We start from the raw sequence: 55,669 nt of genomic DNA on the forward strand, positions 1-55,669 counted from the left end.
TTAAGCCCTCCAGAGCCGATGGTACTCCGCGGGAAACCGCGCGGGAGAGTAGGTCGCTGCCGGATTTTTTTTGAAGGCCCCGAGTCCTCACACCCCGTGAGAACTCGGGGCCTTCGCCTTTGCGGGCCTTGCGTGCTCCGCACGAGACCAGGTTCGTGGCGCTTCCAGGCCCGCGAGGTCGGCCGCTCGCTCCCCTCCAGCGTTCATGGCCCAAGTGGCTGGAACTCTTGGGGAATCCGCCTCCAGGTGCGGTTTGACTCCCCGTTCGTGCTCCGACTAAAGTCCCGGGTTCGTCCGGTTTTCCCACCCACTGCTCCTCGGACGGCGCTGTGGCCCTCCGGGTGCGGGCGGATCCACGCAATGAAGAAGCCGACCCTATTTGGGAAGTACCTCCTCCTCGAGCGCATCAACGTTGGCGGCATGGCGGAGGTCTTCACGGCCAAGGCCTTCGGTGTCGAAGGGTTCGAGCGGATCCTCGCCATCAAGAAGATCCTCCCGACGATGGCGGAGGACGAAGAGTTCATCACGATGTTCATCGACGAGGCGCGGATCAGCGTTCAGCTGAACCACGCCAACATCGTGCACATCCACGAGCTCGGCAAACACGAGGACACCTACTTCATCGCCATGGAGTACGTGGCCGGGCGGGATCTGCGCACGCTCCTGGAGCGCTACCGGCGGCGCAAGGAGATCATGCCCACGGCCCAGGCCGTCTTCATCGCCTCGAAGATCTGCGAGGGGCTCGACTACGCCCACCGCAAGAAGGACGCACGCGGGCAGGACCTGAACATCATCCACCGCGACGTGTCTCCGCAGAACATCCTCATCTCGTACGAAGGCGAGGTGAAGATCATCGACTTCGGTATCGCCAAGGCGGCGAACCGCTCGCAGAAGACGCAGGCCGGCATCCTCAAGGGCAAGTTCGGCTACATGAGCCCGGAGCAGGTCCGCGGCCTGCCCATCGACCGTCGCAGCGACGTCTTCGCCGTGGGCGTCATCCTCTACGAGCTGCTGACCGGAGAGCGGTTGTTCGTCGGCGAGTCGGACTTCTCCACCCTGGAGAAGGTCCGCAGCGCGGACGTGCCCATGCCGCGGCAGTTCAATCCGAACATCCCGGCGGGACTCGAGAAGGTGTTGATGAAGTCCCTCGCCCGCGATGCGGAGGATCGCTACCAGTGGGGGTCGGATCTGCAGGAGGACCTGATGCGGTTCCTCCTGGCCGGCGACGCCATCTACTCGTCCAAGCATCTGTCCGGCTTCATGAAGGAGGCTTTCGCGGAGGACATCATCCGCGAGGCCGAGAAGATGGAGCGGTACTCCACCGTCGAGCGCCCGGATCAGATCGAGACCTCGGGCGTCACCGGTGACATCTCCCGCACGCAGCGGCGGCAGCAAGCCACCCCCGCGACGCCCGTGGCCGGCCGCTCCCCCACGTCTCCCGCCCAGCCCGCCGTGAAGAGCGGTTATGTGCCTCCCCCCACCGAGGAGGAACTGGCGGAGCTCGATGGGGCAGGGGACAAGACGCAGATCGTCGACTCGGCCCGGGCCCTTCGGCCGGATTCTTCCGCTCCAGAGCCCTCGGCGAGCGTGCTGGTCGATGACAGCCTGACCGGTGAGACCGGCGGCTACCTGCCTCCCGAGGACGAGACCATTCCTCCCACGCCTCGCGAGAAGTTCCGCGGCGCCGGCAGGCAGCAGGTGGTCATCGGCGAGGAAGGGGAGGGCTACTCGGGTGCGACCGTCGTCGGACCCGCTCCCACGGCACGCCTGGACTCGGAAGAACCCGTCGAGTCCAACGCCACCCGCGTCGGCCAGATCGAATCGGGCGGCACCATGGTCAGCCCCATGCCCACCGGTCAGCGGCCGCGGCTCGAAATGGATGAGGAGGATCCGTACGCCTCCCATCACTCGGAGGCGGATCAGGACGAGCAGCATCTGTCCGAGGAGGAGCCGCCGGACGAGTATGGCGAGGAGCCTCGCACGCAGGAGACCGCGGGCGATCCCCAGGAAGAGGAGGCGACCGGCCCCATCGACATCTCCTCGACGGCGCAGAAATCCGCCCAGGAGAAGTCGAAGCCGTCGGCTCCGCGTGCCCCCTCCACTGGCAAGAAGCTCCCCCCGAAGGCCCTCATTGGCGTGGCCGCGGGCGCCGTACTGCTCGTGCTCGTGGTGCTGGGCGCCGTGTTGTTCTCCGGTCCCAGCACCGGCAGCTTGATGATCTCCGTCCAGCCCGCCGAGGGGGCCGAGGTCCGGATCGACGGGCAGGTCGTCGCTCAGAACCAGGTCATCGAGCTCTCCGAGGGCACCCACAAGCTGACCGCCACTGCTCCGGGTCATCTGCCCGCCGAGCAGGAGGTCTCCGTCGCCAAGGGACAGAGCCCCCAGGTGGTCTCCGTGTCGCTGGATGCCGAACCTCCCGCCGACGCTCCCGACAAGCCGGCCGGCGGTGACTCCCAGGTCGCCGCCGCGGGTACCGGGACTGGAACCGGTACGGGTCCCCAGACGGGCCAGACGGGCACCCCGTCGGATTCGCAGCAGCCGGAGGACGCTCCGGACGAGAAGGACGAGCCGCAGACTGCTTCGGCCACCGGAACCGGTACGGGCACGGGCACGGGTACCCCGTCCGCTCCGGAGCAGCCGGCCAAACCGACCACCTTCGCGGCGGTGTTCGTCGGAGAGGCCGGCGCGGAGATCGAAGTGGACGGCAAGCGCGTGGGCAAGACCCCCGACGCGAAGCTCTCCGACCTCTCCATCGGCAAGAGCTACTCCTTCACCGTCAAGCGCGCCGGCTACAAGCCCTTCTCGAGCAAGTTCCGCTCCGAGGGGGAGACCGAGGTGAAGGTGGCCTTCGCGCTCGAGAAGGAGCAGCCACCTGCGCCTCCCCCCGAGCGTCCAGCCGTCGTGAAGAAGACGCCCGAGCCCAAGCCCGCCGTGGTGAAGGCCTCCGCTGCCGCGCCTCGGACCACCGCCAAGGGCAAGCTCGCCTGCAGCTCCAAGCCGCTCGGTGCCCAGATCTGGGTCGATGGCAAGTACACCGGCCGGGATACCCCCGCCGCGTTCGGCAACCCGGTGATCCTCCCGGTAGGCAGCCACACGGTCGTCTTCAAGCTCGACGGCAAGCAGAGCAAGCCCCAGAAGGTGAACATCACCGAGGGGGACATGGCCAAGCTCATCAACATCGCCGTCGAGTAGTCACGCATTCGTTGCCCTCTTCCCTTTGTTGGGTAAAGAGGGAGCTCCACCCGGGACCCCGACTCCCGGGTGCTGTTTCCATTAAGGTGGATCGCCATGACGACGCCCATCCGCGGCAAGGCCTCCTCGGCCGGCCCCGCGCAGCAGCCTTTCTCCTATCCGCTCCGCCGCGAGTTCGTGGAGCCCGACTGGCGGCGCCTGCCCGGCTACAAGGACGTGACCCAGACCGATTGGGAGAGCTCCGTCTGGCAGCGCAAGCACACCGTCAAGAACCTCAAGGAGCTCAAGGCCGTCCTCGGCCACTTCCTGCCCGATGACCTCCTGGCCAGCCTCGAGCGCGATCAGCGCGAGCGGGCGACGATGTCCATCCTCGTCCCGCCCCAGATGATCAACACCATGGACGAGACGGACCTGTGGAACGACCCGGTCCGCCGTTACATGCTGCCCGCCTTCGATGACCGGCACCCCGAGTGGCCCAACCACCCCAAGGCCAGCCGCGACAGCCTCCACGAGGCGGAGATGTGGGCCGTGGAAGGTCTCACCCACCGCTACCCCACCAAGGTGCTGGCGGAGATGCTCCCCACCTGCCCCCAGTACTGCGGCCACTGCACCCGTATGGACCTCGTCGGCAACGACGTCCCCCAGGTCCAGAAGCACCGCTTCCAGCTCGGGCAGAAGGAGCGCTACGAGCAGATGCTCGACTACCTGCGCCGCACGCCCACCGTCCGCGACGTGGTCGTCAGCGGCGGGGACATCGCCAACCTCCCCATCCAGGCCCTCGAGCCCTTCGTCAGCGCCCTGCTCGACATCCCCAACATCCGGGACATCCGCCTGGCCAGCAAGGGCCTCATGGCCATCCCCCAGCACTTCCTCCAGGACTCCGTCCTCCAGGGGCTGGAGCGGCTCGCCAAGAAGGCCAATGAGCGCGGCGTGGACCTCGCCCTCCACACCCACGTCAACAACGCCCGCCAGCTCACCCCCCTCGTCGGCAAGGCCGTCCGCAAGCTGCTCGACATGGGCTTCCGCGACGTGCGCAACCAGGGCGTCCTGCTGCGCGGCGTGAACAGCACCCCCAAGGATCTCCTCGAGCTGTGCTTCACCCTGCTCGATCACGCGAAGATCCTCCCGTACTACTTCTACATGTGCGACATGATCCCCAACTCGGAGCACTGGCGCCTCAGCGTGGCCGAGGCCCAGAAGCTCCAGCACGACATCATGGGGTACATGCCCGGCTTCGCCACCCCACGCATCGTCTGCGACGTGCCCTTCGTCGGGAAGCGGTGGATCCACCAGGTCGCCGAGTACGACCAGGTCCGCGGCATCTCGTACTGGACCAAGAACTACCGCACTGGCATCGAGGGCGATGACGCCGAGGCCCTCACCCGCAAGTACGAGTACTTCGACCCCATCTACACGCTGCCCGAGGCCGGTCAGCAGTGGTGGCGCGAGCAGGCCAAGGCGGCGTGATGCTCCCCCCAGTGCCGCCCTCCAAGGGCGCTTCCGCGCGTCCGGCCTCCGAGGCCGGGCGCCGGGCCCTCTTTCCCGAGGCCACGGACACCGAGTGGGCCGACTGGCGCTGGCACCAGCGTCATGCCGTTCGCAACCTCGCCCAGCTGGAGAAGTACGTCCCCCTCACGCCCGACGAGCGCGCCGGCGTGCAGGAGACCTCCTCCCTGTTCCGCATCGGCATCAGCCCCTACTACCTGTCCCTCATCGACAGGGAGCACCCGCTCTGCCCCATCCGGATGCAGTCCATCCCCGTGCGCGCCGAGGCCCGCATCCGCCCCGGTGAGCTCGAGGACCCCCTCGGCGAGGACAAGACCCGCCCCGAGGAGGCCATCGTCCACAAGTACCCGGACCGCGTGCTCTTCCTCGCGCTCGACACCTGCTCCGTCTACTGCCGCCACTGCACCCGCCGCCGCATCACCAAGGGCGGCGAGGCCGAGCTCTCCAAGGAGCAGATGCGCCGCGGCCTCGACTACATCCGCCGTCACCCCGAGGTCCGTGACGTCCTCATCTCCGGCGGAGATCCGTTCCTCCTCTCCGAGGAGCGGCTCGAGGAGCTGCTCGCCCCCCTCCACGAGATTCCCCACGTGGAGATGGTCCGCATCGGCACCCGCGTGCCCGTGTGTCTGCCCATGCGCGTCACCGACTCGCTGGCCCGACTCCTGCGCCGCTACGCCCCCGTCTACGTCGTCACCCACTTCAACCACCCCAAGGAAGTCACTCCCGAGGCCCGTGAGGCTTGTGAGCGGCTCGTGGACCACGGCGTCCCCGTCGAGAACCAGGCCGTCCTCATGCGCCGGCTCAACTCGGATGCCCGCATCATCAAGGAGCTCTCCCACTCCCTGCTGCGCATCCGCGTCCGCCCCTACTACCTCCACCAGATGGACGTCGCCCAGGGCTGCGAGCACCTGCGCACCCCCATCTCCAAGGGCATGGAGATCCTCCAGCAGCTCCGCGGCCACACCACCGGCCTCGCCGTTCCCCACCTCGCCGTCGACCTGCCCGGCGGCGGTGGCAAGGTGACCCTCCAACCCGACTACGTCCTCGAGCGCGGCGAGCACGAGACCCTCTTCCGCAACTACAAGGGCGAGCGCTACGTCTACCCCGAGCCGGAAGAGACCGACTGCTCCTGCCCCTACGACTCCGTCTGGCAGCAGCGCCGCTGGGGGTAGGGCTCCCGCCTCACTGCTCCCCGGACGGCATCTCCACCGTCGGCAGGGTCTCCGAGCCCAGCTCTCCCTCTCCCGCGGGAAGTCCCATCTCCACCTCCACCACGGGCGGCGCTCCCTCCTGCTCCTCCAGCATCACCGGGTTCTCCTCGTTGATGCCCTGCTGGATCTGGATCTCCTCCGTCCCGTTGCCCTCGGTCTTCGCCGCCGCCGCCGCCGCCTTCTCCTTCGCCTCCAGGCCCTTCTCCGCCGCCTCCACCGCCTCGTTCCCCTTCGGCCCCATCCTCGCCGTCTGTCGCGCGTAGTCCTTCGCCGACACCCCGTGCTTCTCCATCACTCCGCGCGCCGCCTCCTGCTGCTCGCGGATGATCTGCCGGCGCTCCTCCGTGCTCAGCTCCGACGGCTTCTTGTTGCCGTACGCCGCGTTCACCTTGTCCATCGCCGCCTTCTCGTCCCTCCGGATCCGCGCCATCTGCTCGGGCGTGAGATCCTCCGCGAGCACAAGGCTCGGCACGGTGAGCCAGGTCGACAGCATCAGCATGGACAGACGGCGGGTCATGGGGACTCCTGGATGGGCCTCGGTATCGTACGGGACTGCGGGGGGTCGTGGGTACAACCCGGGGGTCCTATACCCTCACCCCGTCCCTCTCCCAGAGGGAGAGGGGGTGGAGTGGCTCAGCGCTCCCGGCAGCGCGTGCAGCTGTCCGTTCCCTCCGCGCAGCTCTCCCTCGCCTGCACGCACCTCCGCGGCAGATCCGTTCGATCCGGATGCTCCGCCACCAGCTTGCAGAGGTTCTCCGCTATCTCGCACGTCCTCGTGCTCAGCGTGCATCGGTCGTCACAGGAGAGGTCTCCCTCCGTTCCCCTCGACCGTAGCTCCTCGAGTTGCGCCTCGTAGGTGGTGATCTGTTCGTCGTCCGAACCCGCTACCCGGGGTTCCACCACCTGCTTGTGACATCCCACGACGGCCAGCATCAGCAGGGCAAGGCTCGCAGCGCGCATGTGTCTCCCTTACGCGCGGCCGCTCGCTCCGTCCAGGGTCCTCAGCGCTCCCGGGGCCGGGTCTGGCCTGGGCGCTCCGGAGGCTCCTCGGCCCGGTTGCAGTACATGTACGCCGTCAACCCCAGCAGGGCCAGCACCGCCAGCTTCCTCAGCCAGTCCTCCCTCTGGCGCTTCGGAGACGTCTCCTCCTCTCGCTCGGTGGTCTCGAGCACCACCGCCACCTCCCCACCCAGTGCTCGTAATCTCCGGCACAGCGCCACCGTCTCCCCCAGCGCCGCGGGCACCACCACCGTTTCACGCTCCAGTGCCTCGGTGAGCGTTCGCGCCCAGACGTCCTCCTCCGCGTCGTTCTCCGGTGGACGGCAGGGGAGGGCCATTGCATCCGTCAGCGCCAACCCCCCCCTCAGCAGGTGCACGGAGAAGGCTTCCCGGGAGATGCCGTAGAAGGCCGCGCTCTCTTCCTGCGTGCGGCCCTGGACCAGCCGCGTCACGAGGAAGGCGGCCTGACGGTAGGGCAGCGCTCGCAGCGCGGTGCCGAGCTCGGCGGCCGTCAGCCGGGAAATGTCGGGGGCAGGGGACACGGGGGCGGCATTCTCCGTCATCCGCCGGCCGATTTCTTGAGCCATGAGCATCCCCCCCTACACTTGCCCTCATGTCGCGACCTGTTGCACTGCTGCTGCTCTTGCTCGCGCCTCTCCAGGCGCTCGCCGTGGAGACGATGCGCATCGCCATGGGCGACTCCCACGGAGAGGTGCGCGTGAGTGGCCGGGGCCTGTCCTTCGGCCCCGATACCGAGGACGCCCGCTTCTCCCCGCTCAACCAGGAGGGCGTCATCGTGCGGCGCCGTGGCTCCCGTCTGGAGCTCAATGGGGCACCCGTCATGGGCAACGCGGTGCGCTTCCGCGCGGGCGGCGCGGACTCGGACGACGCGGGCGTGCCCGGCTCCTCCCCCCTGCGCGCGGGCGACATGCAGGTCCGCGGCGACGTGGTGGTGCGCCTCTACAAGGACGGGCTCCAGCTCATCAACGTCATCCCGCTCGAGGACTACCTCACCGCCGTGCTCGGCAGTGAGATGCCCGTCTCCTTCCCTCCGGAGGCCCTCAAGGCCCAGGCCGTCGCCGCTCGCACCTACGCCCTCCAGAAGAAGCTCGAGACCTACGGCAGCCCCTTCCACATGGGCAGCAGCGTGCTCCACCAGGTCTACGGCGGCGTCAACCGCGAGGACCCGCGCACCCGCGCCGCCGTGGAGGCCACCCGCGGCGAGGTGCTCACCTACGAGCTCGCCCCCATCGAGGCCTACTTCCATGCCTCCTGCGGCGGCCGCACCGAGACCGGCCAGGATGCCCTCCAGCGAGACCTCCCCTACCTCCAGGCCGTGGACTGCCCGTGTGGCCGGCTGCCCGCCAGCCGCTGGAGCGCCACCGTCTCCGACTCCGAGCTGCATTCCGCCCTTGGCCAGTCCACCGAGGGCTTTCGCGTCACCTCCCGTACCCCTACCCGCCGGGTGAACCGGGTCGCCACCTCGGGCGGCGCCTCGCTCGATGGGGCGGCCTTCCGGCGCAAGCTCGGCTACACGAAGCTCAAGAGCCTGGAGTTCGACGTGGAGCGCACCTCGGGCGGCTGGCACTTCAACGGCCGTGGCTACGGCCATGGCGCGGGCCTCTGCCAGTGGGGCGCCAAGGCGCTCGCGGACCAGGGCCTCTCCTACCGCGACATCCTCCTGCACTACTACCCGGGGACCGAGCTCCAGCAGCTCTACTGACACATCCCGTTTCGTCGCGGCGTCCGGGCTGTTACAAGCCCCTCCTCCGTGTCGTCACTGCTCTCCGATTACGACTTCGAGCTCCCCGAGGCGCAGATCGCCCAGGCCCCCCTGTCGGCCCGCGATGCCTCCCGCCTCATGGTGGTGAGCCGCTCCTCCGGCGCGTGGGCCCACCGCCGCTTCGCCGAGCTGCCCGAGCTGCTGCGCGAGGGCGACCTGCTCGTCGTCAACGACGCGCGTGTCATCCCCGCACGTCTCCTCGGCTCCAAGGCCGGCACCGGCGGCCGGGTGGAGCTGCTCGTCGTCCGCCCCTCCGCTCCCACGCTCACCTCGCAGGCGCTCGGCGCCGCCGCCGAGGCGCTCGAGTGGATCTGCCTCGGCCAGGCCTCCAAGGGCCTCAAGCCCGGGGCCCGCGTGTCCTTCCCCGAGGGGTTGGAGGCGGAGATTCTCGAGGCGCTCGGAGGAGGGGAGTACCGGGTTCGCTTCCACGCCGCGCCGGGTACGTCGCTCGCGGAGGTGCTGGCGAAGGCCGGCCGCCTGCCGCTGCCCCCCTACATCACCCGCGCCCCCGAGGCCTCGGACGCCGAGCGCTATCAGACGGTATACGCGCGGGCCTCGGGCGCGGTGGCGGCGCCCACGGCGGGGCTGCACTTCACCGACTCCACCTTCGCGGCCCTGGCCGCCCGGGGCATCCACCGTGTCGAGGTGACGCTGGATGTGGGGCCGGGCACCTTCCTGCCCGTGCGCGAGGAGAACCTGGAGAAGCACCACATGCACCCGGAGCGCTACTTCGTCCCCGAGGCCACCGCCCAGGCGGTGAACGCCGCGAGGGCCGAGGGCCGCCGGGTGGTGGCGGTGGGCACCACGGTGGTGCGCACCCTGGAGTCCGCCACGGACCCCGGGACAGGGCGCCTGCGCGCCGGTCCCGGCGAGACGACCCTCTTCATCCGCCCCGGTTTCGCCTTCCGGCAGGTGGACGTGATGCTCACCAACTTCCACCTCCCGCGCTCCACGCTGGTGGTGCTGGTGAGCGCGCTGCTCGGCCGGGAGCGCACCCTGGCGGCCTACCGGGAGGCGGTCGCCGCCGGCTACCGGTTCTTCTCGTACGGCGACGCGATGCTGGTGACGGAGTAGGAGACACGACGCAATGGGAGAGCCGCGCAAGGAGAAGGGTGACACCCGGGTTCCACCGAGCCTGGTGCGCTATGAGCTGCTGCACGAGGACGCCTCGGGCTCGCGCGCCCGCCGGGGACGGCTGCACACCCCCCATGGTCTCATCGAGACGCCCATCTTCATGCCCGTGGGCACCGTGGGCAGCGTCAAGGGCGTGGGCCCGGATGAGCTGCTGACGCTCGATGCTCAAATCATCCTCGGCAACACCTACCACCTGATGCTCCGGCCCGGAGACGACCTGGTGGGGGAGATGGGCGGCCTGCACCGCTTCATCTCCTGGGACCGCCCCATGCTCACCGACAGCGGCGGCTTCCAGGTCTTCAGCCTCGCCGAGAAGCGCAAAATCACCGAGGAGGGCGCGGCCTTCCAGTCGCACCTGGACGGGCGCCACATCATGCTGTCCCCCGAGCGCTCCATCGAAATCCAGGAGACGCTCGGCGCCGACATCATCATGGCCTTCGACGAGTGCCCGCCCTCCACCGAGGACCGGGCCTACATGGAGAAGTCCCTGGCGCGCACCACGCGCTGGCTGCACCGGTGCGTGAAGGCCTGGAGCCGCGAGCGCTCCTCTCTCTTCGGCATCGTCCAGGGCGGCCTGAACAAGGATCTGCGCAAGGCCCATGCCGAGGAGGTGTGCGCGGTGGACCTGCCGGGCTACGCGCTCGGCGGTTTCTCGGTGGGTGAGACTCCCGAGGCCATGCACGAGGGCGTGGCCTTCTCCGCTCCGCTGCTCCCCCGGGACAAGCCGCGCTACCTCATGGGCGTGGGCACGCCCGTGGACCTGGTCACCTGCGTGGAGCACGGGGTGGACATGTTCGATTGCGTGCTGCCCACCCGCTGCGCGCGCAACGGCCTGCTCTTCACCTCCGAGGGCAAGGTCGTCATCCGCAACGCCGCCTACGCCAAGGATCCCCGGCCGGCCGACCCGGCGTGCACCTGCTACACCTGCCGCAACTTCAGCCGCTCCTACCTGCGTCACCTCTTCGTGGCGGGTGAAATCCTCGCCATGCGGCTCAACACCCTCCACAACCTCCACTACTTCCTCACCCTGATGAAGGACGTGCGCCAGGCCATCGCCGAGGACCGGTACACCTCCTTCGCCCGCGACTTCCGGGAGAAGGCCCGGGCCCAGGAGGCCGAGCGCACCCAGAAGAAGTGACCCCCGGCGGCCATCCAGACGGCCGGTCCCCTCGGGAGGGCGCGTCCAGGAGGTGGGCGGGCGGGCATGACGCACCTCGGAAAGGCCCGACCCTCCTCGCCGTTCACTTGCCCGGGGTGTGCGCCTGCTGCTAAGAGGCCCACCTTTCCGGCTTATCCGTTGTCCGCTGGTGGACGACGGAGGGGCCGAACCCCTTCCAAGCAACGAGGCCGTTTGTGGCAGACAGCTTTCTGATCCTCGCCCAGGCAGCGGGCGGACCCGGCGGGATGATGAACATCGTCTTCATCATCGGCCTGTTCGCCATCATGTATTTCGTGATGATTCGCCCCCAGCAGAAGCAGATGAAGGCGCACCGCGAGCTGCTCTCCGGGCTGAAGAAGGGTGATGAGGTCATCACCCAGGGTGGAATCATCGGGCGCATCCAGGTCGTCTCCGAGCGCGAGGTGACGCTCGAGGTGGCCACCGGGGTACGCATCCGCGTGCTCAAGTCGTCCGTGGCGGGCAGGTTCGCGGTGAGCGAGCCGGCCGCCAAGACCGAAGAGAAGAAGGAGGAGAAGTAATGGACCGCGGCTGGTACTGGAGGTTGGGCCTGGTCATCGGCGTGACGCTGCTGACCGTGTGGTTCCTGATCCCCTCCTATTATTCGATGTTCGTGCTCGACAAGAGCGAGCGCAACAACCTGGCGCTGCTCGAGGAGCGCCTGCCCAAGTGGGCTCCCCCCGCGAAGTACCGCATCAACCTGGGGCTGGACCTGCAGGGCGGCATCCACATGGTGATGCGGGTGGACACCAATACGGCGCTCCAGAAGCGGACCGAGCGCCGGGGTGATCAGATCGCCCGCTACATCAACGACAAGCAGCTGGGCCAGGTGTCCGTGGATACGGATCCCCAGGCGCTCCAGCTCACGCTGACGGCGCAGGATCCGGCCACCATGGACGCCATCGAGAAGGAGGTGCTCGCCACCTTCACCGACTTCGTCCGGGTGGGGCGTGACGGGGCGAAGCTGACGCTCGCTCCCGACGAGGGCCAGGTGAACCGCTTCCGCGAGGAGTCGGTGGACCAGGCGATGCTCGTCATCCGCCGCCGCATCGACAAGTGGGGCGTGGCCGAGGTGGACGTGCGCAAGCTGGGCACCGACGCCATCCAGATCTCCCTGCCGGGCCGCAATGATCCCGAGCAGGCCAAGGAGCTGGTGGGCACCACGGCGCAGCTCGAGTTCCGCATGGTGGACGACACCACCGACTTCTTCGGGCAGGTCATCCAGCAGAATCCTCCTCCGGAGGGCAGCAACATCACGCTGACCAACACCGAGGGCTTCCCGCAGCTGCAGGGCCCCGACCGCGAGGCGCTGCTGGCCTACTTCAAGGACAAGACGCCCGAGAACCGCGAGGTCCTGCTCGAGTGCGTGCCCAGCGCGACGAAGAAGGGCGTGTGCGACAGCTACCGCACCTTCCTGGTGGAGAAGGAAGTGCCGCTGACGGGCGAGAGCCTGACGGGCGCGGATGCCTCGCTCAGCCAGCTCAACGAGCCGGAGGTGAACGTCAGCTTCGACGCGGCCGGCGCGCGCGAGTTCGAGCAGCTCACCGAGAAGGGCACGGGCCGGCGCATGGCGATCGTGCTGGACGACTACGTGCAGTCGGCGCCGCGCATCAACGAGCGCATCGGCGGTGGCCGGGCCCGCATCACCATGGGCCGCGCGGGTGGCCGTCCCCTGCAGGAGTGGCTGTCGGACGCGCAGACGCTGGCGCTGGCCCTCAAGGCGGGCGCGCTGCCGGCGCCGGTGACCACCGGTGAGATCCGCCAGGTGGGCGCCTCGCTGGGCGACGAGCTCATCCGCAAGGGCAGCCTGGCCGCGGCGCTGGGCGTGCTGTGCGTCATCGCCTTCATGGCCTTCTACTACAAGGGCGCCGGCATCATCGCGGACGTGGCGCTGCTGCTCAACGGCCTGCTCATCCTGGGCGGTCTGGCGCTCTTCAACGCGACGCTCACGCTGCCGGGCCTCGCCGGCTTCGTGCTGACGCTGGGAGTCGCGGTGGACGCCAACGTGCTCATCAACGAGCGCATCCGCGAGGAGCTCGGCCACGGCAAGACGGCTCGCGCCGCGGTGGACCAGGGCTACGACCGCGCCTTCTGGACCATCTTCGACGCGCACGTCACCGCGCTCATCGCCGGCTTCATCCTCTTCTTCACGGGGACGGGTCCGATTCGCGGGTTCGCCACCACGCTCATCATCGGCCTGCTGGCCTCGCTCTTCACGTCCATCCTCGTGACGCGCGTGATGATGACCTACTTCGTCCACGGCCGTAACGCGCAGACGGTGTCCGTCTAAGCAGGCCCCAGGGGAACGCAGATGCAGATCCTCAAGAACAAGACGAACATCGACTTCATCGGCAAGCGCAAGCCGGCCATCTTCATCTCCACGGTGATCAACCTGATCATCCTGGTGGGCATCGCCGTGTGGGGCTTCAACCTCGGCGTGGACTTCGCGGGCGGCACGGTGGTGGAGGTGAAGTTCGACCACTCCATCAACGCCGCGGACGTGCGCAAGCGCGCCGAGTCGGGTGGGCTGCACGACGTGTCCGTGCAGAGCATCGGCTCGGCGGACGAGAACTCGTTCCTGCTGCGGCTGGGCGGTGTGACCCAGCTCACCGAGGAGAGCTCGGCCAAGGCCCGGGAGGCCATCCAGGCGCTGGGCCCGGTGAAGAACGTCGTCACGGACCTGGCCAACGGCATCATCAACTTCCGCTCCGAGCAGCCCATGTCCGCCGAGCAGGTCCGCAAGGCGGTGGAGGGCTCCGGCACGGGTGTGGAAGAGGTGCGCGAGCTGGGCCAGGCGCAGGCCGGTGGTTTCGACTACCAGGTCGTCGCCAGTGGCATGGCGGACCGCATCCGCAGCGCGCTGATGTCGGGCGTGGAGCAGCAGGACAAGCCGGACTTCGAGATGCGCCGCACCGAGTACGTCGGCCCGCAGGTCGGCAAGCAGCTGCGCAACCGCGCCGTCATGGCGCTGCTGTACGCCATGGTGGCCATCCTCATCTACGTGGCGTTCCGGTTCGACTTCAAGTTCGGCCCGGGCGCGCTGCTCGCCATGCTCCACGACGTGGTGATGGTGGCCGGCTTCTACCTGTTCAGCCGCGCCGAGTTCAGCCTCACCGCCATCGCCGCGCTGCTCACCATCGTGGGCTACTCGGTCAACGACACCATCGTCATCTACGACCGCATCCGCGAGGACATGGGCAAGTTCAAGGGCAAGCCGCTGGCGGAGGTCATCAACATCGCCATCAACGACACCCTGGTCCGCACCATCCTCACCTCGGGCACCACGGCCCTCTCGCTCGTGGGTCTGCTCATCTTCGGCGTGGGAGAGATCCGCGACTTCGCCTGGGCGATGCTCGTCGGCATCCTCGTGGGTACGTACTCCTCCGTGTACATCGCCAGCCCGCTCACCATCTGGCTCGATGAGCGCGCCGCCGCTCGCGAGGCCCGCCAGAAGGGTGGGGGGATGCAGCCGACCACCCCGGGATGAGGGGCGGCTGAATGCGCACGGAAGGCCCTCGTGCTCCGCGTCACCGCGGGGTCGAGGGCCTTCGGTGTTTCAGGGGGACGGTGTCAGAAGCGGCCACCCACCGTGAGGCTGGCGTCCAGCAGGCCGCCGCTCGCGTCACCCGGCACCGCCGCGTCCGCGAAGCCGTCGTCCACGAGGATCCGGTAGGTGCCCCGGATGCCCGCCGTCAGCGCTCCGGTGTTGAACTCGACACCCGCCGCCAGGGGGATCTCCTCCATCAGGTCCGACTCGTATGGACCACCCGCCTGCGCGCCCCGCGCGTAGACGTAGGAGACGCCGAGCCCACCTCCCACGAAGGGGCGGATGCGCTCCATGGGCGGCGACAGCTTCACCAGGCTGCTCGCGCCATGGCGGATGAAGGCCGGGGCCTCGGAGGCTCGGAAGCGGTCGTCCGTCACGTCGTTCTTCGAGCCGTCGTAACCCACCTCGAAGCCCAGCATCTTGAAGGGTTGGAGATTGAGGGTGACGCCCCACGTGGGTCCCGTGGCCGTCAGTCCGCCGAGATCTCCCGTGTACCCGCCGATGCCGCCGTCCACGAAGACGTTTACATCTCCTTGCCTCGGATACCCATCCTGTGCCATCGCGGTACCGGCCACTCCCAACCCGAGCGCCAGGGCCGCCACCCGGATGCCCCTGTGTGTCATGCAGACCTCCTTGTTCGATGCCGTGCATTTCAAGCTGTGCACCCACCGCAACGCGTGCGCCCGGAGGGCATCCGAGAAACGCTCGTCCGCCTGGTCGCCCCAGGGCCGGCGGAGCGAGCACCAGGTCGGGTTCCCACGGAGAGACTTCCGAGGTAGACTGAGGGTGGACTTCTGGCCCGGGTGCCCATGGAGGGCCTCCGAGGAGGGGTTGCGAACGTGCGTTGGTTGATGCCGGAGGTGCCCCAGGAGCAGGCCGCGTCACTGGCCGTGGAGCTCGGGCTGCATCCGCTCTCCGCGCGCGTGCTGGTGCACCGCGGGTTGCGCACGCCCGAGGCCGCCTCGGCCTTCCTGTCCGACAGGCTGGCGGATCTGCCCGATCCGTTCCGGATGAAGGGCATGGCCGCCGCCGTGGAGCGGCTCTTCCGCGCCATCCGCGAGAAGGAGAGCATCACCCTCTACGGCGACTATGACGTGGACGGGGTGTGCTCCACGTCGCTGCTGGCCCTGTTCCTCCGGGAGCTGGGCGCCCGGCCGGCCACGTACATCCCCCACCGGTTGGACGAGGGCTACGGCCTCAACCTCCAGGCGGTGGAGAAGATCGCCGCGGATGGCACCCGGGTGCTGGTGACGCTCGACTGCGGCGTCACGTCCGTGGCGGAGATCTCGAGGGCCAGGGACCTGGGCCTGGACGTGGTGGTGGTGGATCACCACACGGTGCCGCCCACGCTGCCCCCGGCCGTGGCGGTGCTCAACCCGCACCAGCCCGGTTGCGAGTACCCCACCAAGCACCTGTGCGCCGCCGGCGTGGCCTTCAACCTCTGCATGGGGTTGCGCAAGAAGCTGCGCGAGGACGGCTGGTTCGCCACCCGCAAGGAGCCCAACCTCAAGGCGCTGTTGGACCTGGTGGCCATGGCCACGGTGGCGGACGTGGTACCCCTCACGGGCGCCAACCGCATCCTCGTTCACCACGGCCTCCAGGAGCTGTCGGCGGGCCGCCGCCACGGCGTGCGCGCTCTCAAGGAGGTCGCCGGCCTCGACGCGGACAGCCCCGTCACCGCCGGGCAGGTGGGCTTCCGGCTCGGGCCCCGCATCAACGCCGCGGGCCGGCTGCATGACGCGTCCCTGGGGTTGCAGCTGCTGTGCTCGGACTCGCTCGACGCGGCGCGCTCGCTGGCGAAGGTGCTGGACCACGCCAACGCCGAGCGGCAGGCCATCGAGAGCGGAATCCTCACCGAGGCGCTCGCCCAGGCGGCGGAGCGGGCCGATCAGGCGAGGGGCTTCGTCCTCTACGCGGACGGCTGGCACCCGGGCGTCATCGGCATCGTCGCCTCGCGCGTGGTGGAGCGCTATCACCGGCCCACGGTCATGGTGGGCGTGAAGGACGGGGTGGGGAAGGGCTCGGCGCGCAGCATCGAGGGCTTCCACCTGTACGACGCGCTCAGCGGGTGCGCGGACATGCTGGCCCGCTTTGGTGGGCACAAGCACGCCGCCGGCCTCACCGTGGAGGCGAAGCACCTGCCCGCCTTCCGCGAGGCCTTCGAGCGCATCGCCAGACAGCGGCTGACGCCGGAGGACCTGATTCCGCGCTGCAAGGTGGACGCGGTGGTGGGCGTGCGCGAGCTGGACGAGCCGGCGGTGGAGGCCTTGCAGAAGCTCGGGCCCTTCGGACAGGGCAACCCCGAGCCGGTGCTGGTGCTGCGCCACCAGGTGGCCCGCCCGCGCGTGCTACCGCACAAGTCCGGGGGTGCTGGCCACCTCAAGCTGGCGCTGGTGGATGCACCGGCCGTGGACGCCATTGGCTTCGGCATGGCGGACCGGCTGGCACTCACCGAGGGGCCGGTGGATCTGGCCTTCCAGGCCAGCTTCGACACCTTCCGCGGCCAGCGCCGGCTGTCGCTCAAGCTGAAGGATCTGCGCGTCGCCGCCTGACGCTCCCTCTCCCTCTGGGAGAGGGCTGGGGTGAGGGTATATGTCCCTCAGGCGATGCCCCAGCGAACCCGTCCCGGCGTCAGGAGCGCACCCGCCCGCGCCAGGTCGTTCATGCGGAAGCGCTCCGCCTGCCGCTCGAAGGCCGTGCGGCACCGCTCCGAGCAGAAGAAATACTTGCGCTTCTTGTACTCCGTGGACGGACGACCCTCGGGCGCCTCCAGGTGCTTGCCGCAGACAGGATCCAGGTGCCGCTTCTGAACGTCCTTCATCCCTCGCCTCCCCACCAGACTCACCGTACCGATGCCAGAGCCCAAAGCAGCGGGCATGCCAGCGGCGAGCCTCGTGGATTCGAGGGGTTGCGGAGGGGGAAGTCCAACACTGAGGCGAAGGAGGACCCGCGAGGGGAAAAGTTTTCCGCGATCGCGGGTGGCTATTGCACCGTGGGGCAAGGCCGGTTGGACGACCCGCCCCGAGGTCCTAGAACGCGGTGCCGACGCTCGCGCCCAGGAAGGTGTCGTCCATGTAACCGCGGCGGAAGCGCATCAGCTCCACGCGCCAGGCCAGCCGCAGGTTGGACTCGGAGGACAGCGGGGTGCGGCCCCGCAGGCCCACGCCGTACTGGATGAGGGACTTGATGCCGTCCACCGGCGTCACCTTGCCGCCCACCTCGATCGCGGTGTGCTGCCACACGATGCCTCCGCCCACCTGCGCGTAGACGCCGTAGTCCTTGCTCTCGCCGAAGGTCAGCTCGTACGCCGGAGCGATGGAGGCGTAGTGCAGCCGCGTGTCGCCGATGACGAGCTGCGTGCCCTCGCGCACCCCGGCGTAGGTGTAGCGCACGTCGAACCAGAGCGCCTCGCGCAGCGGCTCCACGTTGAGGATGCGGCCGAACTCCCAGGTGAAGCGCCCGCCCACGGCCGGCAGGATGTCGGCGAGCTGCCCGCGCGAGCTGCTCAGCGCCATCGCGCCACCGAGCACCTCGAAGGCGATGCCCGTGTTCGGGTCGTCCAGGCCCGCCAGGGCCTTGAACTTCCCCTCCTCGCCGTCCTCCTCGGACACCCGGCGGAAGTCGTCCACCGTGTCCTCGGGCTCGGCGCGGCGGCGCGGCGGGGTGTTCACCTCTTCGGACTGCTCCTCGTCCGGGTAGGCGTAGGGCTTGTCTTCGTCATCCTGCCCGAACGCGGGCGTGGCGAGGGCGAGCCCTCCGAGGAGACAGGGCAGGAGCCAGGAGTGCGCGGCAGCGGTCTTCATGGGGCGATCACCGGGCAGGCGTCGGAGAGGGTGGTGCTCTGCGGGCAGGCGTCCTGTCCTTCGGAGAGCTCGGAGATGGGGATCTGCAGGTGGGTGGCGAGCCGCGTGCACACCGTCTGCTTCAGGTCGATGTTGCCGGCGGGGATGTGCTGGACGATGGCCCGGGCGGCGCGGCCCAGGGAGAAGTCCTCCTGCTTGTTCAGGGCGGCGCGGGCCAGCTGGTTGAAGCCGTACTTCAGCGGGTTGGTATCCGAGTAGGCCGCCGCCACCGCGCGCGCCAGCACCTGCCGGTCGGCGTCCGTCCTGGAGGCCTTGACGAGCGCGCTCGCGAGGATGGTGCCCACCTGGTACTCGCGGCCGGAGAACACGGTGAAGTTGCCGTAGAACATCAGGTCGCGCAGCTCCTTGCTCATGCACCAGTTCTGCGACAGGTCGCGATCCTCCACGGGCTTGCCCTCGTAGGAGGAGTCCAGCACGCGCGTGTTGCAGCCGAAGCTCGACCTGCACGAGGCCACGTAGGCGTGGAAGTCCGCCAGGCCCTCGTCCAGCGACTTGATGACGTTGAGGCCCGGGGTGGGCGAGCCCCCGCCGATCGTCCAGGCGGCGATGGCCTCGGGGATGCCCCGGCCGTCATACACCCGGCGGCTGAAGACCAGGTGCGCGTACTCGTGCGTGAGGATGGAGGCGTTGAGGGCCAGCGGCGCCTTCTGGATGGACTCGAAGGGGAGCACCATGAAGGAGCGCGTCGGCGCGAAGAAGAGGGCGTTGTCGAGCTGCGGCTTCGTGCTCGAGTCGGCCAGGACGAACTCGGGGAAGTAGTACACCTTCGTCTGGGGCAGCTCCTCCTTCTTCACCTCGACGGTGGTGGTGAAGTAGTCCCAGGCGCGCTCGAAGTTGTAATACGTGGTGACGAGGTTCCACGTGTGGAAGTCCGCCGGCCACAGCACGCCCTTCTCGTCGGTGATGTAGTTGGCGGTGACGCGGTACCCGTCGTCCTTCACCAGCGCGCGCTCCAGCGCCTCGTCGGTGGTGGCGGCCTGGGCCTCGGGATCCCTCGAGTCCAGGCGGATGTTGGCTCCTCCCTGGAGCTTGATGACCGTGCCCTCGAGGGAGACGATGTCGGTGACCGTCTTGAGCTCCACCTCCAGGGGGGCGTACTGCCCATCACTGGAGCGCACGAGCGCACGGACCTTCACGGGCGTCTGGGTTTCCGGCGCGCACGAGACGGCGAGCGTCGCGAGCGCGGCGGCGGCTGTCAGCTTTCGGACCATGTCGCCCTTCATACTACGGGTCCGGTGGCCATCAGAAGCCGGGGGGGCGGGTCAGGCGGCTTGCCCGGTGCCTTCTCGGATTCCTTGACGCGTCGTTTCCACGCTCTCTATGGTCCCGCCCTTCCCACTCCATCTGTAACAGGCGGTGTCATGGCGGTCCCGTTCATCACCGAGGTCAAGCGTACTCATACTTGCGGGCAGCTCACCAAGGCGAACATCGGTGAGGAAGTCGTCCTCTTCGGCTGGGTGCAGAACCGGCGAGACCACGGCGGCGCGGTCTTCATCGATCTGCGAGACCGCGAGGGTCTCACGCAGGTGGTCTTCGAGCCGGACATCGCGAAGGAAGCCCACGAGCTGGCCGGCCAGCTGCGGCTCGAGTACTGCATCGGCATCAAGGGCAAGGTCGCCTCGCGCGGCGCCCAGGTGAACCCCAAGCTCAAGACGGGTGAAATCGAGATCAAGGCGTCGGATCTCACCATCTTCAACCGCTCCGAGCCCACGCCGTTCCTCGTGGAGGACAACGTGGACACGGCGGAGGAGAAGCGCCTGGCGTACCGCTTCCTGGACCTGCGCCGCCGGCCGCTGCAGCAGACGCTGATGACGCGCTCGAAGATGAACGCGATCACCCGCTCGTACATGGTGGACAACCGCTTCCTGGAGCTCGAGACGCCCTTCATGGGCAAGTACACGCCGGGCGGCGCGCGCAACTTCCTCGTCCCCAGCCGGCTCAACCCGGGCAAGTTCTACGCCCTGGCCGAGAGCCCCCAGCTCTACAAGCAGCTCTTCATGGTGGCGGGCTTCGACCGCTACTTCCAGATCGTCAAGTGCTTCCGCGACGAGGACCTGCGTCTGGACCGGCAGCCCGAGTTCACGCAGATCGACGTGGAGATGAGCTTCGTCACCCAGGACGACATCTTCACCATCATCGAGGGCCTGCTCAAGCGGCTGTGGGGCGAGGTGCTGGGCATCGACATCCCCACGCCGTTCATGCGGATGAACTTCGACGAGTCCATGGAGAAGTACGGCAACGACAAGCCGGACCTGCGCTTCGGGCTGGAGCACATCGTGCTCACGGACCTCATCCGCCAGCACGGCGCCGCGGGCGGCGTGCCGATGATCTGGGAGGCGGTGGAGCAGGGCGGCATCGTCAAGGCGATGGTGCTCCCCGCGGACAAGCCGATGAGCCGCGCGGAGAGCGACAAGCTGGAGGAGTTCGCCAAGCAGAACGGCGCCAAGGGACTGGCGCGCGCCAAGGTGGGCGAGGGCGGTGAGTGGACGCAGTCGCCCCTGTCCAAGACGATCTCCCCGGCGCTGCGCCAGGCCATCAACCAGGCGTGCAACGCGAAGACGGGCGACCTCCTCGTGTTCCAGTTCGGCCGCGAGTCGCTGGTGCACACGGTGATGGCCAACCTGCGCGTGCACGTGGCCAAGAAGCTCGGGCTCATCCCCGAGTACGGCAGTGGCGGCGTGTGGAAGTTCCTCTGGGTCGTCAACCCGCCCCTCTTCGAGTACGACGAGGAGACCAAGACGTGGGCGGCCGCGCACCACGCCTTCACCCGGCCGCACGACGAGGACGTGCAGTACCTGCTCACGGATCCGGGCCGCGTGAAGTGCCACCGCTACGACGTGGTGCTCAACGGCTTCGAGATCGGCGGCGGCTCCATCCGCCTGCACGACCCGAAGGTCCAGGCCGAGGTGTTCAAGGCCCTGGGCATCTCGGACGAGGAGGCGAAGACGAAGTTCGGCTTCCTGCTGGACGCGCTCAAGTTCGGCGCCCCGCCGCACGGTGGCATCGCGCTGGGCATGGACCGGCTGGTGATGCTGCTGACCGGCGCCGAGTCCCTGCGTGACGTCATCCCGTTCCCCAAGACGAAGACGGGCACGGACCTGATGACGGGCGCGCCGGGTGACGTGGACGACAGGCAGCTGCGCGAAGTCCACGTGCGCCCCGTGCCGCTGCCGCAGAAGTAGGCCAGGAGGGACTCCAGACGATGAAGACGTTCCTCGTGGTGAACCCGCGCAGTGCCGGAGGTCAGACGGGCAAGCGATGGGCCGAGATCTCTGGCCAGGTGACCCGGGCGATCGGCGACTTCGGCTTCGGGTTCACCGAGAGCGCCATGGATGCGACGCGGCTGACGCGCCAGGCGCTCTTGGATGGCTATGAGTGCGTCGCCGCGGTGGGCGGGGACGGCACCGTCAACGAGGTCGTCAACGGCTTCTTCGCCGACGGCAAGGCCATCAACCCCCAGGCCGCCCTGGGGCTCATCCCCCGGGGCACCGGCGGTGACTTCCGGCGCGCCTTCGGGTGGGACCTGGAGCTGGACTCGGCCCTGGCGCGGCTGCGCACCGACAAGACCGAGCCCTTCGACGTGGGGCTCGCCGAGTACGTCAACCACCAGGGGCAGAAGGAGTCGCGCTACTTCGCCAACATTGCCTCCTTCGGCGTGAGCGCGGAGGTGGCCCACGAGGTCAACATCGGCAGCAAGGCGCTCGGCGGCAACCTGAGCTTCGTCTGGGGCACGGTCAAGACGATGGCGAAGTACAAGGACCGCCGCGTGCGTCTGCGCGTGGACGGCGGCGAGCCCGAGGAGCTGGGCATCACCGTCGTCGCCGTGTCCAACGGGCGCTACTTCGGCAGTGGCATGTGCGTGGCGCCCAAGGCCGTCACCCATGATGGGCTCTTCGAGCTCACCATCTGGCGCGACTACGGCGTGCACGACTTCGTCATCAAGTCCAAGGGCGTCTACAACGGTGAGCACATCACCTGGAACAAGACGCGCTACCTCCAGTGCCGCACCCTCGAGGCCGAGAGCGATCAGGACGTCCTCCTGGAGATGGATGGCGAGGTGCCCGGCAAGCTGCCCTGCCGCATCTCCATCCTTCCCAGCGCCATCCGCTTGAAGGTGTAGCCCGCTCCGTCCACCTCCGTGGACCCAGGCCGCCTGTCTCCTCGTGGGGCAGGCGGCCTTCTTTTTTCCGCGACTCGACCTTGGAAGTTATGCTGTTCCGGCGTACTTTTGAAATCAGGTACGCCGGAGCACTCCATGTCAGACAGAGATCCGTCGCAGCTCGACCTCTTCACCGGAGCCCCCAGCCCCACGCCTCCCCGTGGGCGCCGACGCGGGCACGAGGAGCCCGTGGGCCCCGCAGAGCAACCCGAGGACGTGAGGGCGCTCGGGGAGCAGCTTCCTCCCGGCCTGCACCTGGGCACTTCGTCCTGGTCATTCCCGGGCTGGAAGGGGATCGTCTACGACCGCGAGGCCACCGCGGCACGCCTCTCCCGTGAGGGGCTCGCCGCGTACTCCCGGCACCCCGTGCTGCGCACCGTGGGCGTGGACCGGACCTTCTACGCCCCCATTCCCGCCTCCGCCTTCGCCGATTACGCCGCGCAGGTGCCCCCCGGCTTCCGCTTCCTCGTGAAGGCCCACGAGGCCTGTACGCTCGCGCGCTGGCCCGTCCACCAGCGTTATGGCGACCTGCGCGGTCAGTTCAACGACCGCTTCCTGGATGCCGCCTACGCGAGGGATCTCGTGGTGGCCCCCTTCGTCGAGGGGCTGGGTGAGAAGGCCGGGCCGCTCGTCTTTCAGTTGCCACCCCAACATCCGGAGGATCTGAGCGAGGGCGGGCCCTTCGTGGAGCGGCTCCATGCCTTCTTCTCGGCGCTGCCCCGCGGTCCCCTCTACGCCGCCGAGTTCCGCAACGAGTCCCTCCTGACCGAGGCCTTGGCCCAGGCGCTCGCGGACGTCGGAGTGTGTCCGGTGCTCGCCGCCTGGAAGAACATGCCTCCCGTGGAGCGTCAGGCCGTTCGCACCAAGGCGCTGAACGCACCGGCCCTGGTGGTGCGCTGGATGCTCCCGCCGAACCTCGACTACGAGGAGGCCCGCCGGCGTTACTTCCCCTTCGACAAGCTGGTGGACGAGGACGTGCGCACCCGCGAGGCCATCGCCCGCGTCTCCGCCGCCGCCCTGGGGGCCGGACGCCCCGTTTTCGTTACGCTCAACAACAAAGCGGAAGGAAGTGCACCCCTGTCCGCCGTGCTCCTGGCGCGCAGCGTCATGTCGCGAACTCGAAACACCGGCAGTGTGGAGTCTTGATCCATGCGGGTGTGCGTCTATGGTGAGGGATGTAGCAGGTGGGTCACCCGTTGGACTGAGCACGCGGCTTGCTTGGAAGGGCTGTCATGAGATCGGTCCTTGTTGCAGCGCTCGTGGCACGCATGGCGGCGTCCGGAGGGGCGGGCGCTGGTGTCGAGGAGGCTGCTCTACGCCAGCAACCCGGCGACACCTGGGAAGACGTGCGTAAACAATTCGCCGCCCTGCGAAACGAGATTTCCACCCTGGAGACCGAATTTCGCGAAGCCCAGGAGCGCCACCGCCTTGACGCGGAGCGCAAGCAGCGCCAGCTGGAGCTCGAGCGCCGTGGTCAGCCCTGACCCGGACGGCGACGAGGGCTCCGATTTCGACCCCGAAGCACCGGTGGAAGTTCCGCTGGATGGGAACCTCGACCTGCACTTGTTCCACCCCCGCGACGTCAAGGACGTCGTCACCGAGTACCTCTGGGCCTGCCGTCAGAAGGGCGTACTCGACGTTCGCATCATCCACGGCAAGGGGACGGGAGCGCTGAGGCGCACTGTCCAGGCCCTCCTCCCGAAGTTGCCCGAGGTGGAGTCGTTCCGCTCCGCATCCGAGGCCGACGGGGGCTGGGGCGCCACCTGGGTCCGGTTGAGGGCCCTGTCTCCAGGCGAATCCGAAGGCTAGCGCCGTCAGCCCTTCAGGCCGCTGCGGGAGACGCCTTCGATCACGTACCGCTGGGCGAAGACGAACAGGAGGATCGCCGGGATGCTGGCGATGACTCCTCCCGCCATGATGGCCGGGTAATGGGTGGTGTAGGCCCCCTGGAGGATGGCCAATCCGGGCGGGAGCGTGAAGCTCTGGGGGCTGAACAGCACGTACACCGGCCAGATGAAGTCGTTGTAGTTGGTGAGGAAGGCCAGCACCGTCAGCGTCGCGATGCTGGGCCGGGAGAGCGGCAGGATGACCCGGTAGAAGATCTGCCAGTGGTTGGCGCCGTCGAGCAGCGCCGCCTCCTCCAACTCGCGCGGCAGTGTCGAGAAGAACTGGCGCATGAAGAAGACGCCGAAGGCGCTCCCCGCGCCGGGGACGATCACCGCCCACAGCGAGTCCAGCCAGCCCAGCCTGGTGACGATCAGGAAGTTGGGGATCAGGAAGAGGAACGTGGGGATGAACAACGTCCCGACGATCAGCCCGAACAGCACGCGCCTGCCGGGGAACTCCAGCCGGGCCAGGGCGTACGCGGCGAGCACCGACGTGCTCACCACGAGCAGCGCGTTGGCCGTGGCCGTGAAGATGCTGTTGAGGAACCAGCGCAGCACCGGCGTCTCGGAGCCCAGCGTGAGCAGCGGGACGTAGGCCTGGGTCGTGAAGGGGCGGGGCAGCCAGGAGAGCGGCTGCCGGGTCGCGTCGAAGTCCGTCTTCAGCGAGGTGCTCAGCATCCACAGCAGCGGTGCCACGAAGACCCACGTCAGCAGCACGAGCAGGGCGTAGAAGGTGATCCGGGAGAGGGGGCGGGTGGCGGTGGCGCTCATCAGGAGTCCTCTTGCCGGAAGAGACGGAAGTTGAGGGCACTCACCCCGAGCAGCGCGAGGGCGAGGACGTAGCTCATGGCCGCGGCGCTCCCCATGCGGAAGTCGCGCAGGCCGGTCTCGGCGATGAGCATGAGCGCGGTGCGCGTCTCGTTGCCCGGAGCGCCCTGGGTGACGAGGAAGGACTGGCCGAACATGTTGGCCGAGTTGAGGATCGTCACCGTGAACACGAAGAGGAGGACCGGCTTCAGACCGGGCAGGGTGACGTGGAGGAACTGCTGCGAGCGGGTGGCACCGTCGACCTTCGCCGCTTCGTACAGCTCGCGCGGGATGTCCTGCAGCCCGGCGAGGTAGATGAGCGCGTTGAAGCCGAGCGTCCACCAGACCGTCATGCCCACCAGGGAGATCCACGCCCACGGCAGCGCGGTGGTCCACGGGATGGTGGCGGACAGGTAGTGGTTGATGAGGCCGATGTTGGGATCGAGCAGGAACCGCCAGAGCAGGCCGACCACGGCCACGCCCAGCACGTAGGGCGCGAAGTAGACGGCGCGGAAGAAGGAGCGGCCGGGGAACTGGCGGTTCAGCAGCAGCGCGACGAGCAGGGGCACCACGACGAGCGGGGGCACGCTGAAGAGCGTGAAGAGCCCGGTGGCCTTCATGCTCTGCCAGAAATCGCCGCTGTCGCGCGAGCCCGGGGAGAAGAGGGTCGTGTAGTTCCGCAGCCCGACCCAGGGCCGGCGGGGCAGCAGGAAGTCCCAATCGTGCAGGCTGATCCACAACCCCTGGAGGGCTGGCAGCAGCACGAAGGTGCCGAACAGCAGGAGGTACGGGGCCAGGAAGAGGTACGGCGTCGCGCGCCCCGTGTGCCGGATCGAAGCGGTCTGGGCTTTCGTCTTCATGGGATCAGTCGCCGTATTTCTCGCGGTTGTACCGGACCACCTGGGTGGCCTGCGCCGCGGCCGACTTCAGGGCGGCGGCGGGCGGCTCCTTGCCGAGCACGGACAGGTTCACGGCCCGGTCGACCAGCGCCAGCGCCTCGTTGATGCCCGCGACCGCTGGCGGGATGCGGATGTACGGCGCCTGTTTGGCGAACTCGACCTGCGCCTTCATCGCCTGGAACTCCGGGCTCTCCGCCACGCTCCGGAGCACTGGTATCTTCCCACTCTTGAGCCAGTCCACGGAGCGCTGGCTCATCCACTGGATGAAGTAGCGCGCCGCCGCCTGTCTGTCCGGATTGGGCGATTCCTGCCGCGGCAGCACGAACTGGTGGGAGTTGCCCCAAACCGCCGGCTGTGTCCCGATCTTCGGGATGGGCGCCACGCCCCACCGCAGCTGCGGCACCTCGGCCAGCGCGTTGATCTGCCAGATGCCATTCCAGTTGAAGGCGTTCTGCCCGTTCTGGAGCGCGATGACGTCGGCGTCCTGGGCGACGTTCTCGGGGCTGTGGCCCTTCTTCACCAACTCGACCATCCAGGTCATCGCCTGTACGCCCGCGTCGGAGTCGAAGGTCGCCTGGGTGACGTCCTTGTCGAACAGGTCCCCGCCGAACTGCCACAGCAGCGACTGGAACTGGAACGTCCCGGTGAAATGGAAGGGTGACATCCAGTGGCCCTGGATGCCGTGGCCCTTGAGCTGCTCGAGGGCCTCCATGTACTCGTCACCCGTCTGGGGCGGCTTGTCCGGATTCAGGCCCGTCTTCTCCAGGACCGCCTTGTTGAAGAACATGCCCAGCGGATGCAGATCGAGCGGGATGCCGTAGCGCCTGCCCTTGTAGATGCCGCCCTTCCAGGCCACCGGCGAGGTGAAGTTGGACTCCTGAAGCCCGAGCGCCTGCGCGATATCATCGATGGGCGTGATGAGGTTGCGCGCGGCGTTGGTCGGGATGGAGTCGACGTGCATGACAGCGACGTCGGGCGCCTGTCCGCTGATCACCGCCCCCGCGAGCTTCTGGAAGAAGTTGGCCCACGGGTAGATGTTCATCCGGACCTGGATGGCCGGCGTCGCCTTGTTGAAGTCCTCGACGATCTTCCGGATGTACGCGCCGTCTCCTCCCGTGAAGCCGTTCCAGAACGCCAGCGTCACGCTCGGGCCGCTGTACCCCTTGCCTCCCGTTGTCCCCTGCGCACCTGGAGGCGTGCTCGGGGGGGTGCTCGAACGCTCACACCCGCCGAGGGCGAGAGAGGCTCCTGCTCCGAGCGTCCACGCCATGAAGCGTCGGCGGCTCAGCTCCGACGCGAAGGGGGAGTCCGGCATCTTCATCCTCTCGGTTGCGGCTCGTGTCGTGATCGCTGCTGGATGGTCTTCGGGCGTATGTGCCACACCGTGGGCCGGTGTGAGACGCGGCGTGTTCGCTGTGTTCGTCAGAGTGCTTTTCGCACTCCGGTTTCACCTGCGACTCGCCCGTGTTTGATGAGCGGGAAACACCCTCACCCCGTCCCTCTCCCGGAGGGAGAGGGGAAATTGGGGGCTCAGGACAGCCAGAAGTACGCGGAGGCGATGAGTGAGCGCTTCTCCGTTACCTTCGACTTGTTGGCCAGGTCCGCCACCTGCCGGTCCTTCGCCGCGTAGCGCTTCTCCTCCTCGTTGCGCAGCGAGGCCAGCTTCTTGCGGTACTCGCGCTCCAGCCGCTCCGCGTGCCCGCGGGCTTTCACGCGCTCTGCGGGGTCCTCCTGCGCGCACACCACCTTGCGCGCCTCCTGCCAGGCCTCGCGCGCCTTCTCCACCTGCTCGCGCGACTCCAGCAGACAGTCCTCCGCGTACCGGTCCGCCCGCTCCCGCGCCAGGTCCAGCTCCAGCGCGTTGCGCCGCTCCGCCGCCCGGAGGATCTCCTCCTTGGCCGCCATCAGCGCCTGCTCCTGCATCAGCGACACCGACACCGGGGGCGGCTGCCGGCGCCGCTCCTCCTTGGCCGACAGCTTCACGAAGTGCTCGCCGTCCGCGAGCGGCAGGGCCCGGAAGCCCTTGCCGTCCCGCTCCAGCACCAGCACCAGGTGCACCATCTTCTCCTCGGCCTTCAGGCCCGTCGTCTCGAACTTGTAGACGAACCACCAGCCCTCGCTGCCCGCCAGCCGCGCCAGCCGGGCCGGCAGCCCCGCCGCGTTGAGCTGCAGGTAGCTGATGGCGTCGTGCGTCCGATCGCGCACCGCGTAGGCCGCCTTGGCCACCTGGAGCCGGCCCGAGGCACTGTTGTTGCCCAGCACCGAGCCCGTCAGCGCCCGCGCGCCCTGCTGGCGCTTCTCCAGCGCCTCCTTCGTCACGGCGCCCGCCATGCGCAGCCGCCGCCGCACGTCGCCGTCGAAGCGCTCCATGAGCACCGAGCGCGCCTCCGTCATGCGCGCGCTGATGCGGCCCTCCATGTCCGAGCGCAGCTTGTCGAACGCCTTGTTGATGTCGTCCGGGTGGCGGCAGGACTGGTAGATGTCCAGGATGCGCCGCTCGAAGTCCACGCCGCTCTCCAGCGCGCCCAGGATTTCATCCGACGCGCCGAACACGCCGTCGAAGAGGTTCAGCTTCTTCTCCAGCAGCTCGTACAGCCGCGCGTCCGCGGCGTTCTGCCGGTTGAGGAAGTTGATGACGAGCACGTCCCGCTGCTGGCCATAGCGGTGGCAGCGGCCGATGCGCTGCTCCACGCGCTGCGGGTTCCACGGCAGGTCGTAGTTCACCACCAGGTTGCAGAACTGGAGGTTGAGGCCCTCGGCGCCCGCCTCGGTGCAGATGAGGATCTGCGTCTTCTCGCGGAACTCGGTGACGAGCGCGCGGCGCTCCTCCGGGCCTCCCCCCGCGTCACCGGACAGCAGGGAGATCTTCCCCGCGTAGCCGTTGGCCGACAGCAGGTTGAAGAGGTACTGCTGCGTGCGCTTGGACTCGGTGAAGATGAGCGCCTTCTCCGGCCAGCCCTGTCCCTTCATCACCTTGAAGGTGCGATCCAGGGCGCGCTTGAGGGCCTCGCCCTTGGCGTTCACCTTGATGGAGTCGGCCAGGTCCGCGTACTGCTTCAGCTCCCACTGCTCGTTCTCGAGCGTGCGGATGCTGACGGGCTTGGCGGGGTCATCCGACCACTCCTCGCCCTCCTCGACGTACTGCTTGGCCTCCTCGGGCTCGAACATCTCCAGGGCGCGCTGGCCCAGCTTCGCCGCCTCCAGGCGTTTGGCGAGGTTGTCCGCGAGCCGCCGCAGGGTGGGGGCGATGGCGTACGTGGAGGAGGCCAGCAGCTTGCGGTAGCAGAGCGTGAGCAGCGTCTTCTTGCCCGGCTCGATGGCGGCCACTTCGGAGCGCCGCAGGTACTCGCTGACCTTCTCGTAGAGGTCCTGCTCCTCGGGGGAGGGCGCGAAGTCCTCCACGATGGAGCGGCGGTTGGTGTAGCGGACGTACTCGCGCACCTGACGGCGCAGCGTGCGCTGCACCACGGGGGCCAGCCGCTCCTTGAGCTCGTTGACGGCGTCCGTCTGAAGGCCGCCCGTCTCCGCCTCCAGCCGGTAGCGGCTGCGGAAGGCGTGCTCGGGGCCGAGGATCTGCTCGTCCAGGAGCGTCACCAGCCCGAACAGCTCCATCAGGTCGTTCTGCAGCGGGGTGGCGGTGAGCAGCAGCTTGGGACGGCCGCTGAGCGCGGAGCGGAGCGCCTGGCCCGTCTTGTGGCCCGCACGGTAGGCGTTCCGCAGGCGGTGGGCCTCGTCGATGATGACGACGTCCCAGGGAATCTCCGCCACCAGCTGCGCCTTGTTGGCGGCGAACGGGTGCGAGCAGATGACGGGGAAGGGCTGATCGAAGCAGTTGCCCGTGGCGCGCACGGTGCGGCCGTCGACCATCACGGACTCGAGGTCGAACTTCTCGCGCAGCTCGCTGTTCCACTGCGCCCGCAATACGGCCGGGGCGAGGATCAGGATGCGCGTCTTCCCCTCGGCCATGAGCTGGGCGATGACCATGCCCGCCTCGATGGTCTTCCCGAGCCCCACCTCGTCCGCCAGCATGCAGCCGCCACGCGACAGCGAATCCATCGCGAAGCACGCGGCCTCGAGCTGGTGGGGGTTGAGATCCACCTTCGCCTCGGCGAGCGCTCCCGCGAGCCGCTCGCGCGAGTCCGAGCTCTTGATGGTGAGCTCCTCGGCCAGCAGACGCTCGTGGAAGGGCGTCAGCGGCTTTCCCTGCTGCTCAGCATCCGCGCGGACCTCCGTCCCCGCCGCTGCCGCCGCCGCCGCATCCACCTCCACCCGCAGCTCCCTGAACTCCCTCGCGACCTCCGGCAAGTCCCTGTCTCCCCGTCCGTATGAAACTGGTGCTCGCACAGGCGTGTAGCACGAAAGGGGGGCCATTTTGGGAAGTGCGACGGATGTGTAAAGGGGGTCTTTTCCGAGGCCGAAAACTCGGCTCCGGAGCGATTGGCACGCTTTTTCTTCGGGAGCGTCGTCGCGCGAGCGTGTGCGCGAGGGTGTGGTGCGTGCGGGATTTGACGGAAGGAGTTACAGGATGCCCCGCGCCTTCACGTGCAGATAGGTGTTGACGGCCGCGGCGCCGAAGCCCTTCGCGGGAGCCCGCACTACGAGTGCACCCGCGTCTCGAAGCGTGAGCGCCGTGCGCTGGTAGTCCTCCTCGAGGCGCGTGGCGGCCTGACGCGCGTAGGCGTCCTGCTCGGAGGAGGGCACGCGGGTGGCGGCTCCCTGGAGGTCCTCGTCCAGCAGCGAGGCCACTACGGGCAGGTGGCGGGGACGCAGCGCCAGGGTGCGCGCCAGCAACGTGCCCGAGGCGTCCGGATCCACCAGGTCCGTGAAGAGCACCACCAGCGAGCGCCGCGAGGAGCGCGCGAAGGCGAAGTCGTAGGCGCGGCCGTAGTCGCTCTCTTCCAGGGCCGCCTCGGCGCGGTAGAGGGACTCGGTGAGCAGACGCAGGTGCTCGTGGCCCTTGCGTGGCGGGAGGTAGGCGCGCACGTCGCTGGCGAAGGCGAGCACGCCCACCATGTCCCCCGCGTCCAGGCTCACCTTGGCCAGCCGCAGCGCCGCGTCCACCGCGTGGTCCAGCTTGCGTCGGCCATCCACCCGGCCCGCCATGTGACGCCCGCAGTCGAGCAGCAGCAGCACGGGCTGGTTCCGCTCGGGCTGGTACACGCGCACCATGGTGCGGCCCCGGCGCGCCGAGGCCTTCCAGTCCACCGTGCGGTAGTCATCCCCGGTGCGGTACTCGCGCAGGGACTCGAACTCACGGCCCTCGGCGGAGCGGCGCAGGGTGCGTTCGGCGGGTGCATCCGAGGCCACGGCGAGCGCCAGGGCCTCCCGCGTCAGCGCGGAGAGATCCGGGTACACCTTCACGTTCTGCTCGAGGGGCACGCGGACCTGGCGCGCGCACAGACCCAGCGGGCCCAGCAGGCGCAGGTGCACATCCCCGAGGCGCAGGTCTCCGCGCGCGGGCGGCGTGAGGGTGTAGGTGAGGGTTGCGCGGGGCGCGTCCGGGGTGAGGGAGAAGGGCTGTTCGTGCCCGCGTACCTCTACGCCCGAGGGCACCTCGTCGCGCACGCGGCCTCGTACGGGCTTCTGTCCGGCCAGATCCAGCTCCAGGCGCACGGGGTTGGCGGTGCCCGAGGAGAGGACAGGTTCCACTCCGCGCCGCACCTCCACGTCCGAGGCACGAGGGGCGGAGAGGAAGTCGAATGCGCACAGCAGCAGCACCGCCGCGTCCAGGGCGACGGCGAGCCACACGAACGCGGAGCCGGCCACGGCGAGCGCCGCGGGCACGAGGGCCACCGCGACGAGCGCCACGGCGAGCCCCGTGGGGACGGGCCGTCCGAGGCTCACCGGGGGACCTGGACGCGCTCCAACGTCTGGCGGAGCACGTCGTCCGCGGTGAGGCCCTCCACCTCCGCCTCGGCCTTCAGCAGCAGACGGTGGTTGAGGACGCTGGGGCAGACGGACTTCACGTCGTCCGGGGTGACGAAGTCGCTCCCGTTGAGGGCCGCGCGGGCCTTGGCCGCCGCGAGCAGCGCCTGCGACGAGCGGGGGGAGGCGCCCAGACGCACGCGCGGGTTGGAGCGCGTCTCGCGGATGAGCCGTACCACGTAGGAGAGGATGGAGTCGTCACAGGCCACGCGCGCCGCCTGGACCTGCAACTCCGCGAGCGCGGAGGCGTCGAGCACCCGCTCCACCTGGGCGGCCTTGCCCTGGCGCTGGTGGAAGGCGCGCACCATGTCCAGCTCGGACTCGGGCGGCGGGTAGCCCACGCGCACCCGCATCAGGAAGCGGTCCAGCTGCGCCTCGGGCAGCGGGTAGGTGCCCTCCAGCTCCAGCGGGTTCTGCGTGGCCACCACGAAGAAGTGGGAGGGCAGCGCGTGCGTGGTGCCGTCGATGGTGACCTGCCGCTCCTCCATGGCCTCCAGCAGCGCGGCCTGCGTCTTGGGCGGGGTGCGGTTGATTTCATCCGCCACCAGCACCTCGGTGAAGACGGGGCCCTTCACCAGCTGGAAGGCGTTGTCCTGGGGCCGGAAGACGTTGGTGCCGAGGATGTCGCTCGGCATCAGGTCCGGGGTGAACTGGACGCGGGTGAAGGCGAGGCCCAGGGCGGAGGCCATGCTGCGCGCGGTGAGCGTCTTGGCCACGCCGGGGACGCCCTCCAGCAGCACGTGCCCGCGCGCGAGGAACGCGGTGACCAGATCGGCCACCACCTGAGGCTGGCCGAGCACCGTGCCCTCCAGCGCGTGGACGAGGCGCTCCAGGGCGGGGCTCCGGTTGACGGGGGCCGTGGCGGTGGCCACGGCGGTAGGCGACGACGTCATGACGCGGGCTTCTCCTTCAGTCCGAGCAGCGTGCCCGCCAGGCCCGTCAGCGCGCCCAGCATGCCGAGGAACACGCCCATGCTGGGGGAGGAGTTCATGATGGTCGCGTTGCCGATGGGCGAGGGCACCTCGGTGGCGTCATACGAGAGCTTCATGAAGATGATGCACCAGAGGACGGAGAAGACGGACAGGCCGAGCTGCGCCAACCAGGGGATGAGCACGTTGAGGTTGGGCAGCAACCGGCGCACGCGTACGGCGATGGAGCCGAGGATTCCGGCGGCCGCCAGCACGGCCATGAGTCCCAGGCTCATGAGCCCGAGGATCTCTCCGTCCTCGGCCGTCTCCTTCCAGGGGAGGAAGGCGGAGAGGATGACCACGCAGCCGCCCGCGAAGGCGATCTTGTCGGCGAGGCCCAGCACGCCCACGAAGTCGCGGAAGTCCTCGATGACCTGCTCGGGGGCGACGATCTGCCCGGTGCCGGTGTTGGAGGTGTCGCGGGGCGGGACGTAGTTGATGTCCGCCGGATCGAGCTCGGTCTGCTGCGGCTGGCGCCGGGGAGGGGCGGGACGGGCAGCGCCGCCAGCGGGGCGGGGCGCGGCGGTCCCTCGGGAGCCGGTGGAGGGACGGCCGCTCGCGGTGCGCGGGGGCGCGTTGCGGACGATGTCCTCCATGTTCTTGATGTTGGTGGCGTCCTCGTCCGGGAGGGCCGGGGCGGCGGGACGGGCCCCCGAGGCGGTGGTGACGCGGGGACGGGAGCCCGTGGCCGCGGCGCTCCGGCCGGCGGGACGGGACGCGGTGCCGCGCGTGCCCGGGGCGGTGCGCGGGCGGGTCGAGGCGGCCGGTTTGCGAGCGGGGGGCGGCCTGGAGTCCGGCGCGTCACCCGAGTCCTGGGGAGCGTCCGTCGAGAGGAAAGAGCCGTCGATGATGTAGTCGCAAGAAGGGCAGATGGAGGTGCCATCCGCGACCTTGTTGCCACAGCCAGGGCAGTTCAGGACCGGCGCTCCTTTTGAAGCGGAAAAGCGCCGAGCATCTTCCGGTGCCCGGTGGTCCAAGTCAAACGGCATCAAGAGGCTAACCCCTGGATTTTCGCGGGGAATTGGCCTAGGCGGAGCGGCCATGGGTTCTCTTCGCGCCGCCGTGCCCGCCTGTCTGCTGTGGAGTCTGCTGCTCTCGGGCTGTGTCCACTCCGCGCCGTCGCCGGACACGGGGGAGGGGAGGGAGGTGGCTGTCTGGGAGGATCGCCGCTCGCTGGCGGACGGGCGGCTGGTGGAACTGGCGAGCCGAGGGGCCGTGCCGGTGCGCGTGCGGGCGCTGCGTGCACTCGCTCGCATCCAGGAGCTTTCCACGCTCGAGGCCGTGCTGACCGGGCTCGGTGCAGCCGAGGCGCCGGTGCGCGACGAGGCCGCCTTCGCCGCCGGAGTGCTGGCGCTCTCGTGGGAGCCGCTCACGGACGCGGAGAAGACGCGAATGACGGAGGCGCTGCTCGCCGCCGAGGCCGGGGAGACAGACGAGGGTGTCCGGCGCACGCTGCTCGATTCGCTGGGCAAGCTGGCGACGCCGGGAGCGGTACGTCGGCTGTCGGAGCGGCTCGCGGATGGACGTCCGGGAGGGGCGGGGCGGGCGGCCGTGGCCCTCGGAGTGGCGGCGCGCAGGGGCGCGTCGATGGCGGAGGTTCCGCTGGAGCCGGTGTCGGCGCTGACGCGGCCCGGCCAGCCAGAGGAGTCCCGGTATGGCGGGGCCTACCTGCTGGCGCTCGCGAAACGTCCCGAGGCGTTGCCGTTCCTGCGTGGCTGCCTCGGGGACGAGGCTCCCGATGTGCGCGCCCTGTGCGTGAAGGGGATGGGAGACATGGGAGGCCCGGAGGACGCGGCCGTGGTGGGCCGGTTGCTGAGCGATGAGGCGCCGCGCGTGGCGGCCGAGGCGGCGCGGTCGCTCGCGAAGCTGGCCGGGCGCTGCGGTGGGGACTGCACGCCGATGGACGAGTTGCTGGCGCTGAAGTCCCGGGCCGGGAGCGTGGCGCGGGGAGACTCCGCGGCGGGCCATGCGCTGCTCGCGCTGGCACAGCAGGGATTGCCCGAGGCGGGCCGTCCGGTGCTGGTGGCGCTACGGCGTGCGCTCCAGGACGCGGTGCCGGGCGCGGCGTTCGAGGTGGCCACGGGTGACCTGATGAACCTGGACTGCCGATTGGCGGCGGCGCTCGATCGGCAGACGGGGACGCTCGACGAGGTCTTGCGCTGTGGCGGTGGCCGGGTGCCTGAGGCGCGGCGGCTGGCGCTCGGCCTGCGCGAGATTGCCCAGTCACGTGGGAAGGGAGGCGCGAGTGGTGCGGTGAAGTACCTCTCGCACCCGGACACGAGGGTGCGGCTGGCCGCGCTCGATGCGGTGTCGAGCCGTCCCGTGCCCGAGGCCGCCGGGCCCGTGCGGGAGCTCCTCGGCGGGAGCGACCCGGTGGTAGCCGCCTCGGCGGCGGGAGCGGCCGGGAAGTTGAAGGACGGGGAGGCACTGCCGCGGGTGCGAGTGCTCGCGGAGCGTGTGCCCCAGGAGCCGGACCTGGCGGAGCCGGTGGCGGGCGGGCTGGTGGACCTGGCGGGGAAGGACGCGGAGCCGGTGCTGAGGACATGGCTCCAGCACCCGCACGCCAACGTGCGCCGGGTGGCGGCCGAATTCCTCTCTGGCCTCACGGGTCAGCCCGTGCGAGCCCCTCACGTGGAGCTGCCAGCGGATGCGCGCCGTCCCGAGCCCGCTCCGGAGGGGACCACGCTCACCTTCCGCACGAACAAGGGAACGTTCACGGTGGCGCTGGATGCGGAGGCGCCGTTGACCTCGGGCAACCTGGTGACGCTCGCGCGCCAGGGCTACTTCCGAGGCATCACCTTCCACCGGGTGGTGCCGGACTTCGTCGCGCAGGGCGGAGACCCGCGCGGAGACGGGGAGGGTGGACCGGGCTACTCCATCCGTTGCGAGATGACGCGTCGGCCCTACCGCCGGGGGGTGATGGGGATGGCGCTGTCGGGCAAGGACACGGGCGGCAGCCAGTTCTTCTTCACGTACTCGCCGCAGCCGCACCTGGATGGCCGTTACACGGCCTTCGGCGAGGTGACGCGGGGTCTGGACGTGGTGGACCGGCTCCTGGAGGGCGACACCATCCTCGACGTGGAGGTGTCGCCCTGAGAGGAGGGGAGCTGCGCGGAGGTCCGCTCAGCTCGCGACGCGGTTGGGCACCTTGCCCGGCGTGAAGCCGGCCCAGAGTGCGTTCTCCGCGTTCTCCATGTCCTCGACCTTCTTGCGGATGCGCTGCCACTCCGAGTCCGGAATGCGCAGGAAGGCCTCGGCCACCTCGGGATCGAACTGCGTGCCCGAGCAGCGCTTGATCTCATCGCGCGCCACGGACATCGGCCGGCCCTTGCGGTACGGACGGTCCGACGTGATGGCGTCCACCGTGTCCGCGATCGCGAAGATGCGCGCCCCGATCACGATCTCCTTGCCCTTGAGCCCCTGCGGATAGCCCTTGCCGTCCCACCGCTCCTGGTGGTGCAGCACGATCAGCGAGGCCTCGTGCAGGTACGGCATCTTCGCGAGGATCTTGTAGCCGTACTCGGGATGCTTGCGCATCTCCACCCATTCCTCGGGCGAGAGCGGACCGGGCTTGAGCAGGATCGTATCGCTCACGCCGATCTTCCCGATGTCGTGCAGCAGCGCTCCCTGCTCCACCACCTCGAGCTGCTCCCCGCTCAGGGCGATCTCCTCACCGATACGCCTCGAGTACAGCGACACCCGGCGCGAGTGCCACTGCGTCTCGGTGTCGCGGTAGTCGAGCGCGCTGATGAGGCCATCGAGCAGGCCGTTGGTGCGCTCCACCACCATGCGTTCCAGGTCGCGGTTGATCGCGGTCAACTCCGCGTTCTTTTCCGCCACCTCACGCGTCAACCTCTCATTCGCCTCCACCAGACGGCAGTGTTCGAAGGCCTGCCGCACGGCACTGGTCAGCTCACTGAGCGACCAGGGCTTGCCCAGCAGGCGGAACACCTCACCCCGGTTGACGGCTTCGGATGCCGTGCGGAAATCCGCGGCGGCGGTGAGCATCAAGCGGACCGCGCGAGGATTCTTCTCGCGCAGCGTTCGCAGCAGCTCCACGCCGTTGAGCAACGGCATCATGAAGTCCGTCAGCACCACCTGGAAACCTTCTTCCTTGGCGGCCTGGGCCGGATCCGTATGGGTGATGACCTCGTAACCCTCCGACTGGAGAATCCGCGAAAGCGCGGCGAGAATGAGGGGATCGTCATCCACCACGAGGATGCGGTCCATGAACCAAGCCTCCCAGCCCTTACAGGACGGACGTTGAAGAACCGGGCTGTTATACACGGCTTCGCACCCAAAGGTCACACCCGCCAGGTGTGGGCTCCGCTTCTTGCTTGCTTCACAACCCCTCGAAACCTCTGTTCTTTCTGAAATCGGAGGGACGACCTGTCTCACGAGCCGCTTGCCTGTCCGGCTGGGGGTGGTCTATGGTGCGCCACATTGCTGCAATGTGGTGTAACTCCTTGATTTTAGGAGAGTTCTCCGATGCCTAGAGCCTCCGCAGGGCCGGTCCCGGTGGTGGTCATGGGGTTGGGAGTCATCGGGCAGGAGATCGCCAGGGCGGCCCAACTTTCATCCGAGGTGGAGTTGATCGGCGCGATCGACGCCAGCCCGCAACTGGTGGGACGGCCCCTGTCCGAGGTGCTCGGGGTGCCCGGGCTGACCGGGAAGGTGGCCGAGTCGCTGGAGGCGGCGGTGGGGCGGCGCAAGGGCGTCGTGCTGCTGCATGCCACGGGCTCGCGGCTCGAGCAGGTGATGGATCAGCTGCTCGAGGCGCTCAAGCTCGGCCTGCCGGTGGTCTCCACCTGCGAGGAGCTGGCCTTCCCCTTCCTCAAGTACCCCGAGCTGGCGCAGAAGCTGGAGCGCGCGGCGCAGAAGGCCGGAGTGGCGGTGCTGGGCACCGGCGTCAATCCGGGATTCGCGATGGACAGGCTGGTGGCCACCGCGGGCCAGGCATGCGGCCCGGTGCGCCATGCCACGGTGTCTCGCGTGGTGGACGCGCGCACGCGACGTGAAGCGCTGCAGCGCAAGGTGGGCGCGGGCCTGTCCGAGGACGAGTTCTTCGCCCTGGTGGACAAGGATCAGCTCGGCCACGTGGGCCTGGTGGAGAGCGCGGCCCTGTGCGCGCTGGGGCTCGGCATGGACTGCGACGACTTCGAGGAGGAGATCGTCCCCGTCTTCGCCGAGGAGGACATCACCGGGGGCGCCTTCCCGGTGAAGAAGGGCCGGGTGGCCGGCATCTTCCAGTCCGCGGTGGGCCTGGAGGAGGGGCAGGAACGGGTGCGGTTGGAGCTCACCATCGCGGTGGGGGCTGACAATCCGGGAGATCGCATCGAGATTGATGCGGACTCCAAACTGGTGCTGGAGATTCGCGGGGGCGTGCCCGGTGACCGGGCCACCGCCAACACGCTGGTGAACGCAGCCCCGCGCGTGACGGCCGCCGAGGCCGGGCTTCTGACCGTGCTCGAGCTTCCGGCCGGTCGTTGAAGGGAGAGGGACATGCTGGACAAGAACGCCATCGGACGGGCCTCCCCGCCGTTCCTGAACGAGGTGGAGAAGGGCGCCATCCGGCGCTTCGCCGAGTCCCTCGGCGACTACAACCCCATCTATTACGACGAGGAGTACGCACGGGCCTCGGGCTACCCCACCGTGGTGGCGCCGCCCACGTTCCCCGCCTCCTTCAGCTCGGCGGCGGATCTGCGCGAGCTGCTGGGTGTGGGCATCAAGAGCCTGCTGCACGCCGAGCAGTCCTTCGAGTACGAGCGGCCCATCTTCGCGGGCGATCGCATCTTCGTCGCCACCCGGGTGGCGGACGTGCTCGAGCGCACCGGCCCGGCCGGAAAGATGGATGTCGCCGTCATCGAGGACGAGGGCCGGGACGAGGAGGGCAACCTCGTCTTCCGCGCCCGCCGGACGCTCATCGTCCGTGCCGCCAAGGAGAATCCGTGATGCCCGCGCGCAAGCTCTACTTCGAAGGACTCCGCGTCGGTGACGAGTTGCCGGCGCTGGCCAAGGCTCCCATCGACCGCGTGCAGCTGTCCCGCTACGCCGGTGCCTCGGGCGACTTCAACCCCGTCCACGTGGACGAGGTGTACGCCAAGAGCGTGGGCATGCCCTCCGTGTATGCCCCGGGCATGCTCGTCATGGGCATGTTGGGCCAGCTCGTCAGCGACTGGGCCCGCGGCGGCCAGCTGCGGCGCTACCACGTGCGCTTCATCAAGATGGTGTGGCCGGGTGACACCATCGTCTGCAAGGGCCGCGTGAGCGACCGTCACGGCGAGGGTGGCCGCTACTTCGTCGAGGTGGAACTGTGGGCGGAGAACCAGCGCGGTGAGCTGGTGATGAAGGGCAACTCCACCATCCAGCTCTTCTACTCGTTGGAGGACGAGAACCGGCAGCGCTCCGGCCAGTCCCCCATCGTCGTGGACGTGCCGCGTGAGAGCCTCCTCAACGCCGCGGCGGCCCCGGGCGGGGAAGAGGACGACGAGCGCTCGGCCGCCACGTCGGGCTCCAAGAAGGCCCCCACCCAGAAGCCGGCCGCCAAGACGGCCACGGCTCCCGCCTCTCCGGCCTCCGTCGCCGCGAAGAAGGCCAAGAAGTAGGTCCACTACCGCTCATGTGCCCCTTCTGGTGGCGAGGAAGACCTCGCCACCCAACGCGAGGCGTCATTCGCGGTTGACTCTAAAATCAATCGACGTAACCTTTCCGTGTCCCAAGTGGGGCCGCGGACCGTCGATTGTGCGGCCGTGAGCCCCCCAACGTACGGGGAGTGGCAATGTCCGCCGGCATCAACACCTACAAGACCGACCTTCGGGAAATCTTCTTCACGCTGTTCGAGCAGTTCGGCTTCGGCCAGGTCGCCGGACAGGCCCCCTTCGACGCCTGGGGACCGGACGAGGCGCGCGCCGTCATCCAGGAGACCTACCGGTTCGCCAAGGAGGTCCTCGGGCCCCTCAACGCCTCGGGTGATCGCGAGGGCTGTCGGCTGGAGGACGGCAAGGTCATCACGCCCAAGGGCTTCAAGGAGGCGTGGAAGCAACTCTACGAGCAGGGCTTCAAGTTGGTGGGCGTGAGCCCGGAGCACGGCGGGCAGGGCAGCCCGATGATGCTGTACGTACTCATCGAGGAGATTCTGTCCGGAGCCAACTCGGCCTTCAACATGTACCCGGGCCTGGCCTTCGGCGCGGCGGAGCTGTTGGCCGAGTGCGGCACGTCGGAGCAGAAGAAGCTCTTCGTGGAGCGCATGCTCAACGGCACCTGGGGTGGCACCATGTGCCTGACCGAGCCGCACGCGGGCTCGGACGTGGGCGCGGCGAAGACGAGCGCGCGCAAGAACGCGGACGGCACCTACAGCATCCGCGGCACGAAGATCTTCATCTCGGGCGGTGACCACGACCTGGCGGAGAACGTCATCCACCTGGTGCTGGCGCGCATCGAGGGCGCGGCGCCGGGCACCAAGGGCCTGTCGCTCTTCATCGTGCCGAAGATCCGCGTGAAGCCGGACGGCTCGCTGGCGGAGAGCAACGACGTGACCGTGGGCTCCATCGAGCACAAGATGGGCATCAAGGCGTCGGCCACGTGTGTGCTGAACTTCGGCGAGAACGACGGCTGTGTGGGTGAGCTGGTGGGTGGAATCGAGAACGTCGGCATGAGCCAGATGTTCAAGATGATGAACGGCGCGCGCATCGCGGTGGGCATCCAGGGCCTGGCGCTGGCGAGCGCGGCGTACTTCAACGCGCTGGAGTACGCGAAGGACCGCAAGCAGGGCGCGCACGCGAGCAAGTGGAAGGATCCGTCGGCGCCGCGCGTGGCGATCATCGAGCACCCGGACGTGCGCCGCATGCTGCTGGAGATGAAGGCGCACGTGGAGGGCATCCGCGCGCTGGTCGTCAAGCTGGCCATGCACACGGACAAGGCGCACCAGCTGGCGGGCAAGGATGACGACAAGGCGGCGTACCACCGCGGACAGGTGGAGCTGCTCACGCCGCTGGTGAAGTCGTACGCTTCGGACCAGGCGTTCCGGCTGTGCGCGCAGGCCATCCAGGTGTACGGCGGCGCGGGCTACTGCCAGGACTACCCGGTGGAGCAGTACACGCGCGACTCGAAGATCTTCTCCATCTACGAGGGAACCAACCACATCCAGGCGATGGATCTGGTGGGCCGGAAGATGGGGCAGGCGGGCGGCGCGAACTTCCAGCAGTTCATGGCGGACGTGGGCGCGTTCATCGAGGGCAACCGCGAGCACAAGGTGTACGGTGAGGCGGTGCGGCAGCTGGCGGCGGCGCAGGAAGGCGTGATGTCGAGCGCCATGGCGGTGCTGGGCTGGTCGCAGGATCCGGCGAAGATGACGCTCATCCCGCTGTCGGCCAACCGCTTCCTGAACATGATGTCGGAGCTGGCGGTGGGCTGGCTGCTGCTGGACGCGGCGCTGCTCGCCGAGCGCGTGGGCGAGAAGGCGACGGGCGACGAGAAGGCGTTCTACGAAGGCAAGAAGTGGAGCGCGCTGTGGTACGCGCGCAACGTGCTGCCCAACGTGGAGCAGGCGGCGCGGATGATGGCCACGGAGGACACCTCGTCGGTGGAGATCTCCAACGCCGCGTTCGGCGCCATCTAAGAAGAGAAGGACGGGGGTGAGAGGGTGCCGCGCGAGCACCCTCTCCCTCTGGGAGAGGGCCGGGGTGAGGGTCTAGGCCCTGGAGTTTCCCGCCGTGCGGCGTGGCGCGGCCTACTGCGCCTCGCGAACGCCGATGGCGAGCTGCCCGAGCCCGACGCTCTTGGCCAGCTCCATCACCTGCACCACGGTGCCGTGGGGGACGCCCTCGTCGGCCTGGACGATGACGATGGTGTCCGGGTTCTTCTTCTGGGCCTCGGCGAAGGCGCGCTTGAGCTCGTCCTCGTTGACCACGTTGCCGGAGAGGACGAAGCGCCCATCCGAGAGAACGGCCACGGACAGATCCGTGGCGCGCGCGGTGACGTCCGTGCTGCCGCCCTTGGGCAGGTTCACCTTGAGACCCTGCTGGGCACCACCGCTGGGTGACTGCTGCACGATGACCGAGCTCGTCACCATGAAGATGATGAGGAGCACGAGCATGACGTCGGTGAGCGGGGTGATGTTGATCTCCGCGAAGCCGACGTCCTCGCCCTCGGAATCACCGGGAACCTTGCCCATCGCCATGTGAGAGGACCTCAGGCTTCCGGCAGGGAACGCGCTTCCACCGGGGCCGGAGCAGCGGCGGTGGAGGAGGGGACGGACGGCGCGGTCACGGGACGCTCGCGGAGCAGCTCGACGAACTCGTCACCGAGCAGCCGTAGCTCCACGAGGACGCGGGACAGCCGCGCCTGGAAGTAGTTGTAGAAGGCCATGGCCTGCACGGCGACGAGGATACCCACCGCGGTGGCCACGAGGGCCTCGGAGATGCCCGTCATCACCGCGGCGGTGCCGCCGGTGCCGCCAGCCTGAACGTCCAGGCCCAGGTCCTTGAAGGACCGCATGATGCCGGCCACGGTGCCGAAGAGGCCCACGAACGGGGTCAGCGAGCCGATGGTGGCGAGGATCCACAGGCTGCGGCGCAGCCTCAGGCCCACCTGGGCGCGCTCGCGCTCCACGGCCGAGTCCACCCCATCACAGGAGCCCCGGGTGCGCTCGAAGCGGTCCAGGCCGGCGATGAAGATGTCCGCCACGGCGGCGTCCGAGCGCTCGGCGGCCGTGCGGGCGGCGGCGACATCTCCGCGCAGCAGGTGCTTGTTGACGACCTCCCCGAGCGCCCGGGAGCGCTCGCTCACCCCCCAGAGGGCGATCAACCGCTCGATGGCCACGACCAGTGCGACCACGGAGGCGAGGAGGAGGGAGGCGAGTGTGAAGCCGCCGATGCGCAGGTAGTGGAGGATGTCGGAGAGGCTCATGCAATGGTGGCCAGGAGGGTCGGCCTGGCGCGAGACTTAAGCCATGAACCGCGCAGCCGCAGCAATCTTCCTGGCCCTCATCTGTTCAGGCTGTCCCAAGCGCATCGATTTCGGCCCCCGGGGGCAGATCACGGACGCTCAGGAGCTCTTCCAGCTCACCCGCTCGGCCCAGGGGCGGGTGGTCTCCCTCCAGGGGGACGGGAAGCTCCGGGTGGAGTCCCCCCAGGGGACGGGGAGTGTCTCCGCGTACCTGGCCGCCATGCGGCCGGGCCTGCTGCGCGTGGAGATGTTCGATTTCTTCAACCGGCCCGTCGCCGTCCTGGTGACGGACGGGCAACGGTTCGGCCTCTTCCAGGCCCAGGAGAACACCTTCTACCAGGGGCCGGCGACCCCTCGGAACCTGTCGCGCTTCCTGCCCGTGGCCCTGCCGAGCGAGGAGCTCGTCTCCGTGATGCTCGGCCAGGTGCCCTTCATCCCCGCCGAGCGGATGACACTCTCGCTGGACGAGAAGGAGCGGGTCTACGTCCTCACGCTCCAGCAGGGGGCGGTGTCCCAGGTGCTCCGGATCCAACCCGGGAACCTCCGGGTGGTGCGCAGCGAGGTGCGGGGGACCCGGGCCTATGACCTCGAGTACGACCACTTCAAGGAGCACGGGGAATTCGTCCTGCCCCACGAGGTGAAGCTCCTGGCCTCCACGGCGGACACGTCCCTGGGCCTGCGCTACACCGACATCACCCTCAACGAGTCTCCGGACCTCACGCTGTTCGACCTCTCCGCCCCCGAGGGGGTGCGTGTGGTGGAGGTGGACGAGGAGGGCCAGTCGCTGCCCCCCGTCTCCCTGCCGCCCGCCTCGCCCGGCTCTTGAGCGGGCGGCTTCAAGAATTCAGCAACCGTTTGAATCTCAGGTAGAGTGACTGGACCGGCGGGTCCGTTGGGACTCCCCGCGACAGCGACATGGCACAGATCAAGCTCGGTGAACTGCTGATCAAGGCGAACGTGCTCCAGGAGAGCCAGCTCAAGGCCGCGTTGGCGGAGCAGGCGAAATGGGGCGGAAAGCTGGGAGAGATCCTGGTCCGGATGAACCTCGTGTCCGAGGACATCCTGGTCCGGGCTCTGTCCAAGCAGCTCGCCATCCCCGCGGTGAACCTGGATGCGGTGAAGGAGATCGCTCCGCACGTGCTCAACCGGGTCCCGGTGCAGACGGCGCGGGACTTCTCGGTGCTGCCGCTGCAGATGCGCGACGACGGCAAGACGCTGGTGGTGGCGATCTCGGACCCGCTCAACGTGCGGCAGCTGGACGAGCTGCGCGCCATCACCAAGTGCCGCATCGTGCCCAACGTGGCCGGGCGCACGGCCATCGCGCGGGCCATGGCGCGCTTCTACGAGGACCAGGGCGAGCTGGCGGACGCGGACACCAACTTCAAGGTGGTGGACGCGCAGGGCCGCACGGTCGTCAAGCACATGGACGCCCCGGGCGGGAGTGCTCCCGCGGCGGCTCCAGCGCCCACCCCGGCTCCCATGCCGCTCAACCCGTCGCGCGAGACGCCGTCGGTACGCGGCGGCGGCAGCCCGGTGGATCTCCTGCGCAGCGTGGAGGAGGTGCAGCGCAAGGAGGTGGCGGCCCTCAAGGCCATGGTGGAGCTGCTCATCGAGAAGGGCGTCTTCACTCGCGACGAGTACCTGGCGAAGGTCAAGCGGTAGGCCGTCCATCCCCGGATTCGTATGCGCAAGAAGATCGGCGAGCTCCTCATCGAGTCCGGAGCTGTCAGTCAGGAGCAGGTCCGCAAGGCGCTCGGCCAGCAGCGGACCCATGGTCACGGCCGGCGGCTGGGCTCGGTCATCATCACCCTGGGCTTCGCCTCTCCCGCGGCGGTGGCCAGGGCGCTGGCGCACCAGTTCAGTCTGCCCTTCGTGGAGCTTCCGGAGATTGCCGAGCACGTGCGCTCGATCGTCTCGCTCGACTTCCAGGCCGAGCACCGCATCGTCCCGTTCCGGATCGAGCGGGAAGGGCGGAGCGAGCGGCTGCACGTGGCGGTGGATGATCCCTCGGACCTGTCCATCGTGGACGAGCTGAGCTTCCAGCTCAACAAGCCCATCCGGGTGTACGTGGCCGCCGAGGACGACCTCGATCGCGCGTTGGATCTCGTGCGGGGCCAGGTGGTGGAGCCCCTCGCGCTGGGCGAGGAGTCCGGTGAGGAGTTGGAGCTGGAGAACAGCACCCCCATGGTGGCGGGGGGCTGGCAGGGTCACGCCCCGAGGGCCGCGTCGCAGTCGGCGGCGGCCATGCTCGACTGGGAGCTGCCGCCGGCACCACCCCTCCCTCCGCTCACGGAAGACGACGACATCACGCTCATCACCCCGAGGTCCGTCTTGAAGCCAAAGCCCCCGGCACCGCCACCGTTCGATGAGGAGGACGATGAAATCACCCTCATCACGCCTCGGGCCCCGGTGAAGCCGAAGGCCTCCGCGAGCCCGCCGCCTCCTCCGCCGCAGGAGAGCGAGGATGTCCTCGATGAGCTGCTCGGCGAGCCCGAGTCCGAGCCCAAGGGCCGGCCCGCCCCGCCCATGCTGTCGGCCCCGCCCGTGTTGATTCCCACGCCCGCCACACCCGCCAAGGGGGTGCCGGTGGTCGTCTTTGGCGGTGCCGCCCAGGGTCTGCCGCAGCCGCCTCCGCCTCCGGATCTCTCCGACATCTCCGAAGAGGACCTGAAGGTGCTCGAGGAGATCGAGCGGATCGCGGATGGGGACGAGGCGACGCTGCATACGGAGAAGGTGAAGCCCGCGCGCATGGTGGCCAGCCTCATCCGCCTGCTCATCCGCAAGCGTGTCATCCACGAGGAGGAGTTCCTGGAGGAGCTGTCCCGGAAGTGATGCCCCGGGCCGGGTGTTCTGGCCCGGCCGTGAGCCTTATGTCCGAGCCCCTCCTCGACGTGCGTGGCCTGAAGACCCAGCTCTCCCTGGAGGAGGGCCCGGTGCTGGCCGTGGACGACGTGTCCTTCTCCATCCCGCCCGGAGGCACGCTGGGGGTGGTGGGGGAGAGCGGTTGTGGCAAGAGTCTCACCGCGCTCTCGGTGATGCGGCTGGTGCCGGAGCCGCCCGGCCGGGTGGTGGGCGGGCGGATCCTCTTCCAGGGAGAGGACCTGCTCGCGCTCCCCGAGGGGAAGATGCGCCGCGTCCGGGGGCGCCACCTCTCCATGGTCTTCCAGGAGCCGATGACCTCGCTCAACCCCGTCTACACGGTGGGCGAGCAGATCGCCGAGGGCGTGCGGCTGCACCAGGGCCTGTCGCGAGCCGCCGCGCGTGAGCACGCGGTGGAGATGCTGCGGCAGGTGGGCATTCCCGCCCCCGAGCAGCGCGTGGACGGCTATCCGCACCAGCTCTCGGGAGGCATGAGGCAGCGGGTGATGATCGCCATGGCGCTCGCGTGCGGCCCGGAGCTGCTCATCGCGGACGAGCCCACCACGGCGCTGGACGTCACCATCCAGGCGCAGATCCTCGAGTTGCTGAAGCGGCTGCAGGCCGAGCGCCACATGGCGGTGATGCTGATCACGCATGACCTGGGCGTGGTGGCCGAGAGCTGTGACGCGGTGGTGGTGATGTACGCGGGCCGCGTGGTGGAGCGGGCGCCGGTGAAGGCGCTGTTCCGCCAGCCGGCGCACCCGTACACGGCGGGGCTGCTGCGCTCCATTCCGGCGCTCCACGAGGCGGGAGAGGCGGGGGAGCGCCGGCGATTGAAGACGATTCCCGGCATGGTGCCGAGCCTCCGCCGGTTGCCCGGGGGCTGCCGTTTCCGCGACCGCTGTGAGCGCGCTTTGGACATTTGCGCGAAGGTGGAGCCGGCCCTGGAGCCCAAGCGCGATGGCCAGGAGGCCGCGTGCCACAACCCGGTGCCCGTGCCATGACCGAGCCCCTGCTGCGAGTGAGAGATCTGAAGACGCACTTCCCGGTGCGTGGGGGGCTGCTGGGGCGCGTGCGAGGCACGGTGAAGGCGGTGGACGGGGTGGGCTTCGACGTGCGGCGCGGCGAGACGCTCGGTCTGGTGGGTGAGAGCGGCTGCGGCAAGAGCACCCTGGGGCGCACGCTGCTGCGGCTCGTGGAGCCCACCGAGGGCTCCATCCGTTTCGAGGGGCGTGAGCTGACGGGCCTCTCCCAGCGCGAGCTGCGCCCCCTGCGGCGGCGGATGCAGCTCGTCTTCCAGGATCCGTACGCCTCGCTCAACCCGCGCATGTCGGTGCGGGAGATTCTGGGCGAGCCCTTCGCCATCCACGGGCTGGAGCGTGGCCGTGAGCGCGAGGCGAAGGTGGCCGAGCTGTTGGATCTCATGGGCCTGCCGCGGGACGCGCTGGACCGCTATCCGCACGAGTTCTCGGGCGGCCAGCGCCAGCGCATCGGCATCGCCCGGGCGATCGCGCTGAGGCCGGACCTGGTCGTCGCCGACGAGCCCATCAGCGCGCTGGACGTCTCCATCCAGGCGCAGATCGTCAACCTGCTGGTGGACCTGCAGCGAGAGCTGGGGCTCACCTACGTCTTCATCGCGCACGACCTGAAGATCGTCGAGTACGTGTCCACCCGCGTGGCGGTGATGTACCTGGGCCGCATCGTGGAGCTGGCGGACGCGGCGGACCTCTACCGGAGGCCGAGGCACCCGTACACCCAGGCGCTGTTGTCGGCGGTGCCGGTGCCGGACCCGGAGCGCAAGCGGACGCGCATCATCCTCCAGGGGGACGTGCCGTCGCCGCTCGCGCCGCCGCCCGGATGCACCTTCCACCCTCGCTGCCCGTACGCGATGGAGCGGTGCCGGCGCGAGACGCCGCCGCTCTACACGTTGGACAACGGGCACACGTCCGCGTGCTTCCTGGTGGAGGAAGACGCGCGGCGGGTTACCCCGGGCGGGCCGGAAGCGGGCGCTCCACCGGTCTCGGGAGGGTAGGGTGTTCTGGCTCAGTCATCACCACGCGGAGGAGTACAACCGCACGTACCTGCTCGGCGGGGTGCGGGTGTGCGCGCGCTGTCTGGGGACGTACCCGGTGCTGCTGGCCGTGATGGTGGGCCTCTTCAAGGCACGGGCGCCCCTGGTGTGGCACTGGGACGTGCCGGTGGTGCTCGGGCTCACGCTGCCGGCGCTCGTGGACTGGGCGGTGGGCCGCTTCCGTCCGGCCAGTGGTTCCAACGCCGTGCGCACCCTCACCGGGGTGTTGCTGGGTGTAGCGCTCGGCCGTTCGTTGTTCATCCACGTGCAGCGGCCGCTGCCGGCGGCGCTGCTGTGGCAGGCCGGCCTGGTCGCGGTGGTCGCGCTCCCCGTGCTCCTCGCTACCTTCCGGGGGCCGAGGAACGAGTAGACCTGTCCGTGGGCCGTGTGGCTTCAGTCCGCCACGGCCCACAGGCCCACGGTGTGGTCGCCCTGGCCCCAGGCCACGCAGGTGCCGTCGGGCGAGAAGACCGCCTCGCTCGTCTGCGTGTCGTTGTCGTCGTTGGCACCGAAGAGCCGGGCGCCGGTGTCGAAGCGGTGCACGTGAAAGCCGCAACCGTCTCCCCCCACTGCCAGCAGCGAGCCGTCGGGGCTGAAGCTCAGGCGCCAGGCTCGGGGACTGTCGATCGTTCGCACGATGCGCCGCGTCTCGAGGTCCACCACGAGGATGTCATTCCCGTTCGTCCCCACGGCGAGCAGAGGCTCCGTGGGGTGGAATGCCACGTCCCAGACAAGGGGATCTCGTACGGGAAGCAGGAACAGAAGGGCCCCCGTGGTGGCATCCCAGAGCTGGATGCCACTGGGACCTTCGTCGGGGACACTCTGGCTCTGTGCCGCCGCCAGGAAACGGTTGTCGGGCGAGAGGGCACAGCCATAAGAGGAAAAGACCCTGGATGTCGCCTCCATTTCGCGCAGGGGACGCCAGCGCTCCACGTCCCACAGCAGCCCTCGTCCTTCGTCCACCATCATCGCCAGCAGGGAGCCATCCTCGGAGGCGCACAGGGTCTGGAGGGCGTAATAAAAGCGCGTCTGGTGCTGGAGCGCACCGTCCCGCGTGGACAGAGCCACGAGCTGGTCTCGCCAGGGCGAGGGGATCTCATGGGTGGGCAGTCCCACGGCCACCACGAGCTCTCTCCCGGGCAGCACGGCGAAGGAGTCCTTGAATGGGATGTCGGGCGAGCACGTGGCCAGGTCGGAGCCGCTGTGCAGGTTCCACCAGCGGAGCCTCCCGAACCTTGTGCTCTCCTGGGACACCAGCACGGTCCCCCGGTGGGCGAAGGCAAGATTCTGTCCACAGCTCTGGGGCATGGCGGGGCCGAGCTGCCTCACGCGCTGGAGGCGTGAAGCGTTGGCCACGGTGATGGGTTCGTGCTGGGCGTTCATGGTGGCCCCGCTTGACGGTGGGCGCGGGAGGACCTGACGTGTGGCCCATCGGCCCAGGATGTGGGTGTTCCGAGCGTGCCCGAGGGAGGGAACCCTCCTGTAGACCGTGCGAGCAGGCGAGCTGTCGGGATGACAGTGGCCGCGCGCCCTGTCATTCTCGCCACTTACAGAGGGCCAAAAAACGGGTAGACCCGATTCGCCCCACGCCCGTTTGAAGCGGGCGAGAGGGGTTGAGGACAAGGCACGAGGCCCTGAATTGGGGGAGTGTTGGGACTGGAGACCTCAGACGAACGGCTGATGCTCGCCTTCCGGGCGGGGGATGCGCGTGCGTTCGAGGTGCTGGTGCGCAGGCACCGGACACCGGTGTTCAACTTCATCCTCCGTTTCACCAGCCACCGTGCCCGGGCGGAAGACGTGCTGCAGGAGACGTGGCTGAAGGTGGTGCGCAGCGCTTCGGAGTACGAGGCGAAGGCGAAGTTCACCACCTGGCTCTACACGATTGCGAGGAACCTCTGCGTGGACAGCGCGCGCAAAGAGAGCTACCGGCAGGCGGCCTCGCTGGAGGCGCCCACGACGGGTGCCGAGGGCGACGAGGGCCGGTCCCTGGGTGAGGCCCTTCCGGACGAGGGGATGAGCCCGGAGCGTGGCGCCTACAACGCCCGCGTGCGGCCGCTGCTGGAGCGCGCGCTGGCCAGTCTCCCGGAAGAGCAGCGCGAGGTCTTCGTGTTGCGCGAGTACAGCGGCATCCCGTTCAAGGAGATCGCCGAGGTGACAGGAGTGTCCGAGAACACGGTGAAGAGCCGCATGCGCTATGCCCTCGAGGGGCTGCGCCGGAGGCTGGCCGAGCTCGGAGTGGACGGCGACCTGGCCGAGGACGGAAGGACGGTGGCGGGATGAAGCCCCAGGGCAGCCATGCACACGAGGATCGGCTGTTGGACTTCGCCTATGACGAGCTTCCGCCCACGGAGGCCCAGCAGATGGAGCAGCACGTGCAGGGCTGTGCGCGCTGCTCGGAGGCACTCCACGGCATTCGAGGGGTCCGCACCACCATGTCCCGGCTGCCGTTGGAGTCCGCGCCGGACGCGGGGTTGGAATCGCTGATGGCGTACGCGCAGCAGGCCGCGCGCCGGTCCGCGGCGGGGCCCGAGCCGGCGCCTCGCTGGTGGCGCCGCCTGCTGGCGCCCGCGCTGGGCATGGCGGCCGTGAGTGTCTTCGGGGTGGTGGTCTTCCAGGTGAACCGGGAGGTGGAACTGAGCCCGGTGCCGAGCCAGAAGGCGATCGCGCAGGAGCGGATCTCCGGCGAGAACAAGGACGAGACGAGCCCCCCGGTCCCCCCGCCAGCGCCCGCCGCGCCGGTCTCTCCCAGGGCCGAGCAGCTCCACGCGCAGTTCGACGAGGAGATGCGCGGGCGGGCGGACTGGTCCAACGCGGGGGCGGGCAGCCCGGGTGGTCTGCCGGAGAAGAAGGTCGCGAGAGGGGACGACAAGGGCCTGGGGAGCTTCGGGGGGTACTCGACGAAGGGGACATCGAGGGCCAAGCGCGAAGTGGCCGTGAGCAAGAGCCTGCCCTCGCCGTCGACCGCTCCGCGTGCTGAGCCCACTCCGGACTGGGATGGTGCGCAGGCACAAGAGCAGGTGGAGGCGGCCCCTGCGATAATAGATGGCCCCATTCCTGGCGGGTCTCAGCAGGCCGTGCGGTACGAGCCATCGGGCAATGCGTTGAAGATCGGCGGCTCCACCGCGCGTCCGACGTCGGTGGAGAGCGTCGCCTCGGCCGATGACTACGCGCAGCGGCAGGCCCCCGGGCGAGCCCAGGCACCAGCCGCCATGTCGCCGCCCCCGCCGCCCCCCCCGATGGAACAGCCTTCCATTGCGGCTGGGGCCGTGGTCCGGGCGGAGGGCATGGAAGCCCGGAAGGCGGAGGAGGCCGAGAGCCCGCGCGAGAAGGCCAGCGCCGCGAAGAGGGCACCTTCGCCGGCGGAGCTCTTGAGGCAGGCCGATGTGGCCTCGCGTTCCGGGGACAAGGAGCAGGAGGTTGCCTTCCTGCGTGCGGCGCTGACCGCCGGAGCCCAAGGGGCGCAGTTGGTGGATGCGCTCTCCCGACTCTGTGAGGCGGAGTTCGAGCTGGGCCGGCGTCAGAGCGCCATCGACATCTGCAGACGGCTGATCAGGGAGGCACCCGGCTCGCGGGCGGCCCGGCTCGCGCAGAGCCGGCTGGAGGGCGAGCTCCTGTCGCCCGCGGACGAGGCCGGCAGCGAGTCCAAGAGCGCCGCCCCCGAGACGAAGTAGGGGAACAAAAACAACCCTCCCTCTCCCTCTGGGAGAGGGTCGGGGTGAGGGTATCCGTCCCCAGGTTCCCTCGTTCGTGTCACCTCCGCCGGGTCAAGGAGTCGGGTGCGCACCGCTCTCGGGACCCATGGGCAGGTCCGGGTTGAAGGCCCCGCGGAAGACGATGTCCTCGCCCTTGGGATCGCGCAGGAGCCAGGGCTCGCCGGAGGGGGAAATCCCCACGGGGTGGAGCTCATAGGCGACGCCGCCCTCCATGACGTGGAGCAGCAGGGTGCCGGGAGGCACATTCGAGGGCAGGGCATCCGGCGAGTCGATCTTCTGTATCCGGAAGTGCAGGGGCGCGAACGAGCGGGTACGAACCGGAGTGGTCTGGCCGAGGGTCACCTGCTGGAGGGCCGACTCCCAGGAGACGAGGTCCTCGGGAGCGGAGCCATGGCTCTGCAACTCGCTCACGGAGCGGCCATGGAGATCTCTCGCGACGCGGAGGATCTTCAGGTTGGCGGAGTCGGCGGTGCGCCCGGCGACCACCACGCCCTCTCGGTTGCTCCAGCTGGCGAGCGCCAGACCACCGAGGATGAGCAGGGACCAGAACACCCGCGCGCTGCGCCCGCGCAGGAACTGCACGAGCACGGCGGTCATGCCCACGAGGGAGGCGAGTACGGCCAGCAACAACACCGGGCGAGGGGGAGGGCCGGCGTGGAAGGGCTGGAGCTGCGAGTGGAGCAGGTGCTGAGCCTCGGGCCAGCCCGACACGAAGCAGATGGCCGTGAAGCCCGCGAAGACGATCGCGTGGACGAGCCGGAGAGGCAGGGAAGAATCCTGCCGCACGGAAGAGGAAGACGGCTTCACGGGAACGGCAGGTTCAGCACGAAGTAGAACGAGTCGTAATAAATCTGGTACGCGCGCAGGAAGACGTCGATGACGTTCATCTCCTCCTTCCCGTTGCCCAGGTCGACGCTCATCAAGACGATGAGCCCGAACAAGAGGATCCAGTTGAGGAAGGAGTACTCGACCATCGCCTGTCCACGAGGATGACGGCGGCGGAGCGAGGTGGGGCGAGAGGGGGTCTTCATGGGCGGTTCTCCTGCGGACCCGAAGCGGTACCAGACTGGGGCAGGGGTTGGAAGTGGGGCGGCAGGTTGCTGGCCGGCTCCAAAGTGATCTTCTTGTCACTCGGGGCGGGAGGCACCATGCGCGGTTTGGCGTCCACGCCGTAGTCGCGCACCTCCATCGTGTACCGGACGGGAGGCAGCTCGATCTTCGCCAGACGCAGGATGGGAATCTCGCGGCTGAGCCAATAGCGCTTGAGGACGAGCTGGCGGTGGCGGACCTCCAGGGGCTCGGCCGTCACGGTGCCCGCGAGCGTCATGACGCGGGCGGGCTTGCCCCGGTTCACGCTCGTGCCCTGGCCAGCGGGCAGCTGCGCCGTGGGAGGGGGGAGGGGAGGCTGGGACGTGTCCTTCTCGGGTGTGCCGACGAAGAACGGCATGGCGCCCGTGTCCACCTCCTGCAGCTTCTCGAAGCCCTGGGTGGCAAACAGGCGGGAGATGCCTTCCCGGCGCAGCCCGGTGTCGCGGGCCACCAGCATGAGGAACTGGGCCAGGGGGGCCTTCAGCTCCGCGTGCTCACCGAACTCCAGCTCCACCCACACCGCGTCGCGGCCCTGGACATCCTTCTGCTCGGCGACGACGGCCAGACGCATGAAGCCCTCGGTGGGGCCGCCATTCATCTGGTACGTCACCCACTCGCCCACGCGCGCATCCATCCGCTCGGGGGCGGCCTCGAAGAGCAGCCGCCCCTCGCGCGACACCTCCGCCGGCACGGCGCCCAGCAGCGCCAGCGACAAGGCGTACACGAGCGCGCTCATGGCTTCTTCTCCTTCAGGAGGCCCGCGCGGATGGCCTCCTCGCGTGCCTGGCGCACGGCATCCGCGTTGGGCATGCCGTCGGGCCGATCCGTCCCCACCCACGTCTGGGAGATGGCCACCCGCGAGGGCTCCAGCTCCACCAGGGTGGTGAGCGTCTGCTCGGCCCCGCGTGCGTACTCGAGGACGAGGGTGCGCTGACGATCCAGCGTGCCGCCGGACTCGCGCACCGGCTTGTAGCCGGCGGCGGTGAACTTGGAGGCGAGCTCCTGGCGCACGGTGTCCAGGCCGCGCTCCACCACCTGCGTGCGGTGCCGCGAGCCTCCGGCCTCATCGCGCGTGCCGACGTCGGCGCTGAAGAGCGCGCCCTCCACCTGGATGAAGGGGCCCTTCCCGGCGTCGGGGGGCTTCTCGTACAGCCACAGGTCCTTCAGCACGGTGAAGCCCACCGTCTTGCCCATATGGGTGCGCAGCACCACCGCGCGCTGGAGTCCCTCGCGCGTGTAGAAGGCCGAGACCACCCCTTCCTGCTTGAAGTCGCCGCTGGCGACGACGGGGTAGCCCTGCTTCCGCCAGAGGTCGGTGAAGTACCTGGCCACCTTCACCATCGGGTCCGTCGTGGTGAAGTAGGCCATGCGGTGGTACTGGCCGCCGATGAGCAGATCATTGCCGATCCGCGTGTGCACGGTGCCGGGGTAGACTGCGAGCTCCTGCTCCGCTCGCGATGGAGCGGCCCACAGCAGGAGCAGGGTGAGGAGGAGGCTTACTCGCACGTGACCTTCTGCTGGTTCTTGTCCTGGTTCATGCTGGGATCGCCCTTGGGCGTGTTGGGCATGTCGGCCTGCATGTTCTTGCAGCCCATGAAGTTCTCGCCACGGGCCATGAAGACCTTCCGGTAGAGCGAGCTGTCGTACGCCTGGGTGTCGCGGAAGGGAGCGGTATCGAAGCAGCGCTGCTCCGGGTCGTCCAGGCCGGGATAGCTGTTCAGGTTGTTGAGCCCCAGGGGGGCGCCGTGCTTGCTCTTGTTGCAGTCGCGGGCGCTCTCGCCGGGCTTGTAGTTGTGAGCCACCACGAAGGGGCCGAGGAAGTCGGGGAGGACGAAGTTGGCCACCTCGCTGAGCTGCCCCAGGCCCACCTGGTCCAGGTAGTTGCCGACACCCAGGAACTTCATCCGGTCCACCTGCAGGTAGAGGCCATGGTCGGAGCCACCGCCGTGCACACCGGCCCGCTTGGACTTCACCAGGGCATCGCCGCCGTCGGGCAGCTGCCAGCCGTTCGCGATGAGCGTGAAGCGGTTCTTCACCTGCATGTTGCCCAGGTCCCTGCCGCCCCAGTTGTCCACGGTGAAGAAGCCCTTGTCCTCCTGCTGCAGGTAGTTCCTGGGCAGCCCGATGCTGGTGAGCCTGCTGCGGATCTCCACCTCCACCTGTCCCTTGGTGTTGAAGCGGAAGTGCTCGAGGAAGTAGTTGAGCGTCTTGCCCACCGCGGAGGCCGCCTCGGCGCCCTGTCCGCCCGAGCCCTCGAAGACGCGGGTCAGGTCGATCCCCGCCACGGTCTGGTTCTTGATGGTCACCTGCGCCGGAGCGGCGCGCACCATGGTGCCGAACCTACCCTCGGGCTCGATGGAGTCGAGGTCCTGGTAGCGCTCGGAGGCCTCCTTCACCGAGGCCATCATGGCGACGTCGAAGGCCTTCTCGTGGTCCGCGTTGCCGTAGTCGCTCAGGGCGTAGCTCGTCATCTCCCAGGCGACGTACCGGCTGGCCTCCTGCAGCTTGAGCTTGGCCCGGATGATCTCGCTCAGGAAGATGCTGAACATCAGGATGGAGACGAGCAGCGGCACCACGAGCGCGAACTCGACGATGGCGGCGCCACGCTGGGACGGCTTGCGATGTGCGTGGGGGCGGAGCATGGCGGGCCTCAGTGGGTGATGATCTTCGCCGGCGAGTCCTTGATGGCGTTGGGCAGCGCGTCCGCCAGCTTGTTGACCAGCGGCAGCTGATCCTTGCCCTGCCACACGGCCGCCAGACGGGGCCGCCAGTAGGGGTTGAAGAAGTTGGGCTGCTCGGTCCAGTTGCCGGGCCGGTGGTAGTACGTCTGGCCGCGCGAGATGACGTTCATCCCCGTCACCAGATCCCACCCGGCGACGGAGATCTTCTTCCGGTCGTTGTCCAGCTCCAGCGTCGTGGGTGACTGGCCGAAGGAG

General features: G+C 68.9%; 52 protein-coding genes and 1 rRNA gene (1 of these 53 cut by a window edge). 29 read left to right on the plus strand and 24 right to left on the minus strand.

The genetic code is table 11. The annotated features are described in order from the left end of the window. The 4 genes from rrf to NR810_RS47290 all read left to right on the plus strand — a co-directional run. Positions 1-65: ribosomal RNA gene (gene rrf, locus NR810_RS53090) — 5S ribosomal RNA — on the plus strand; the annotation flags it as partial. 295 nt (positions 66-360) lie between these two features. After that, the gene (locus tag NR810_RS47280; RefSeq protein WP_257462371.1) at positions 361-3,192 is read left to right on the plus strand and encodes a serine/threonine-protein kinase; all 2,832 of its coding nucleotides are present in this window, start codon (positions 361-363) and stop codon (positions 3,190-3,192) included. Positions 3,193-3,288: 96 nt separating this feature from the next. Then, on the plus strand, positions 3,289-4,659 hold the full coding sequence (locus NR810_RS47285) for a KamA family radical SAM protein (protein ID WP_257462372.1): 1,371 nt from the start codon (positions 3,289-3,291) through the stop codon (positions 4,657-4,659). Then, on the plus strand, positions 4,659-5,870 hold the full coding sequence (locus NR810_RS47290) for a KamA family radical SAM protein (RefSeq protein WP_257462467.1): 1,212 nt from the start codon (positions 4,659-4,661) through the stop codon (positions 5,868-5,870). Before NR810_RS47285 ends, NR810_RS47290 begins: the two co-directional genes overlap by 1 nt. Positions 5,871-5,880: 10 nt before the next feature. Here the strand turns inward: NR810_RS47290 and NR810_RS47295 are convergent, their stop codons facing one another. From NR810_RS47295 to NR810_RS47305, 3 genes are all read right to left on the minus strand, one after another. Continuing rightward, positions 5,881-6,426, minus strand: a complete 546-nt coding sequence (locus NR810_RS47295; protein WP_257462374.1) for a hypothetical protein — start codon at positions 6,424-6,426, stop codon at positions 5,881-5,883. 116 nt (positions 6,427-6,542) lie between these two features. Continuing rightward, positions 6,543-6,869, minus strand: a complete 327-nt coding sequence (locus NR810_RS47300; protein ID WP_257462376.1) for a hypothetical protein — start codon at positions 6,867-6,869, stop codon at positions 6,543-6,545. A 41-nt stretch (positions 6,870-6,910) separates the two neighbouring features. Then, positions 6,911-7,495: a hypothetical protein gene (locus tag NR810_RS47305; protein ID WP_257462377.1), complete on the minus strand. Its 585-nt coding sequence runs from the start codon at positions 7,493-7,495 to the stop codon at positions 6,911-6,913. Positions 7,496-7,521: 26 nt separating this feature from the next. Between NR810_RS47305 and NR810_RS47310 the strand changes: the two genes are divergently transcribed. The 6 genes from NR810_RS47310 to secF all read left to right on the plus strand — a co-directional run bounded on the left by NR810_RS47310 (position 7,522) and on the right by secF (position 14,489). Beyond that, the gene (locus tag NR810_RS47310; protein ID WP_257462378.1) at positions 7,522-8,631 is read left to right on the plus strand and encodes a SpoIID/LytB domain-containing protein; all 1,110 of its coding nucleotides are present in this window, start codon (positions 7,522-7,524) and stop codon (positions 8,629-8,631) included. A gap of 48 nt (positions 8,632-8,679) precedes the next feature. Beyond that, entirely contained in the window at positions 8,680-9,765 is a 1,086-nt protein-coding gene (gene queA / locus NR810_RS47315; protein ID WP_257462380.1) for a tRNA preQ1(34) S-adenosylmethionine ribosyltransferase-isomerase QueA, read from the plus strand. Between the two features lie 13 nt (positions 9,766-9,778). Beyond that, positions 9,779-10,963: a tRNA guanosine(34) transglycosylase Tgt gene (gene tgt, locus NR810_RS47320; RefSeq protein ID WP_257462381.1), complete on the plus strand. Its 1,185-nt coding sequence runs from the start codon at positions 9,779-9,781 to the stop codon at positions 10,961-10,963. Between the two features lie 215 nt (positions 10,964-11,178). Then, positions 11,179-11,523 carry a preprotein translocase subunit YajC gene (gene yajC / locus NR810_RS47325; protein ID WP_257462382.1) on the plus strand — a complete coding sequence of 115 codons (345 nt, stop codon included), beginning with the start codon at positions 11,179-11,181 and terminating at the stop codon, positions 11,521-11,523. After that, positions 11,523-13,292: a protein translocase subunit SecD gene (secD, locus tag NR810_RS47330; protein ID WP_257462383.1), complete on the plus strand. Its 1,770-nt coding sequence runs from the start codon at positions 11,523-11,525 to the stop codon at positions 13,290-13,292. The genes yajC and secD overlap by 1 nt, the downstream gene beginning before the upstream one ends. Positions 13,293-13,313: 21 nt before the next feature. Then, entirely contained in the window at positions 13,314-14,489 is a 1,176-nt protein-coding gene (secF, locus tag NR810_RS47335) for a protein translocase subunit SecF (protein WP_257462384.1), read from the plus strand. An 83-nt stretch (positions 14,490-14,572) separates the two neighbouring features. Here the strand turns inward: secF and NR810_RS47340 are convergent, their stop codons facing one another. Then, complete coding sequence (locus NR810_RS47340; protein ID WP_257462385.1) at positions 14,573-15,172, minus strand: hypothetical protein; 600 nt, start codon at positions 15,170-15,172, stop codon at positions 14,573-14,575. Positions 15,173-15,388: 216 nt separating this feature from the next. Here NR810_RS47340 and recJ point away from each other — a divergent pair, with 216 nt between their 5' ends. Beyond that, positions 15,389-17,101 (plus strand): single-stranded-DNA-specific exonuclease RecJ, encoded by a 1,713-nt coding sequence (recJ, locus tag NR810_RS47345; RefSeq protein WP_257462386.1) that lies wholly within the window; start codon positions 15,389-15,391, stop codon positions 17,099-17,101. A 47-nt stretch (positions 17,102-17,148) separates the two neighbouring features. Here recJ and NR810_RS47350 read toward each other — a convergent pair whose 3' ends face one another. The 3 genes from NR810_RS47350 to NR810_RS47360 all read right to left on the minus strand — a co-directional run bounded on the left by NR810_RS47350 (position 17,149) and on the right by NR810_RS47360 (position 19,623). Further along, the gene (locus NR810_RS47350) at positions 17,149-17,370 is read right to left on the minus strand and encodes a YHS domain-containing protein (protein WP_257462387.1); all 222 of its coding nucleotides are present in this window, start codon (positions 17,368-17,370) and stop codon (positions 17,149-17,151) included. A 208-nt stretch (positions 17,371-17,578) separates the two neighbouring features. Next, positions 17,579-18,352: a hypothetical protein gene (locus tag NR810_RS47355; protein WP_257462388.1), complete on the minus strand. Its 774-nt coding sequence runs from the start codon at positions 18,350-18,352 to the stop codon at positions 17,579-17,581. Beyond that, entirely contained in the window at positions 18,349-19,623 is a 1,275-nt protein-coding gene (locus tag NR810_RS47360) for a hypothetical protein (RefSeq protein WP_257462390.1), read from the minus strand. The genes NR810_RS47355 and NR810_RS47360 overlap by 4 nt, the downstream gene beginning before the upstream one ends. 150 nt (positions 19,624-19,773) lie before the next feature. Between NR810_RS47360 and aspS the strand changes: the two genes are divergently transcribed. The 5 genes from aspS (at position 19,774) to NR810_RS47385 (ending at position 24,380) form a co-directional block, all read left to right on the plus strand. Further along, positions 19,774-21,594: an aspartate--tRNA ligase gene (aspS, locus tag NR810_RS47365; protein ID WP_257462391.1), complete on the plus strand. Its 1,821-nt coding sequence runs from the start codon at positions 19,774-19,776 to the stop codon at positions 21,592-21,594. 20 nt (positions 21,595-21,614) lie between these two features. Next, entirely contained in the window at positions 21,615-22,532 is a 918-nt protein-coding gene (locus tag NR810_RS47370) for a diacylglycerol/lipid kinase family protein (protein ID WP_257462393.1), read from the plus strand. Between the two features lie 135 nt (positions 22,533-22,667). After that, positions 22,668-23,717, plus strand: coding sequence for a DUF72 domain-containing protein (locus NR810_RS47375; RefSeq protein ID WP_257462395.1), 1,050 nt, complete (start codon positions 22,668-22,670; stop codon positions 23,715-23,717). Between the two features lie 86 nt (positions 23,718-23,803). Continuing rightward, a complete protein-coding gene (locus NR810_RS47380; protein ID WP_257462397.1) occupies positions 23,804-24,055 on the plus strand; it encodes a hypothetical protein in 252 nt (83 codons plus the stop codon). Beyond that, positions 24,042-24,380, plus strand: a complete 339-nt coding sequence (locus NR810_RS47385; protein WP_257462398.1) for a Smr/MutS family protein — start codon at positions 24,042-24,044, stop codon at positions 24,378-24,380. Before NR810_RS47380 ends, NR810_RS47385 begins: the two co-directional genes overlap by 14 nt. 5 nt (positions 24,381-24,385) lie before the next feature. Here the strand turns inward: NR810_RS47385 and NR810_RS47390 are convergent, their stop codons facing one another. The 7 genes from NR810_RS47390 to NR810_RS47420 all read right to left on the minus strand — a co-directional run bounded on the left by NR810_RS47390 (position 24,386) and on the right by NR810_RS47420 (position 34,045). Continuing rightward, entirely contained in the window at positions 24,386-25,228 is an 843-nt protein-coding gene (locus tag NR810_RS47390) for a carbohydrate ABC transporter permease (protein ID WP_257462400.1), read from the minus strand. After that, entirely contained in the window at positions 25,228-26,124 is an 897-nt protein-coding gene (locus NR810_RS47395) for a carbohydrate ABC transporter permease (protein ID WP_257462402.1), read from the minus strand. The genes NR810_RS47390 and NR810_RS47395 overlap by 1 nt, the downstream gene beginning before the upstream one ends. A gap of 4 nt (positions 26,125-26,128) precedes the next feature. Next, positions 26,129-27,478: an ABC transporter substrate-binding protein gene (locus NR810_RS47400; RefSeq protein ID WP_257462403.1), complete on the minus strand. Its 1,350-nt coding sequence runs from the start codon at positions 27,476-27,478 to the stop codon at positions 26,129-26,131. A gap of 215 nt (positions 27,479-27,693) precedes the next feature. Beyond that, positions 27,694-30,534, minus strand: coding sequence for an SNF2-related protein (locus tag NR810_RS47405; protein WP_407653903.1), 2,841 nt, complete (start codon positions 30,532-30,534; stop codon positions 27,694-27,696). A gap of 147 nt (positions 30,535-30,681) precedes the next feature. Then, complete coding sequence (locus tag NR810_RS47410; RefSeq protein ID WP_257462405.1) at positions 30,682-32,007, minus strand: DUF58 domain-containing protein; 1,326 nt, start codon at positions 32,005-32,007, stop codon at positions 30,682-30,684. Next, positions 32,004-32,981 carry an AAA family ATPase gene (locus NR810_RS47415; RefSeq protein ID WP_257462407.1) on the minus strand — a complete coding sequence of 326 codons (978 nt, stop codon included), beginning with the start codon at positions 32,979-32,981 and terminating at the stop codon, positions 32,004-32,006. Before NR810_RS47415 ends, NR810_RS47410 begins: the two co-directional genes overlap by 4 nt. Then, the gene (locus tag NR810_RS47420; protein ID WP_257462409.1) at positions 32,978-34,045 is read right to left on the minus strand and encodes a hypothetical protein; all 1,068 of its coding nucleotides are present in this window, start codon (positions 34,043-34,045) and stop codon (positions 32,978-32,980) included. The genes NR810_RS47415 and NR810_RS47420 overlap by 4 nt, the downstream gene beginning before the upstream one ends. A 52-nt stretch (positions 34,046-34,097) precedes the next feature. On the opposite strand from NR810_RS47420, the gene NR810_RS47425 reads away from it, so the two are divergent. Next, positions 34,098-36,152 carry a peptidylprolyl isomerase gene (locus NR810_RS47425; protein ID WP_257462411.1) on the plus strand — a complete coding sequence of 685 codons (2,055 nt, stop codon included), beginning with the start codon at positions 34,098-34,100 and terminating at the stop codon, positions 36,150-36,152. A gap of 27 nt (positions 36,153-36,179) precedes the next feature. Here NR810_RS47425 and NR810_RS47430 read toward each other — a convergent pair whose 3' ends face one another. After that, a complete protein-coding gene (locus tag NR810_RS47430; protein WP_204227489.1) occupies positions 36,180-37,286 on the minus strand; it encodes an HD domain-containing phosphohydrolase in 1,107 nt (368 codons plus the stop codon). Positions 37,287-37,544: 258 nt separating this feature from the next. Here NR810_RS47430 and NR810_RS47435 point away from each other — a divergent pair, with 258 nt between their 5' ends. The 4 genes from NR810_RS47435 (at position 37,545) to NR810_RS47450 (ending at position 41,673) form a co-directional block, all read left to right on the plus strand. Then, complete coding sequence (locus tag NR810_RS47435) at positions 37,545-38,546, plus strand: NAD(P)H-dependent amine dehydrogenase family protein (RefSeq protein ID WP_257462414.1); 1,002 nt, start codon at positions 37,545-37,547, stop codon at positions 38,544-38,546. Between the two features lie 12 nt (positions 38,547-38,558). Further along, complete coding sequence (locus tag NR810_RS47440; RefSeq protein ID WP_203403837.1) at positions 38,559-39,008, plus strand: MaoC family dehydratase N-terminal domain-containing protein; 450 nt, start codon at positions 38,559-38,561, stop codon at positions 39,006-39,008. After that, complete coding sequence (locus tag NR810_RS47445) at positions 39,008-39,661, plus strand: MaoC family dehydratase (protein WP_257462416.1); 654 nt, start codon at positions 39,008-39,010, stop codon at positions 39,659-39,661. Before NR810_RS47440 ends, NR810_RS47445 begins: the two co-directional genes overlap by 1 nt. A gap of 173 nt (positions 39,662-39,834) precedes the next feature. Then, positions 39,835-41,673: an acyl-CoA dehydrogenase gene (locus tag NR810_RS47450; RefSeq protein WP_257462418.1), complete on the plus strand. Its 1,839-nt coding sequence runs from the start codon at positions 39,835-39,837 to the stop codon at positions 41,671-41,673. A 111-nt stretch (positions 41,674-41,784) separates the two neighbouring features. Here the strand turns inward: NR810_RS47450 and NR810_RS47455 are convergent, their stop codons facing one another. Together NR810_RS47455 and NR810_RS47460 are read right to left on the minus strand one after the other, a co-directional pair. Next, complete coding sequence (locus NR810_RS47455) at positions 41,785-42,234, minus strand: ExbD/TolR family protein (RefSeq protein WP_257462419.1); 450 nt, start codon at positions 42,232-42,234, stop codon at positions 41,785-41,787. A gap of 11 nt (positions 42,235-42,245) precedes the next feature. Continuing rightward, positions 42,246-42,962 (minus strand): MotA/TolQ/ExbB proton channel family protein, encoded by a 717-nt coding sequence (locus tag NR810_RS47460; RefSeq protein ID WP_257462420.1) that lies wholly within the window; start codon positions 42,960-42,962, stop codon positions 42,246-42,248. Between the two features lie 43 nt (positions 42,963-43,005). Here NR810_RS47460 and NR810_RS47465 point away from each other — a divergent pair, with 43 nt between their 5' ends. The 6 genes from NR810_RS47465 to NR810_RS47490 all read left to right on the plus strand — a co-directional run bounded on the left by NR810_RS47465 (position 43,006) and on the right by NR810_RS47490 (position 48,301). After that, positions 43,006-43,827 (plus strand): DUF4292 domain-containing protein, encoded by an 822-nt coding sequence (locus NR810_RS47465; RefSeq protein ID WP_257462421.1) that lies wholly within the window; start codon positions 43,006-43,008, stop codon positions 43,825-43,827. Positions 43,828-43,916: 89 nt separating this feature from the next. Beyond that, on the plus strand, positions 43,917-44,663 hold the full coding sequence (locus NR810_RS47470) for a GspE/PulE/PilB domain-containing protein (RefSeq protein ID WP_257462423.1): 747 nt from the start codon (positions 43,917-43,919) through the stop codon (positions 44,661-44,663). A 21-nt stretch (positions 44,664-44,684) separates the two neighbouring features. Next, positions 44,685-45,833, plus strand: coding sequence for a GspE/PulE/PilB domain-containing protein (locus NR810_RS47475; RefSeq protein WP_257462425.1), 1,149 nt, complete (start codon positions 44,685-44,687; stop codon positions 45,831-45,833). A gap of 38 nt (positions 45,834-45,871) precedes the next feature. Continuing rightward, entirely contained in the window at positions 45,872-46,864 is a 993-nt protein-coding gene (locus NR810_RS47480; protein WP_257462426.1) for an ABC transporter ATP-binding protein, read from the plus strand. Next, on the plus strand, positions 46,861-47,892 hold the full coding sequence (locus NR810_RS47485; protein ID WP_257462468.1) for an ABC transporter ATP-binding protein: 1,032 nt from the start codon (positions 46,861-46,863) through the stop codon (positions 47,890-47,892). Before NR810_RS47480 ends, NR810_RS47485 begins: the two co-directional genes overlap by 4 nt. Position 47,893: 1 nt before the next feature. Next, positions 47,894-48,301 (plus strand): DUF2085 domain-containing protein, encoded by a 408-nt coding sequence (locus NR810_RS47490; RefSeq protein ID WP_257462427.1) that lies wholly within the window; start codon positions 47,894-47,896, stop codon positions 48,299-48,301. Positions 48,302-48,324: 23 nt separating this feature from the next. On the opposite strand, the gene NR810_RS47495 is transcribed toward NR810_RS47490, so the two are convergent. Continuing rightward, entirely contained in the window at positions 48,325-49,314 is a 990-nt protein-coding gene (locus NR810_RS47495; protein WP_257462428.1) for a WD40 repeat domain-containing protein, read from the minus strand. Positions 49,315-49,578: 264 nt separating this feature from the next. Here NR810_RS47495 and NR810_RS47500 point away from each other — a divergent pair, with 264 nt between their 5' ends. Both NR810_RS47500 and NR810_RS47505 read left to right on the plus strand, forming a co-directional pair. Next, the gene (locus NR810_RS47500; RefSeq protein ID WP_257462430.1) at positions 49,579-50,211 is read left to right on the plus strand and encodes an RNA polymerase sigma factor; all 633 of its coding nucleotides are present in this window, start codon (positions 49,579-49,581) and stop codon (positions 50,209-50,211) included. After that, the gene (locus NR810_RS47505; protein ID WP_257462432.1) at positions 50,208-51,602 is read left to right on the plus strand and encodes a zf-HC2 domain-containing protein; all 1,395 of its coding nucleotides are present in this window, start codon (positions 50,208-50,210) and stop codon (positions 51,600-51,602) included. The genes NR810_RS47500 and NR810_RS47505 overlap by 4 nt, the downstream gene beginning before the upstream one ends. A 93-nt stretch (positions 51,603-51,695) precedes the next feature. Here NR810_RS47505 and NR810_RS47510 read toward each other — a convergent pair whose 3' ends face one another. The 6 genes in view from NR810_RS47510 to NR810_RS47535 are tightly spaced (at most 17 nt apart) and all read right to left on the minus strand, a layout consistent with a single transcriptional unit that may run on beyond the window. Further along, complete coding sequence (locus NR810_RS47510) at positions 51,696-52,430, minus strand: hypothetical protein (protein WP_257462434.1); 735 nt, start codon at positions 52,428-52,430, stop codon at positions 51,696-51,698. 17 nt (positions 52,431-52,447) lie between these two features. After that, positions 52,448-52,675, minus strand: coding sequence for a hypothetical protein (locus tag NR810_RS47515; protein WP_257462436.1), 228 nt, complete (start codon positions 52,673-52,675; stop codon positions 52,448-52,450). Further along, positions 52,672-53,469, minus strand: a complete 798-nt coding sequence (locus NR810_RS47520; protein WP_257462437.1) for a hypothetical protein — start codon at positions 53,467-53,469, stop codon at positions 52,672-52,674. The genes NR810_RS47515 and NR810_RS47520 overlap by 4 nt, the downstream gene beginning before the upstream one ends. After that, entirely contained in the window at positions 53,466-54,239 is a 774-nt protein-coding gene (locus NR810_RS47525) for a hypothetical protein (protein WP_257462438.1), read from the minus strand. Before NR810_RS47525 ends, NR810_RS47520 begins: the two co-directional genes overlap by 4 nt. Further along, entirely contained in the window at positions 54,230-55,375 is a 1,146-nt protein-coding gene (locus NR810_RS47530; protein ID WP_257462439.1) for a TadE/TadG family type IV pilus assembly protein, read from the minus strand. The genes NR810_RS47525 and NR810_RS47530 overlap by 10 nt, the downstream gene beginning before the upstream one ends. Before the next feature lie 8 nt (positions 55,376-55,383). Next, positions 55,384-55,669 carry the 3' portion of a pilus assembly protein TadG-related protein gene (locus tag NR810_RS47535; protein WP_257462440.1) on the minus strand. 1,742 nt of this gene lie beyond the right edge of the window, so only the last 286 of its 2,028 coding nucleotides appear in the window; its start codon lies beyond the right edge, outside the window; its stop codon occupies positions 55,384-55,386.

Source organism: Archangium lipolyticum (assembly GCF_024623785.1).
GTDB classification, from domain to species: Bacteria; Myxococcota; Myxococcia; order Myxococcales; family Myxococcaceae; genus Archangium; species Archangium lipolyticum.

What these genes read in the sequence shown, in the direction of transcription:
- NR810_RS47360 (WP_257462390.1), bottom strand. Translation starts at nt 19,623, where the DNA reads ATGGTCCGAAAGCTGACAGCCGCCGCCGCGCTCGCGACGCTCGCCGTC.
- NR810_RS47375 (WP_257462395.1), top strand. Translation starts at nt 22,668, where the DNA reads ATGTCAGACAGAGATCCGTCGCAGCTCGACCTCTTCACCGGAGCCCCC.
- secD (WP_257462383.1), top strand. Translation starts at nt 11,523, where the DNA reads ATGGACCGCGGCTGGTACTGGAGGTTGGGCCTGGTCATCGGCGTGACG.
- NR810_RS47495 (WP_257462428.1), bottom strand. Translation starts at nt 49,314, where the DNA reads ATGAACGCCCAGCACGAACCCATCACCGTGGCCAACGCTTCACGCCTC.
- NR810_RS47290 (WP_257462467.1), top strand. Translation starts at nt 4,659, where the DNA reads ATGCTCCCCCCAGTGCCGCCCTCCAAGGGCGCTTCCGCGCGTCCGGCC.
- NR810_RS47380 (WP_257462397.1), top strand. Translation starts at nt 23,804, where the DNA reads ATGAGATCGGTCCTTGTTGCAGCGCTCGTGGCACGCATGGCGGCGTCC.
- NR810_RS47480 (WP_257462426.1), top strand. Translation starts at nt 45,872, where the DNA reads ATGTCCGAGCCCCTCCTCGACGTGCGTGGCCTGAAGACCCAGCTCTCC.
- NR810_RS47415 (WP_257462407.1), bottom strand. Translation starts at nt 32,981, where the DNA reads ATGACGTCGTCGCCTACCGCCGTGGCCACCGCCACGGCCCCCGTCAAC.
- NR810_RS47295 (WP_257462374.1), bottom strand. Translation starts at nt 6,426, where the DNA reads ATGACCCGCCGTCTGTCCATGCTGATGCTGTCGACCTGGCTCACCGTG.
- NR810_RS47445 (WP_257462416.1), top strand. Translation starts at nt 39,008, where the DNA reads ATGCCCGCGCGCAAGCTCTACTTCGAAGGACTCCGCGTCGGTGACGAG.
- NR810_RS47390 (WP_257462400.1), bottom strand. Translation starts at nt 25,228, where the DNA reads ATGAGCGCCACCGCCACCCGCCCCCTCTCCCGGATCACCTTCTACGCC.
- tgt (WP_257462381.1), top strand. Translation starts at nt 9,779, where the DNA reads ATGGGAGAGCCGCGCAAGGAGAAGGGTGACACCCGGGTTCCACCGAGC.
- NR810_RS47350 (WP_257462387.1), bottom strand. Translation starts at nt 17,370, where the DNA reads ATGAAGGACGTTCAGAAGCGGCACCTGGATCCTGTCTGCGGCAAGCAC.
- NR810_RS47515 (WP_257462436.1), bottom strand. Translation starts at nt 52,675, where the DNA reads ATGAAGACCCCCTCTCGCCCCACCTCGCTCCGCCGCCGTCATCCTCGT.
- NR810_RS47285 (WP_257462372.1), top strand. Translation starts at nt 3,289, where the DNA reads ATGACGACGCCCATCCGCGGCAAGGCCTCCTCGGCCGGCCCCGCGCAG.
- NR810_RS47340 (WP_257462385.1), bottom strand. Translation starts at nt 15,172, where the DNA reads ATGACACACAGGGGCATCCGGGTGGCGGCCCTGGCGCTCGGGTTGGGA.
- NR810_RS47300 (WP_257462376.1), bottom strand. Translation starts at nt 6,869, where the DNA reads ATGCGCGCTGCGAGCCTTGCCCTGCTGATGCTGGCCGTCGTGGGATGT.
- NR810_RS47475 (WP_257462425.1), top strand. Translation starts at nt 44,685, where the DNA reads ATGCGCAAGAAGATCGGCGAGCTCCTCATCGAGTCCGGAGCTGTCAGT.
- NR810_RS47420 (WP_257462409.1), bottom strand. Translation starts at nt 34,045, where the DNA reads ATGCCGTTTGACTTGGACCACCGGGCACCGGAAGATGCTCGGCGCTTT.
- NR810_RS47460 (WP_257462420.1), bottom strand. Translation starts at nt 42,962, where the DNA reads ATGAGCCTCTCCGACATCCTCCACTACCTGCGCATCGGCGGCTTCACA.
- NR810_RS47430 (WP_204227489.1), bottom strand. Translation starts at nt 37,286, where the DNA reads ATGGACCGCATCCTCGTGGTGGATGACGATCCCCTCATTCTCGCCGCG.
- NR810_RS47440 (WP_203403837.1), top strand. Translation starts at nt 38,559, where the DNA reads ATGCTGGACAAGAACGCCATCGGACGGGCCTCCCCGCCGTTCCTGAAC.
- NR810_RS47395 (WP_257462402.1), bottom strand. Translation starts at nt 26,124, where the DNA reads ATGAAGACGAAAGCCCAGACCGCTTCGATCCGGCACACGGGGCGCGCG.
- NR810_RS47465 (WP_257462421.1), top strand. Translation starts at nt 43,006, where the DNA reads ATGAACCGCGCAGCCGCAGCAATCTTCCTGGCCCTCATCTGTTCAGGC.
- NR810_RS47505 (WP_257462432.1), top strand. Translation starts at nt 50,208, where the DNA reads ATGAAGCCCCAGGGCAGCCATGCACACGAGGATCGGCTGTTGGACTTC.
- NR810_RS47455 (WP_257462419.1), bottom strand. Translation starts at nt 42,234, where the DNA reads ATGGCGATGGGCAAGGTTCCCGGTGATTCCGAGGGCGAGGACGTCGGC.
- NR810_RS47355 (WP_257462388.1), bottom strand. Translation starts at nt 18,352, where the DNA reads ATGAAGACCGCTGCCGCGCACTCCTGGCTCCTGCCCTGTCTCCTCGGA.
- NR810_RS47310 (WP_257462378.1), top strand. Translation starts at nt 7,522, where the DNA reads ATGTCGCGACCTGTTGCACTGCTGCTGCTCTTGCTCGCGCCTCTCCAG.
- NR810_RS47520 (WP_257462437.1), bottom strand. Translation starts at nt 53,469, where the DNA reads ATGAGCGCGCTCGTGTACGCCTTGTCGCTGGCGCTGCTGGGCGCCGTG.
- NR810_RS47400 (WP_257462403.1), bottom strand. Translation starts at nt 27,478, where the DNA reads ATGCCGGACTCCCCCTTCGCGTCGGAGCTGAGCCGCCGACGCTTCATG.
- NR810_RS47435 (WP_257462414.1), top strand. Translation starts at nt 37,545, where the DNA reads ATGCCTAGAGCCTCCGCAGGGCCGGTCCCGGTGGTGGTCATGGGGTTG.
- secF (WP_257462384.1), top strand. Translation starts at nt 13,314, where the DNA reads ATGCAGATCCTCAAGAACAAGACGAACATCGACTTCATCGGCAAGCGC.
- NR810_RS47280 (WP_257462371.1), top strand. Translation starts at nt 361, where the DNA reads ATGAAGAAGCCGACCCTATTTGGGAAGTACCTCCTCCTCGAGCGCATC.
- NR810_RS47305 (WP_257462377.1), bottom strand. Translation starts at nt 7,495, where the DNA reads ATGGCTCAAGAAATCGGCCGGCGGATGACGGAGAATGCCGCCCCCGTG.
- NR810_RS47470 (WP_257462423.1), top strand. Translation starts at nt 43,917, where the DNA reads ATGGCACAGATCAAGCTCGGTGAACTGCTGATCAAGGCGAACGTGCTC.
- NR810_RS47405 (WP_407653903.1), bottom strand. Translation starts at nt 30,534, where the DNA reads ATGGCCCCCCTTTCGTGCTACACGCCTGTGCGAGCACCAGTTTCATAC.
- aspS (WP_257462391.1), top strand. Translation starts at nt 19,774, where the DNA reads ATGGCGGTCCCGTTCATCACCGAGGTCAAGCGTACTCATACTTGCGGG.
- NR810_RS47425 (WP_257462411.1), top strand. Translation starts at nt 34,098, where the DNA reads ATGGGTTCTCTTCGCGCCGCCGTGCCCGCCTGTCTGCTGTGGAGTCTG.
- NR810_RS47530 (WP_257462439.1), bottom strand. Translation starts at nt 55,375, where the DNA reads ATGCTCCGCCCCCACGCACATCGCAAGCCGTCCCAGCGTGGCGCCGCC.
- NR810_RS47370 (WP_257462393.1), top strand. Translation starts at nt 21,615, where the DNA reads ATGAAGACGTTCCTCGTGGTGAACCCGCGCAGTGCCGGAGGTCAGACG.
- NR810_RS47485 (WP_257462468.1), top strand. Translation starts at nt 46,861, where the DNA reads ATGACCGAGCCCCTGCTGCGAGTGAGAGATCTGAAGACGCACTTCCCG.
- NR810_RS47450 (WP_257462418.1), top strand. Translation starts at nt 39,835, where the DNA reads ATGTCCGCCGGCATCAACACCTACAAGACCGACCTTCGGGAAATCTTC.